The organism is Clostridium sp. YIM B02569, from assembly GCF_022320765.1.
In the GTDB taxonomy this organism is placed as follows: Bacteria; Bacillota; Clostridia; order Clostridiales; family Clostridiaceae; genus Clostridium; species Clostridium beijerinckii.
On record NZ_JAKJJX010000006.1, the window covers coordinates 115,344 to 173,014 of the forward strand.

Annotated in this window: 59 protein-coding genes and 2 riboswitches (2 of these 61 cut by a window edge); of the genes, 45 read left to right on the top strand and 14 right to left on the bottom strand. The window is 29.4% G+C overall.

Annotated elements, in window-relative coordinates:
• The 13 genes from L3B96_RS07505 to L3B96_RS07565 form a co-directional block, all read left to right on the top strand.
• Nucleotides 1–32: the final stretch of a hypothetical protein gene (locus tag L3B96_RS07505; protein ID WP_077308431.1), read on the top strand. Its footprint begins 616 nt before the window's first position; the window shows 32 of its 648 coding nt (coding positions 617–648); its start codon lies off the left edge, out of view; it ends in the stop codon at nt 30–32.
• A gap of 170 nt (nt 33–202) precedes the next feature.
• Nucleotides 203–865, top strand: coding sequence for an HAD family hydrolase (locus L3B96_RS07510; protein ID WP_238859895.1), 663 nt, complete (start codon nt 203–205; stop codon nt 863–865).
• A gap of 127 nt (nt 866–992) precedes the next feature.
• Nucleotides 993–1,475, top strand: a complete 483-nt coding sequence (locus L3B96_RS07515; protein ID WP_039773770.1) for a MarR family transcriptional regulator — start codon at nt 993–995, stop codon at nt 1,473–1,475.
• Nucleotides 1,476–2,185: 710 nt separating this feature from the next.
• Nucleotides 2,186–3,844: a metallophosphoesterase family protein gene (locus L3B96_RS07520; protein ID WP_238859897.1), complete on the top strand. Its 1,659-nt coding sequence runs from the start codon at nt 2,186–2,188 to the stop codon at nt 3,842–3,844.
• A gap of 120 nt (nt 3,845–3,964) precedes the next feature.
• A complete protein-coding gene (locus L3B96_RS07525) occupies nt 3,965–5,176 on the top strand; it encodes a YibE/F family protein (protein ID WP_343073069.1) in 1,212 nt (403 codons plus the stop codon).
• Nucleotides 5,177–5,676: 500 nt separating this feature from the next.
• Complete coding sequence (locus L3B96_RS07530) at nt 5,677–6,258, top strand: flavodoxin family protein (RefSeq protein WP_238860107.1); 582 nt, start codon at nt 5,677–5,679, stop codon at nt 6,256–6,258.
• Between the two features lie 189 nt (nt 6,259–6,447).
• A complete protein-coding gene (locus L3B96_RS07535) occupies nt 6,448–7,683 on the top strand; it encodes an MFS transporter (protein WP_238859909.1) in 1,236 nt (411 codons plus the stop codon).
• Nucleotides 7,684–8,430: 747 nt separating this feature from the next.
• Nucleotides 8,431–8,637, top strand: coding sequence for a helix-turn-helix transcriptional regulator (locus L3B96_RS07540; protein ID WP_238859911.1), 207 nt, complete (start codon nt 8,431–8,433; stop codon nt 8,635–8,637).
• Nucleotides 8,638–8,731: 94 nt separating this feature from the next.
• Complete coding sequence (locus tag L3B96_RS07545; RefSeq protein WP_077831704.1) at nt 8,732–8,920, top strand: DUF1540 domain-containing protein; 189 nt, start codon at nt 8,732–8,734, stop codon at nt 8,918–8,920.
• Between the two features lie 46 nt (nt 8,921–8,966).
• The gene (locus L3B96_RS07550) at nt 8,967–9,755 is read left to right on the top strand and encodes a hypothetical protein (RefSeq protein ID WP_238859913.1); all 789 of its coding nucleotides are present in this window, start codon (nt 8,967–8,969) and stop codon (nt 9,753–9,755) included.
• Nucleotides 9,724–10,428: an ATP-binding protein gene (locus L3B96_RS07555; RefSeq protein ID WP_238860109.1), complete on the top strand. Its 705-nt coding sequence runs from the start codon at nt 9,724–9,726 to the stop codon at nt 10,426–10,428. The genes L3B96_RS07550 and L3B96_RS07555 overlap by 32 nt, the downstream gene beginning before the upstream one ends.
• A gap of 4 nt (nt 10,429–10,432) precedes the next feature.
• Entirely contained in the window at nt 10,433–11,080 is a 648-nt protein-coding gene (locus tag L3B96_RS07560; RefSeq protein WP_238859915.1) for a hypothetical protein, read from the top strand.
• 985 nt (nt 11,081–12,065) lie between these two features.
• On the top strand, nt 12,066–12,479 hold the full coding sequence (locus L3B96_RS07565) for a hypothetical protein (RefSeq protein WP_238859917.1): 414 nt from the start codon (nt 12,066–12,068) through the stop codon (nt 12,477–12,479).
• Between the two features lie 750 nt (nt 12,480–13,229).
• Here L3B96_RS07565 and L3B96_RS07570 read toward each other — a convergent pair.
• Together L3B96_RS07570 and L3B96_RS07575 are read right to left on the bottom strand one after the other, a co-directional pair.
• On the bottom strand, nt 13,230–14,165 hold the full coding sequence (locus L3B96_RS07570; RefSeq protein WP_238859919.1) for a zf-HC2 domain-containing protein: 936 nt from the start codon (nt 14,163–14,165) through the stop codon (nt 13,230–13,232).
• Complete coding sequence (locus L3B96_RS07575; RefSeq protein WP_238859921.1) at nt 14,162–14,662, bottom strand: sigma-70 family RNA polymerase sigma factor; 501 nt, start codon at nt 14,660–14,662, stop codon at nt 14,162–14,164. Before L3B96_RS07575 ends, L3B96_RS07570 begins: the two co-directional genes overlap by 4 nt.
• Before the next feature lie 441 nt (nt 14,663–15,103).
• Between L3B96_RS07575 and L3B96_RS07580 the strand changes: the two genes are divergently transcribed.
• From L3B96_RS07580 to L3B96_RS07595, 4 genes are all read left to right on the top strand, one after another.
• Complete coding sequence (locus L3B96_RS07580) at nt 15,104–15,889, top strand: GH25 family lysozyme (RefSeq protein ID WP_238859923.1); 786 nt, start codon at nt 15,104–15,106, stop codon at nt 15,887–15,889.
• Between the two features lie 209 nt (nt 15,890–16,098).
• Nucleotides 16,099–16,242 (top strand): hypothetical protein, encoded by a 144-nt coding sequence (locus tag L3B96_RS07585; protein ID WP_238859925.1) that lies wholly within the window; start codon nt 16,099–16,101, stop codon nt 16,240–16,242.
• 1 nt (nt 16,243) lies between these two features.
• Nucleotides 16,244–16,717 carry a hypothetical protein gene (locus L3B96_RS07590; RefSeq protein ID WP_023975171.1) on the top strand — a complete coding sequence of 158 codons (474 nt, stop codon included), beginning with the start codon at nt 16,244–16,246 and terminating at the stop codon, nt 16,715–16,717.
• A 51-nt stretch (nt 16,718–16,768) separates the two neighbouring features.
• Nucleotides 16,769–17,302, top strand: coding sequence for a YcxB family protein (locus tag L3B96_RS07595; RefSeq protein ID WP_017210184.1), 534 nt, complete (start codon nt 16,769–16,771; stop codon nt 17,300–17,302).
• 61 nt (nt 17,303–17,363) lie between these two features.
• Here the strand turns inward: L3B96_RS07595 and L3B96_RS07600 are convergent, their stop codons facing one another.
• Complete coding sequence (locus tag L3B96_RS07600; protein WP_238859927.1) at nt 17,364–17,729, bottom strand: hypothetical protein; 366 nt, start codon at nt 17,727–17,729, stop codon at nt 17,364–17,366.
• Between the two features lie 4 nt (nt 17,730–17,733).
• Here L3B96_RS07600 and L3B96_RS07605 point away from each other — a divergent pair, with 4 nt between their 5' ends.
• Nucleotides 17,734–18,162 carry a hypothetical protein gene (locus tag L3B96_RS07605; RefSeq protein WP_238859929.1) on the top strand — a complete coding sequence of 143 codons (429 nt, stop codon included), beginning with the start codon at nt 17,734–17,736 and terminating at the stop codon, nt 18,160–18,162.
• Here L3B96_RS07605 and L3B96_RS07610 read toward each other — a convergent pair.
• Nucleotides 18,114–19,499 carry a glycoside hydrolase domain-containing protein gene (locus L3B96_RS07610; protein ID WP_238860112.1) on the bottom strand — a complete coding sequence of 462 codons (1,386 nt, stop codon included), beginning with the start codon at nt 19,497–19,499 and terminating at the stop codon, nt 18,114–18,116. The two genes, L3B96_RS07605 and L3B96_RS07610, sit on opposite strands and share 49 nt — an antisense overlap.
• 308 nt (nt 19,500–19,807) lie before the next feature.
• Between L3B96_RS07610 and L3B96_RS07615 the strand changes: the two genes are divergently transcribed.
• Together L3B96_RS07615 and L3B96_RS07620 are read left to right on the top strand one after the other, a co-directional pair.
• A complete protein-coding gene (locus L3B96_RS07615) occupies nt 19,808–20,650 on the top strand; it encodes an aldo/keto reductase (protein WP_238859931.1) in 843 nt (280 codons plus the stop codon).
• Nucleotides 20,651–21,004: 354 nt separating this feature from the next.
• Nucleotides 21,005–21,292: a hypothetical protein gene (locus L3B96_RS07620; RefSeq protein ID WP_012059888.1), complete on the top strand. Its 288-nt coding sequence runs from the start codon at nt 21,005–21,007 to the stop codon at nt 21,290–21,292.
• Nucleotides 21,293–21,463: 171 nt separating this feature from the next.
• On the opposite strand, the gene L3B96_RS07625 is transcribed toward L3B96_RS07620, so the two are convergent.
• Nucleotides 21,464–21,898 carry a DUF3021 family protein gene (locus tag L3B96_RS07625; RefSeq protein ID WP_023974599.1) on the bottom strand — a complete coding sequence of 145 codons (435 nt, stop codon included), beginning with the start codon at nt 21,896–21,898 and terminating at the stop codon, nt 21,464–21,466.
• A gap of 16 nt (nt 21,899–21,914) precedes the next feature.
• Nucleotides 21,915–22,352 (bottom strand): LytTR family DNA-binding domain-containing protein, encoded by a 438-nt coding sequence (locus L3B96_RS07630; RefSeq protein WP_041898677.1) that lies wholly within the window; start codon nt 22,350–22,352, stop codon nt 21,915–21,917.
• 364 nt (nt 22,353–22,716) lie between these two features.
• Between L3B96_RS07630 and L3B96_RS07635 the strand changes: the two genes are divergently transcribed.
• The 3 genes from L3B96_RS07635 (at nt 22,717) to L3B96_RS07645 (ending at nt 24,893) form a co-directional block, all read left to right on the top strand.
• Nucleotides 22,717–23,445 (top strand): hypothetical protein, encoded by a 729-nt coding sequence (locus L3B96_RS07635; RefSeq protein ID WP_238859933.1) that lies wholly within the window; start codon nt 22,717–22,719, stop codon nt 23,443–23,445.
• A 39-nt stretch (nt 23,446–23,484) separates the two neighbouring features.
• A complete protein-coding gene (locus L3B96_RS07640; RefSeq protein ID WP_077868778.1) occupies nt 23,485–24,075 on the top strand; it encodes a sugar O-acetyltransferase in 591 nt (196 codons plus the stop codon).
• Between the two features lie 404 nt (nt 24,076–24,479).
• A complete protein-coding gene (locus L3B96_RS07645; RefSeq protein ID WP_238859935.1) occupies nt 24,480–24,893 on the top strand; it encodes a YmaF family protein in 414 nt (137 codons plus the stop codon).
• A gap of 390 nt (nt 24,894–25,283) precedes the next feature.
• Here L3B96_RS07645 and L3B96_RS07650 read toward each other — a convergent pair whose 3' ends face one another.
• Nucleotides 25,284–26,081: a methyltransferase domain-containing protein gene (locus tag L3B96_RS07650; protein ID WP_238859937.1), complete on the bottom strand. Its 798-nt coding sequence runs from the start codon at nt 26,079–26,081 to the stop codon at nt 25,284–25,286.
• Nucleotides 26,082–26,783: 702 nt separating this feature from the next.
• Between L3B96_RS07650 and L3B96_RS07655 the strand changes: the two genes are divergently transcribed.
• The 3 genes from L3B96_RS07655 (at nt 26,784) to L3B96_RS07665 (ending at nt 29,231) form a co-directional block, all read left to right on the top strand.
• The gene (locus L3B96_RS07655) at nt 26,784–27,809 is read left to right on the top strand and encodes a DUF1835 domain-containing protein (RefSeq protein ID WP_238859938.1); all 1,026 of its coding nucleotides are present in this window, start codon (nt 26,784–26,786) and stop codon (nt 27,807–27,809) included.
• 329 nt (nt 27,810–28,138) lie between these two features.
• Nucleotides 28,139–28,465, top strand: a complete 327-nt coding sequence (locus tag L3B96_RS07660; protein WP_077856595.1) for a hypothetical protein — start codon at nt 28,139–28,141, stop codon at nt 28,463–28,465.
• Nucleotides 28,466–29,081: 616 nt separating this feature from the next.
• Complete coding sequence (locus tag L3B96_RS07665; protein WP_012059879.1) at nt 29,082–29,231, top strand: hypothetical protein; 150 nt, start codon at nt 29,082–29,084, stop codon at nt 29,229–29,231.
• A gap of 362 nt (nt 29,232–29,593) precedes the next feature.
• Here L3B96_RS07665 and L3B96_RS07670 read toward each other — a convergent pair whose 3' ends face one another.
• The gene (locus L3B96_RS07670) at nt 29,594–29,752 is read right to left on the bottom strand and encodes a DUF1540 domain-containing protein (RefSeq protein WP_023974593.1); all 159 of its coding nucleotides are present in this window, start codon (nt 29,750–29,752) and stop codon (nt 29,594–29,596) included.
• Nucleotides 29,753–30,520: 768 nt separating this feature from the next.
• Nucleotides 30,521–30,698, top strand: a riboswitch (cobalamin riboswitch).
• A 515-nt stretch (nt 30,699–31,213) separates the two neighbouring features.
• Here L3B96_RS07670 and cbiQ point away from each other — a divergent pair.
• The 8 genes from cbiQ to L3B96_RS07710 all read left to right on the top strand — a co-directional run bounded on the left by cbiQ (nt 31,214) and on the right by L3B96_RS07710 (nt 40,186).
• Nucleotides 31,214–32,122, top strand: coding sequence for a cobalt ECF transporter T component CbiQ (gene cbiQ, locus L3B96_RS07675; RefSeq protein ID WP_238859940.1), 909 nt, complete (start codon nt 31,214–31,216; stop codon nt 32,120–32,122).
• Between the two features lie 220 nt (nt 32,123–32,342).
• Nucleotides 32,343–33,164, top strand: a complete 822-nt coding sequence (locus L3B96_RS07680; RefSeq protein ID WP_238859942.1) for an energy-coupling factor ABC transporter ATP-binding protein — start codon at nt 32,343–32,345, stop codon at nt 33,162–33,164.
• A gap of 199 nt (nt 33,165–33,363) precedes the next feature.
• Complete coding sequence (locus tag L3B96_RS07685; protein WP_238859944.1) at nt 33,364–34,116, top strand: energy-coupling factor ABC transporter permease; 753 nt, start codon at nt 33,364–33,366, stop codon at nt 34,114–34,116.
• On the top strand, nt 34,116–34,433 hold the full coding sequence (locus L3B96_RS07690) for a cobalt transport protein CbiN (RefSeq protein ID WP_012059874.1): 318 nt from the start codon (nt 34,116–34,118) through the stop codon (nt 34,431–34,433). The genes L3B96_RS07685 and L3B96_RS07690 overlap by 1 nt, the downstream gene beginning before the upstream one ends.
• A 491-nt stretch (nt 34,434–34,924) precedes the next feature.
• Complete coding sequence (locus tag L3B96_RS07695) at nt 34,925–36,040, top strand: SLC13 family permease (protein ID WP_238859946.1); 1,116 nt, start codon at nt 34,925–34,927, stop codon at nt 36,038–36,040.
• An 828-nt stretch (nt 36,041–36,868) separates the two neighbouring features.
• Nucleotides 36,869–37,966: a diguanylate cyclase gene (locus L3B96_RS07700; protein ID WP_238859956.1), complete on the top strand. Its 1,098-nt coding sequence runs from the start codon at nt 36,869–36,871 to the stop codon at nt 37,964–37,966.
• Nucleotides 37,967–38,326: 360 nt separating this feature from the next.
• On the top strand, nt 38,327–39,295 hold the full coding sequence (locus L3B96_RS07705) for a DUF2087 domain-containing protein (protein ID WP_238859958.1): 969 nt from the start codon (nt 38,327–38,329) through the stop codon (nt 39,293–39,295).
• Between the two features lie 420 nt (nt 39,296–39,715).
• A complete protein-coding gene (locus tag L3B96_RS07710) occupies nt 39,716–40,186 on the top strand; it encodes a GNAT family N-acetyltransferase (RefSeq protein ID WP_238859960.1) in 471 nt (156 codons plus the stop codon).
• A 301-nt stretch (nt 40,187–40,487) separates the two neighbouring features.
• Here L3B96_RS07710 and L3B96_RS07715 read toward each other — a convergent pair whose 3' ends face one another.
• The 3 genes from L3B96_RS07715 to L3B96_RS07725 are packed head-to-tail and all read right to left on the bottom strand — an operon-like array spanning nt 40,488 to nt 43,195.
• On the bottom strand, nt 40,488–41,243 hold the full coding sequence (locus L3B96_RS07715; protein ID WP_238859962.1) for an ABC transporter ATP-binding protein: 756 nt from the start codon (nt 41,241–41,243) through the stop codon (nt 40,488–40,490).
• A 22-nt stretch (nt 41,244–41,265) separates the two neighbouring features.
• On the bottom strand, nt 41,266–42,288 hold the full coding sequence (locus L3B96_RS07720) for an iron ABC transporter permease (RefSeq protein WP_238859964.1): 1,023 nt from the start codon (nt 42,286–42,288) through the stop codon (nt 41,266–41,268).
• Nucleotides 42,281–43,195: an ABC transporter substrate-binding protein gene (locus L3B96_RS07725; RefSeq protein WP_238859994.1), complete on the bottom strand. Its 915-nt coding sequence runs from the start codon at nt 43,193–43,195 to the stop codon at nt 42,281–42,283. Before L3B96_RS07725 ends, L3B96_RS07720 begins: the two co-directional genes overlap by 8 nt.
• Before the next feature lie 323 nt (nt 43,196–43,518).
• A riboswitch (cobalamin riboswitch) is annotated at nt 43,519–43,740 on the bottom strand.
• 756 nt (nt 43,741–44,496) lie between these two features.
• On the opposite strand from L3B96_RS07725, the gene L3B96_RS07730 reads away from it, so the two are divergent.
• The 3 genes from L3B96_RS07730 (at nt 44,497) to L3B96_RS27200 (ending at nt 47,035) form a co-directional block, all read left to right on the top strand.
• A complete protein-coding gene (locus tag L3B96_RS07730; protein ID WP_238859995.1) occupies nt 44,497–45,543 on the top strand; it encodes an FAD:protein FMN transferase in 1,047 nt (348 codons plus the stop codon).
• 73 nt (nt 45,544–45,616) lie between these two features.
• A complete protein-coding gene (locus L3B96_RS07735; protein WP_238859996.1) occupies nt 45,617–46,858 on the top strand; it encodes a DUF445 domain-containing protein in 1,242 nt (413 codons plus the stop codon).
• Nucleotides 46,859–46,909: 51 nt separating this feature from the next.
• A complete protein-coding gene (locus tag L3B96_RS27200; RefSeq protein WP_275297124.1) occupies nt 46,910–47,035 on the top strand; it encodes a hypothetical protein in 126 nt (41 codons plus the stop codon).
• A 116-nt stretch (nt 47,036–47,151) separates the two neighbouring features.
• Here L3B96_RS27200 and L3B96_RS07740 read toward each other — a convergent pair whose 3' ends face one another.
• Together L3B96_RS07740 and L3B96_RS07745 are read right to left on the bottom strand one after the other, a co-directional pair.
• On the bottom strand, nt 47,152–48,597 hold the full coding sequence (locus tag L3B96_RS07740) for a serine hydrolase (RefSeq protein WP_238859997.1): 1,446 nt from the start codon (nt 48,595–48,597) through the stop codon (nt 47,152–47,154).
• 26 nt (nt 48,598–48,623) lie between these two features.
• Nucleotides 48,624–49,172, bottom strand: a complete 549-nt coding sequence (locus L3B96_RS07745; protein WP_238859998.1) for a MarR family transcriptional regulator — start codon at nt 49,170–49,172, stop codon at nt 48,624–48,626.
• A gap of 241 nt (nt 49,173–49,413) precedes the next feature.
• On the opposite strand from L3B96_RS07745, the gene L3B96_RS07750 reads away from it, so the two are divergent.
• Nucleotides 49,414–49,761 (top strand): isoprenylcysteine carboxylmethyltransferase family protein, encoded by a 348-nt coding sequence (locus L3B96_RS07750; RefSeq protein ID WP_275297125.1) that lies wholly within the window; start codon nt 49,414–49,416, stop codon nt 49,759–49,761.
• Nucleotides 49,762–49,858: 97 nt separating this feature from the next.
• Here the strand turns inward: L3B96_RS07750 and L3B96_RS07755 are convergent, their stop codons facing one another.
• A complete protein-coding gene (locus tag L3B96_RS07755; protein ID WP_238860000.1) occupies nt 49,859–50,281 on the bottom strand; it encodes a DUF3842 family protein in 423 nt (140 codons plus the stop codon).
• A gap of 343 nt (nt 50,282–50,624) precedes the next feature.
• On the opposite strand from L3B96_RS07755, the gene hypB reads away from it, so the two are divergent.
• The 7 genes from hypB to L3B96_RS07790 all read left to right on the top strand — a co-directional run.
• A complete protein-coding gene (gene hypB / locus L3B96_RS07760; RefSeq protein ID WP_238860001.1) occupies nt 50,625–51,284 on the top strand; it encodes a hydrogenase nickel incorporation protein HypB in 660 nt (219 codons plus the stop codon).
• A 323-nt stretch (nt 51,285–51,607) separates the two neighbouring features.
• On the top strand, nt 51,608–52,597 hold the full coding sequence (cbiM, locus tag L3B96_RS07765; RefSeq protein ID WP_023974577.1) for a cobalt transporter CbiM: 990 nt from the start codon (nt 51,608–51,610) through the stop codon (nt 52,595–52,597).
• Nucleotides 52,598–52,764: 167 nt separating this feature from the next.
• A complete protein-coding gene (locus L3B96_RS07770) occupies nt 52,765–53,559 on the top strand; it encodes an energy-coupling factor transporter transmembrane component T (RefSeq protein ID WP_077856776.1) in 795 nt (264 codons plus the stop codon).
• A gap of 4 nt (nt 53,560–53,563) precedes the next feature.
• Nucleotides 53,564–54,292 (top strand): ABC transporter ATP-binding protein, encoded by a 729-nt coding sequence (locus L3B96_RS07775; protein WP_238860002.1) that lies wholly within the window; start codon nt 53,564–53,566, stop codon nt 54,290–54,292.
• A 696-nt stretch (nt 54,293–54,988) separates the two neighbouring features.
• A complete protein-coding gene (locus L3B96_RS07780; RefSeq protein WP_238860003.1) occupies nt 54,989–56,089 on the top strand; it encodes an ABC transporter permease in 1,101 nt (366 codons plus the stop codon).
• 5 nt (nt 56,090–56,094) lie between these two features.
• Nucleotides 56,095–57,318: an FtsX-like permease family protein gene (locus L3B96_RS07785; RefSeq protein WP_238860006.1), complete on the top strand. Its 1,224-nt coding sequence runs from the start codon at nt 56,095–56,097 to the stop codon at nt 57,316–57,318.
• Nucleotides 57,315–57,671, top strand: the 5' portion of a protein-coding gene (locus L3B96_RS07790) for an ABC transporter ATP-binding protein (protein ID WP_238860073.1). The gene runs 321 nt beyond the window's last position; 357 of the gene's 678 nt are visible here — the first part of the coding sequence; it begins with the start codon at nt 57,315–57,317; the stop codon falls past the right edge of the window. The genes L3B96_RS07785 and L3B96_RS07790 overlap by 4 nt, the downstream gene beginning before the upstream one ends.

A 57,671-nucleotide genomic window follows, 5' to 3' on the forward strand; every position in this document is an offset into this window, starting at 1 on the left:
AAGGTGTATTTTATGAGGTTAAAAGAGAATAGTAAAATATAAAGATAAAAGAGGTAATACGCAAAAATGTAAATTACCTCTTTTATCTTTGTTTATATATGTTTTTTCAATGTATAATTCTATTTCTAATTGCTTTTTGTTATAATTAACTAACAATAAGTTGTAAATAAAAATTTATATGTTTTTTAAGGAGATACTATTTATGAAGAAATATGATACAGTTATATTTGATTTGGATGGAACGCTTCTTGACACTCTTGAAGATCTTGCTGATAGCGTGAATTTTGCATTAGGAAAATATAATTTTCCATCTAGAAAAAAGGAAGAAGTTAGAAGTTTTGTAGGAAACGGAGTTGGGCGTTTAATGGAGCTTTCTGTACCTGACGGCTTAAATAATCCTTATTATAAGGAATGTCTTGCAGATTTTCGGAGTCATTATTCAAAAAATATGCAAAATAAAACTAAAGCATATGAAGGAATCATGGGGCTTTTAGATGTTTTATCAAAGGAAAACTATAAGCTTGCAATTGTTTCTAATAAATTTGATGCAGCAGTAAAAGAGCTTAATAAGATTTATTTTGAACAATATATAAAAGTTGCAATTGGAGAAAGTTCAAATATTGCTAAAAAACCAGCCCCTGATACAGTAATTAAAGCTTTAAAGGAGTTAGATTCTACTGATGATAAAGCTATATATGTTGGCGATTCAGAAGTAGATGTAAAAACAGCTAGAAATGCTGGAGTTAAATGTGTAGGCGTAACCTGGGGATTTAGAGATAGAGATCTTCTAAAGGAAAAAGGTGCTGATTACATTATAGACAAGCCATGTGAGTTGCTAGAGATAATTGGTGATTCTGAGAACTAAGAATCTAATTTTAAGAGTAACTTTTTACGTATAGTTCAATTTCTAAAATATTATTTTGATATTGTTGAAATGGAAACAAAAGAGTAATATAATATTGTTAATGCGTCAAAAAGTGGGAGGATAGGCCATGAACAAACAAGAACAGGTCTTAATGGATTTTAGGAAAGTATTTAATAAGATGGCTTGGCTTAATAAACTTAAGATGGAAGATAGTCTTAAGGGATATAACCCATCAGAAGTACATTACATTGAATGTATTGGAAGAAACGTAGAGTCCAACGTGACAAAACTTGCAGAGTCTCTTTATATGACTAGGGGAGCTATAAGTAAAATGACAAAGAAGCTTATACAAAGAGGCATTATAGAAAGCTATCAGAAGCCAGATAATAAGAAAGAGATCTATTTTAGGCTTACTGAACAAGGCCAAAAAGTTTATGAGATCCATGAAAAGCTGCATAAAGAGTTTCAAGATCGAGATAAAGTCGTATTTGAGCAAGTGACTGATGAACAATTTGACGCTATGCTTGGCTTCATAGAAAAATATAGCAGACATTTGGACGCAGAAATAAATAAACTTGGAATAGATACTAAGTCGGATAAATCTGAATAATTAAAATAAAACTATAAGCAGCCTAATTCCATTTGGAATGGGCTGTATTTTTATTTCTTTCAATATAGATAAACAGACTTATGGGATACTACACCGAAATGAATAATATACTTTTGTTCCAGTTTCTAGGCAATTCTGATGGGTGATTCTAAGGCTATAAAGTTGTACCCAAAGTGCTAGCCTCGAAGAACAAGCTCCGAACTAGCACATTTGGAACAACTTATAGCCAAAGAATCACATCCATCAAAATTGCCAACGAAACATTCCACAAAAGTACATTACTCATTTCTGGTTGGAAGATATTTTATAGTCTAAGTATAGTTTATAATTGTGTTATCTACATATAGGGTTCCATATTGATAACAATACATATTCACTGTTTAAATTTCCTGAATAACAGCCATATCGAAATTTCATAAGTTTGAATATCATTGTGGAGCCCTATAGATTAACAGAATTGAATTTAAATTTATATGTGAAATGATTATCTGTCATTGTTAAAATTTTGTGTGTCTTATACTAGAAATTTCATAATTCCTTTGCAATAAAATTGTATGTAACGTAGTCTTACCAACGCAATGCCAGTAAAAATATGTAATTTTAGGTAAAATATAATATTTAAAGTGAAATTAACTATAAGTTAACTGGTATTTAAAATAAAAGGAGTAACTTTATATAAGAACAAAATATTTAGAAGGTGGTAAGATTATATGAAAATTAGTAAGAAAGTTAAATTCATGCTTCCAATTGCTGTAGCCACAGTCATGGCTACGTCTGCCAGTATACCTTTTATAAGGAACGTTAATGCTGAAATTACTGGTACATCAGGTATTGAAAATTTCTCATTACCTAAGGTTACAGGACCTTATAATATTAATGCAAATGTTGGTTCTGATCCCAAAGAGCTTGATTTTGCTTGGTTCACACAATCTTCTGGAAAGACACAAATAAAAATTTCACGTACATCTAATATGAAGGGTACAGAATTTCCAACTTCTGCAGATATTCAGGATGCGGAACAAACTGTTGTAAAAGCTACACAATCTATTAATCAGAATGAGACAGCCCTTACAGATATTAATGGAAAGGCTACTCCTGCTAATAATGGGGATGATGTTTATAATGGGAAGAAAACAGAAGGTGCTCCAACTGGTGAATATTCAAATAAAGTGAAAATAAAAGGATTAGATCCAGATACACAATACTCTTATTCTGTAAGTGATGGACAAGGTAATTGGAGTCCAGTTTATACAATTACCACACTACCTACCGATAAAGTAACGTTTGCTGCTTTTGGTGATCCACAAATTGGTGCATTTGATAATTCTAAAGGTACTGCTAAATCTAATGCTACAGGTGGTCACAAGAACTTAAATGATGATAAAACAGGCTGGAATAATATGCTGAAACTAGTGACTCAAAATAAGGACTTAAACTTCCTTTTTTCAATGGGAGATCAAATTAACGATTATAATTACTTAGTTCAACCTTCAAATTCATCTGATGGACAATGGTATCAATATAGGGACTTCTTTAATCCTGATTCTACAGTGAATTACATGCAAAACATGCCTTTGGCTGCTTTCTGTGGTAATCATGATCACCAAATGGGTGAATATTATGGCTATCACTATAATCAGCCAAATATAAGCAAGTTAGGTGCTACACAATATGGAAATGATGGTGACTACTGGTTTACTGCTGGTCCAGTATTATTTTTGGTATTGAATGCAAATAACTATGGTACTGCTGATCATGACCAATTTATAGCAGAGGCTATTAAAGCTAATCCAAATGTAAAGTGGAAGGTTGCTACATGGCACCAATCTGCATACAGCGAAGCTAATCACAATACTAAAAATGAACTTGATGACCCAGTTTTAACAATACGTAATACTTGGACAAAAATGATGGATAAATACAATATAGATGTTGTATTACAAGGGCATGATCACTACTATACTCGTACTGCACAAATGTTAAATGGAAGTGCTGTTGATCCTAATACTGGTGCTCCTGAAACTTTGAAAAATAGTAGCAACGCTTCTGTACCAGGCACTACAAATCCAAATGCTACTTATGCAAAAAAAGAATATCCAGACAGTGTAACTAATCCTAAGGGAACAGTTTACTTTACTCTTGATTCAGGTACAGGAAGTAAATATTATGACTTCAACAAGGGTAATAATGATACAATTGGCGGAAGTGCTGATCATTCATTTAGTGTTGTTGGATGGCAGGGGTATGTTCCATCGTACTCATATGTAAGTTTCACTGATGATACATTTACAATCAAGACTTATGCAGCAAATGATTATACAATTGGTAATCAATCATTAATTGATAGCTACACTATTACAAAGAAATAATAAATAAGCATAACTTAGTAAAAGACAAAAGTTCAGTTAATATTGACTGGACTGTTTGTCATATAAAATTAAACTGCTTTTTATAAGGCAGTATAGAAGTAGGAGAATAGCATGAATATTATGAATATAAAATTAGGTTGGATTTCATCTATTAAAATAGGGGGCAAAATTATTGGATCTATTGCCATTTTGTCTGCTTACATTATACTGGCTATACTTTTTAGCTCACATACACCTATTTATAATCCATTTAGTTCGGGAGCAGGTGGAGAAGTACATTATGAAAAGGGTAAAGTTCTCTCAATTGATGAACAGGTAATAAATTCATCAGGTTTTTCTGGGCTTTACATTGGAAGACAAATTGTAGATGTACTTATAGAAAGTGGGCAATATAAAGGACAGACTTTTAAGGTTAATAATGCCCTTAATTATGATACTAATTTTATTCTTCATAATGGACAGGATATTGTGGTGTCTGTTAATACATCTACTGATGATAAATCATACGTAAATGTTTATATGTTTGCACCATATCGTGTTGTTCCTTTGCTTGTACTTATAGGCCTTTTTATTGGAGCAATCTGCTTAGTAGGTGGATGGCGTGGTTTTCATTCTGTGCTAGGGATAATATTTACATTGACCACGGTATTATTTATTTTTGTTCCATTACTTTTCATGGGTGTGTCTGATGTCTTGGCAACTATGTTGCTTGTCATTGTAACTTCTTGCGTAACCCTCTTTCTAGTGGGTGGATTTGATAGAAAAACTTTGTCCGCTGTATTAGGAACAGTTGCAGGTGTTGTTGTGTCAGTTGTAATTATGCTTATTTTTAGTAGGATTCTAGGTATATCTGGTTATACATCTTCAGATACAGATGCATTGCTTAACATTGCTGGACAAAGTAAGCTGCAGGTGAAAGATCTTTTATTTACAGGTATTATTATTGCTTCACTTGGAGCTGTAATGGATATTGCTATTTCTATTGCTACCTCAATCAATGAATTAAAGAAGCAAAATCAGGATGCGTCCTTTAGTGAATTATTCAGTTCAGGTATGAATATTGGACGAGATATGATGGGGACTATGAGTAATACTCTTATTCTAGCATTCCTAGGTGAATCCATTTTCTCTTTTATTTTAATGTACTCTTACCAAGTACAGTTTAGGCAATTGATTAACTCAAACGGTGTTGCAATTGATATTCTTAATGCTGTTTGCGGGAGCTTAGCAGTTATACTTACAGTTCCAATTGTATCGGCTATTGCAGCAAAACTGCTTCAAGGAAAGCAAAGTTCCGTTAAAGAACAAGAAACTAGTTCTAATGTACTTTAGATACCGGAACTTATGCATATAACTCGCCGAAATCATAAATATTTTGATTCCGAAAAGCTATGAAAATATCGCTGAAGGTTCTAAGCAGCAGGTTGTATCCACTTTAGCATGCTCCAACTTTCAGTTTGACAAGCTAAAATGGAACAACCTACAGCTAAGAACCTTTAACAGCTCATTTTCAAATGTTTTCTACACAAATATATTTATGATTTCTAGTGCAGATATGAACTCAAAGTTTTAGCGACTTTGTAAATATGTTCATCTAATAAGTTTAATTCTTAAATTGTTTATCTATAATAAAACAACAGGCAGCCTAAAACTATTTGTAATAGGCTGCATTTTTATTGATGATATTTTGTTGACAGGTAAACAAAATAATGTTAAGATGATTTTGTTGAGAGGTAAACAAAAAAATATCTGCTACTAAAGGAGAATTTAAAATGAAATCAGAAAGTACAAAACAAACTATAGATATAAAAGGTATGCAAGGAGGAAAAAGTATGAATGTAATCGGAATTATAGCTAGTTCAAGGAAAGAAGGGAATACTGCCTGGATAGTAAATAAAATACTCGAAGGTGCGAAAGAACAAGGTGCTGAAACTCAATACTTTGATTTCAATAGTCTTGATATCAAACCATGTCAAGGATGTTGGGCCTGCCATAAAGGTGATCAGGGGTGTGTTATCAAAGATGATATGCAAAAACTTAATGATGCAATTGACCGTGCAAATGTGATTGTTTTTGGTTCGCCGATTTATATGATGCAGATGAGTGCTCAAGGAAAGATCATCATTGACAGGATGTTTGCACGATTTTCTCCACGATACTCTCCATATTTCAAGGAAGAAAATGCAGCTGAAAAAAGACTAGTTCTTACATTTAATCAGGGAAATCCAGATCCTGAGCTATTCAAGTCGTATATTGATTATACTAAGCACATGTTTGAGCTGCTTGAATTTGATGTTAAAGAGGTACCGGTTGTTACTGGTTTGAGAAATGGACCAGCAAATGAAAGAGAAGATCTTAACATTATGTTAAAAGATGTAGGAAAAACAATTGTTTCGGAAGGGATCTCGAAGTAATAAGGATACTAGGTATCTTTGCTCATTCCTCCATTTTGGAGGGATGGTCAAAAATACCCAATTTGTTACACGGTAATAATAGTTCTTAATGAAACAAAATAACAACTATTAGCAGTAGGATTCACTCAGTTTATATCAACATCACTCATAAATCTTTACAAAATAACAGATATTGATAGGAGGGTTTAAATGTCCAAATTTAAATCAAATAATGAACAAAACTCAGAACAAATTATAGATAAACATGCTTTAATATTCGGTCTTATATCTGTATTTCTTTGTGGAATAGGCTTTACGATCATAGCACCAGTCGTTCCATTCTTAGTTCAGCCTTATACAAGTAATGCAGGAGAACAAGCTATAGTTGTTACACTCCTTACATCTGTTTATGCAGTTTGCGTGTTTTTGGCAGCTCCAGGTCTTGGTGCTTTGAGCGACAGATATGGACGTCGTCCAGTACTCTTAGTATGTCTATTGGGTTCAGCAATCGGGTACGTAGTCTTTGGTATAGGAGGCGCCTTATGGATACTATTTGCCGGGCGTATAATAGATGGTATAACAGGTGGGACTATAAGTACTATTTTTGCATATTTTGCAGACATAATTCCTAGTAATCAGAGAACTAAATACTTTGGATGGGTGAGCGCTATTGTAGGTGTAGGTACTGTAATTGGTCCAACTTTAGGTGGATTACTTGCTAAGTTTGGTTATTCTGTACCAATGTATTTTGGAGCAATAATAACTTTACTAAATGTTATTTATGGAATCTTTTTTATGCCTGAGAGTCTTCACAATGAAGATAGATTAGAGAAGATCACTTTTGTGAGACTAAATCCATTTACACAGCTTGCAAGCATACTTTCTATGAAAAGTATAAAAATGTTACTTATATCAGGGTTCTTACTTTGGATACCAAACGGATCTTTGCAAGCAGTATTTTCACAATTTACAATAGATACTTTTAGCTGGAAGCCTACAGTAATCGGACTCATGTTTTCAATTATGGGCTTTCAAGATATCATTTCACAGAGCCTTATAATGCCAAAGCTTTTGCTAAAACTTAATGATAAACAAATAGCGATTCTCGGCATGGGGTCGGAGATTATAGGATATGCTTTTATTGCTCTATCCGCTTTGTTATCATTTTATCCTCTCTTTATCATTGGAATGTTTATATTCGGTTTTGGTGATTCAATATTTGGGCCTTCATTCAATGGGATGCTTTCTAAATCTGTGGATTCAAGTGAACAAGGAAGGATTCAAGGAGGCAGTCAATCTATTCAGGCTTTAGCAAGAATGATTGGACCTATCATTGGTGGACAAATTTATGTATCACTTGGTCATTCAGCACCTGCTTTTATGGGGATACTCCTTATAGCATTGGCAATACCAGTTTTATATAAGAGGACCCATGTAAATATATAAAACATATACGTTGCAAAAATAACTCTTCATCATAATTCTAAAAATATTACAAGAATTTTATCTGTGATTGTGAATTGTGAAATGTAGATTGTAAATTGTAACATATATACATACTTTATTTTCAGGCGAGTATCAATTTTCATTTTGGATTGTAAGGAATATAAAAATAATAAAAAGTCCATGTCGCCTAAGATTTTGGTATAAGGCGAGGAGATGAAGTGTCCTCATATTATATAGAATCTGACAGCTTACATTAAATATGTAGGCTGTTTTTTTATTATTTAGGAATTTATATTCCAATAAAATTTGTGGACGAGGTACTTCCTTGAGGGTATAACTTAAAAAAGGTTGATTGACTAGTTTTTGTATTTTAAAAAGAATAAAAAAGAAATCTTATTCGCCTGCGATTTTGTTCTTTGCTTAAAAGTATAAAACTTCTGAATTTTGAAAGACAATGATATAAATGGTTAAGTGGAAGAGGTTTGTAAAAATCAATATGATTAAAGAATTAATGAGGGCTAGAGAATATCTAGCCCTTATTAATTTTACATATTTATCATATATACTGATAAATTAATTAGGAAGATTAAGGGAAAAAGAGAAAATATAAGCATGACTGATATAATTGATAAAAATATCATTATTGACGATAGAAACGGGTTTTGGTTTTATCGGAAAAACTGATAAAATATAAGTATAGTAAGACAGACAAGCAGCTAAGAACGTCGATTGAATGGGGGAGAATATATGAAATTAACACCAATAAGATTAAGGAGATTAAACTCTGGTCTTGATAGTGAGGAGGTTATAGAAGCATTAAAAATAAGTAAAAGTACATTTTATAAGTTAGAGCAAGGATGGACAAGACCATCGCCTGCACTGATAAAAAGACTTGCAGATATTTATAAATGCTCAACAGATGACATATTTAAAGATTTAAAGATAACAGGATAGACAATAAAAGATTCATCAAAATTTATGGGTGGATTAGAAGAGGTAAAAAACAAAAGTTATCGAGATAGATATTTTATGTCAGGGGGAATTCAAATTGTTAATTAAGTGTAACTGGAGAACCTGTAAAAATTATAAAGATGGAGTATGCAAAGCAGATTCTATTGAATTAAAGAGCTTTGATTACGAAGAAGATAACGAAGAGTTAGAAGGTTTAAAATGTGCCACATATGAATATGATTCCTTTTGGATGTGCGATAAGGGAAGAGAAGTAGATGCAAGATGATATATAAAGAATACGAAAGCTATAAGATGGTATAGGAGTTGATAAGATGAGCGAGGGCTGGTTTAAGATTCACAGAGTTTTATTTGAAAAGGCTATTTGGTTAAATTCAACTTTAGAGCAGAAGGTTATATTGATTACGATTCTAAGTATGGCAAATCATGAAAAAAGAGAGTGGGAATGGAAAGGAACAAAGTTTAAAGCAGAAGCAGGTCAATTTGTAACTTCCCTGGAGGGAATAGTTAAGAAAAGTGGTGATGGAATATCACTTCAAAATGTAAGAACTGCCCTTAAGAAATTTGAAAGATATGATTTTTTAACACAAGAGGTAACAAAGACTGGAAGACTTATAAAGATAGTAAACTGGGAACTTTACCAAGGAAAGCAAGAGAAAAATAGCAGTCATTCTAGCAGTGAATTAACAAGCATATCACAAACAGCTGACAAAGAGCTAACAACTAACAAGAATAATAAAAACTATAATAATCATAAGAATAATGTATTTATAGAAGAATTTACTAAAAATAAGCTGCTAATTGAAAGTATATTAGAATTTATAAAAATGAGAGAAAGAATCAAAAAAACAATAACGGATAAAGAATTAAAAATGTTATTGAATAAACTAAAAGATTTATCTCAAGACGAAGAAATACAAATTAAAATTTTAGAAAACAGCATAGAGCATTGTTGGCAGGGATTATATCCATTGAAGGAGGAAAAGTATATTTATGGAGGCTCTTCAAAGAATATTAAATCAGGTGAGAGAAAATTCAATATTAAAATCCCAGAACGGAAACCAAAAGCAGGTGAAGGCTGCACAAGAGACAGGCCATTTTAAATGTGAAAAATGCAAAGATACAGGTTATATTATAAAAGCTCAGTTTCATGCACAACCACTGATGACACCATGTTCGTGCTTAGAGATTGAAAATGTCAAAAGGCTATGGAAAAATAGTGGGATAAACCCAGAAAATTTAGAAAAGACCTTTAGCAATTTTGAAGAATGGTCAAGAACTTCTAAAAAAATGAAATTTATTGCAACAGATTATTATATGAGTTTTGACGAGATAAGATCAAATAGGAAAAATTCAATTCTACTTTGTGGTAATCCAGGAAGTGGAAAGACTCATATTGCCTTAGCTCTTGCAAATAACTTTTTGAAAAATAATATAAAAGTTGTTTACATGCCTTATAGAGATGTAATTACAAGCCTTAAACAAAATATACTAGACAAAGAATATTATAAAAAGACCTTAAGCAAATATCAAACCTGCGAAATTCTATTAATTGATGATTTATATAAAGGAAAAGTTAATGAAACAGACATAAATATAATGTTTGAACTGATAAATTATAGGTATTTTAATCACTTGCCAGTTATTGTTTCAAGTGAGTTCACAGTTGAAAGACTGCTAAATTTTGATGAAGCAATAGGAAGTAGAATATATGAAATGACCAAGGATTTTATAGTTGAAATTCAAGGCACGGAAAATAATTATAGACTGAGGTGAGAATATGTCCAATATACATTGGTGCATATGCTTAAAAAGCAGCAATATGCCAGGGAAAATAATTTTTAAAAAACATGCTGAATTTGGAGATAAGGCAAATAAACTCTTAGAGAAGAAAAGTGCTGAGTTGATGGGGGGAGAGGTTTTGAAAGGTGAATATAGCTATGCAGATGGAAACAAAGATTTAGAGTGCGAAAATGATTTTGCTCTAATAAAAGAAATTAATTCATTAGGTTATGAAAATAATGAAACAAGTGAAAATATCAAGAATAAAGTTTCAATTAATAAAGTTGAGGGGAGAAATAATATGGATTCAAAAGGAATTATACAAAGATTAAATACATGCATTATAGCATTAAACAGGAGCAATACACAATTAAAAACTTTGGGGCTTAAAAAGGCTCAGGCAGAGAAAGAATATAAAGTAAAACAAGCTGAGGAAATATTAAAACTTAGGGAAGATAAATACCCAGCTACCTTAATAATGGAATTAGTCAAAGGAAATAAAGAGGTTGCAGAATTAAGACTTCAAAGAGATGTAGCGGAAAATGCTTATTTTACATGCTTAGATGGAATAGATAATTTAAGAATAGAAATAGAATTGATAAAGAATAAATTAAAATGGCTTAGAGCTGAACTTAATAGTCTATAAAAGGGAGTTGATTGGTGATTTTATTTCTTAATGTTTAGCTTAGATGCAAGCTTCATGCCAGTAGAAGATGATAAATAGTTTTATTTATAGATAATCCAACTAACACCTGAATTTATGCATGTAACTCGCCGAAATGAATAACATACTTTTGTTCCAGTTTCTAGGTAATTATGATGGGGGATTCTAAGGCTATAAAGTTGCACCCAAAGTGCTAGCCTCAAAGAACAAGCTTTGAACTAGCACATTTGGAACAACTTATAGCCAAAGAATCACATCCATCAAAATTACCAATGAAACATTCCACAAAAGTATATTAATCATTTCTAGTTGGGATATATTTCATAGCATAAATCTAACTTATAATTGTGTTATCTATAAATCATAGTGTGAATATAAAACTTGATTAAATTGAGATCTATTTTGTGGAGAGGTATAAGGAAACTTTGAAAGATTAGTAAGTAATAAGGCTAATGAGTAAGGAGGAGTGATATATGAATATCACTCTGCAAACAAGGAATTGGGAATGATTACAATTAAATCATAACATATAAATGCATCATTGTAATGGTTTTTAATAACCAAAATTGTGGCATCATTCCCCATTTCTTTTGATCTAAATTCATCTAGCTATACTAGTTGAAATAATATAATGTTCAAAATCAAATTTACATAAATCTCAACCGAAATTGAATACATATTTGTTCTATAAGGCTATGAAAATTTCACTGAAATGTTCTAAATGGAAGGTTACACTTATTACTGCATGTTCCTACTTTCAATGTGACAAGCAGTAAATGGAACAACTTCTCATTAAGAATCTAAGCAGCTTATTTTAAAATGCCTACTTCATAGTATGAACTTTGAGGTTACAAACATGTACCAAATTTTTCTGTTTATGATATATCAAATTTTAAATATGGAGACCTATTATATACAAAATGAATTTTACTTATTTTTAGAAATTTAGAAACTAGGGGTGGTTAATATGAACAGTACAATAGATAAAGTAAGAAGATATAGAGAGATTTTAGCGGACATACAAGATATAGATATAAGAGTTCAGGAGATTGAGGAAGAAATCATAGGAATAAGTGGAATAGAGATGGGAGAAAGAACAGGTAAAACTTATAAGATTACCTCAAGTGTGGAACAGCAAGCAGAAAAGTTAATGGAAAGAAAAGAAGCTTTATATAGGGAGCAAGCAAATAAGAAAAGAGAATTAAAAAGGATAGAAAATGCACTTACTATATTGACTGAAGAAGAAAGCGACATTATAAAAATTGTTCATATAGAACATAGAAAGTATTATGTTGTTCAGGAGAAATTAAAGCTGTCTTATCAAAGGATCAAGCAGCTAGAAAAGCAGGCAGCAACTAAGATGGAAAAGTATATATCATAATGATTTTTTGAAAGTTATTTCCTCGGAAATACTTGTTGTAAAATTGAAAACTTCAAAGGAAACGTGGCCGGATTTGAGACTATAACATATTTTAAATATTTTTTATTTTCTTTGAAAATATATAATTATCTATAAATACTGATAAGATTAAGCTTACACTTATTAACATATCAATTGTGCTAGTAATAATATCGTTGAAAAAAAGTTTGATTATAATTAAAAATAAACACCATAGGAAAATAAAGAAATCACTTTTTCCTAACAGTTTTAATTTTTTATAATAATTTTCACTAGATGATTGAAAATTAAAGCCACGCATTTTAATAATTTTTTTATTAAATCCTTCAAAAATATTAAAATATAGGCTAATCGATGATAGCAATAAAAAAACTGCAAGTACACACATGAAAATGATAAACATAAAAAAGCTCCTTTCATAATATCTATTTTGAAATATATTTATACTAAAAAAGAATTGTAGTTTAAGTGATTATATTTTTTTAGTTATATAATTTTAAAATATATTATGTTGCAAAAATAATTATTCGTGATAATTCTAAAAATATTGCAAGAATTCTAGCCGTAATTGTGAAATGTGCATTGTGAATCGCAACATATATAATAATATTATAATCAACAGTCATATTCATGTATATAAAATACCCAAAATAGAGTCTACAGCATTTTATTGTAGACTCTTTGATTTTTCGAAGATCTTATTTCCTAAACTAACTATTAATGATAAGCTTATTACTTCTTTTCAATTATTGCAGTATATTTTAGTTCTTTTTTCTCATCATTAAATTCAAAATTTAATTTTAAGTTAGGGGGAGAAGCATAGCCAGACAAATATATTTCATATTTATTAGCTTCAATTTCACTCATTGTTGAACTTTTTTTAATTATTTGTTTATAGTATTTATAAGATTCTTCTGGCAATGACCAAGAAGCTGAAATTCTACTTGTTGTTTCAAATAAACCGTTATATTTTCTGTAGAAATAGTCGATATTTTCAGCATCATTTGGCACTTTTTCAGGGAAAAAATTCTTATAAATGGCTTCATATTTACGCATATCATTACCAACATGTAAGTAATTCTTAGGTGAATTTGTATATGACTCTAATGGTGGAGTTACAAAAACTAACATAAATCCACTAACCAAACTTATCATGATAGAAATTAACAACACTAAAACATTTAAAATAATTTTCCATCCATATGATTTAATATAATTCATCTTACTTAAAATAATTTTTCCTAAGATACTGCAAAATAAAGGAAGCATAAACATAATAAATAAGACACTATATGTTTTAATTCCTAAACTTCCAAAATAGAAACTGGGATATTCTAAATCATAACCTATTTTAATAGAAAGATATCCAGCAATTATTCCTAATATATTAAGACCAATAATCACAGCATATATAACTTTAAATATTTTTTTTATGGTCTCAAATCGTATATTCTTTTTAGCATTCAGTAATAAATCTTTCTCTTGGAGATTAACATAAGTGTCACTATCATCATAACTTTTGACCTCAATATTTTCTGTAGCATCTTTAAAAAGTTTGCTACACTGTGCACAATCATGTAAATGCTCTTCTACAAGAAGTTTGCTTTCGGGACTGCATGTATTATCGATGTATGCAGGTAACAAGTCCATAATTACTTCACATTTCATATTTTCATCTCCTTCAGGCTTTTTTGTAACATTAGTTTTGCACGATGAAATGTAACTCTAGCCCAAGTTTCATTTTTTTCATATTTTTTACCTATCTCTTTATAACTTAATTCTAAATATGTTCTACTAAAGAATACGGTTTTGTAAGGGTCACACATTTGCATAACTATTTTTAAAATATAACTTAATTCATCTTTTTTAACAAAATCATCTTCTAAAAGATTTTTAGTATTAAATTCCATTTCTTGTATGTTTTCAATATCAACTATTTTAGATGTCTTTTTTAAATAATCAAAATATAAGTTTTTTCCTATTTGACACAGCCAAACAATCAATTTACTTTTTCCTTTAAAACTTTCAATTTTATTAAATGCCTTTACAAAAGTCTCTTGCGTTAAATCTTCTGCTAAATCATAGTCTTTAGTCAATTTTAGCAAGAACTTAAATACATTCTTAACATATAATTCATATATTATTTCAAAATCAGTTTTTTCCATCTTCCTCCCCTTTTACAATATAAATCTTAAAATGATTATTCAAAGATTTAGGTGGATTTTTAGTATTTGTATATATGACTATTAAAAAAAGATTTTGTTACAAAAAGTTAAAAATTATTGTTACTTTAAATATATCATTAGAATTATATCAGTAAAACAATTCATAGATAAACAGCATTAAATAAATAAATTATTCACTTGGAGCAAAATAAAATTAATAGAAAAATTTTAGAAATCCTAAATAATATCTATAAAAAATTAATATTGAAATCATCTATAATAGTAGATGAACTAAAAACACTTACGGAAATAATATGGTCCCTTCATACTGTCAAGTTTATTATTTTAGCTGACTATTATAAAGGGAGCATATCAAAAAGTAGGTGTTTTTATTATATAAAAATAAATAATAAAGGAAGTGTAGTAGAAAGGATGGTATATATGAAAGGTATAGACGTAAGTAATCATAATGGAAGCATAAATTTTGGACAGGTTAAAGATTCAGGAATAGAAGCTGTTTACATTAAAGCTACAGAAGGTACAACATTTAAAGATCGCTGTTTAGAGGTTAATTATTCCAATGCACATTGCGAAGGATTAAAAACAGGATTTTATCATTTTTTAGTTGGAACTAGTGAGCCAGAAACTCAGGCTAATAGTTTTTATAATGCTATAAAGGATAAAGCAAATGATCTAATTCCAATGCTAGACGTAGAAAGTAATTTTGATGGGCTAATGGACTATATATTAAGATTTATTGTTAAATTTAAAGAGATATCAAATATGCAAATTGGTATTTATACTTATACTAGTTTTACAGATAACTTGGATGATAGAATTGCTGGTTATCCACTATGGGAGGCGAATTATAATAATAATCCATGGAAATTAAATTCTAATTTCTTTGCTAATAGAGTGGGCCACCAATATTCTGAAACAGGATGTGTAAATGGTATAGATACTGATTGCGATATGAATGAGTTTAATGATGGAATAATTAATAAAACTAATGGATATGTAAGAACTAATTATCTTCCAATTGGATATAGAGGGGATGGAAGTTTTGCTGGAGTTGACATGGAATATGTGCAAGAATATTTTGAAGATATTCGTATCTATGCTAATTCAAATGAAAAGGGAATTTGGGTTGAAACTCAAAATTTGCCTATGAGCAAATGTTTGGAATTAAAAGATACGTTAGGAAGTTGGTTTTGTGATATAAAATAGTTTAAAGGGCATGAGAGTAATCTTGTGCCCTCTATTTTTTTGTACTTTTCTGATATGTCCTTAGTAAAAGGATCGTAGAGAGCTATGATATGAGCAGTTTATGTGGTGGTTTGAAATATATGTTATAATAATTATTATATGGAATAGAAATTTGGTTCAGATAGTAATTAATATTACTAATTATAGACTTTTATACTGGAGGGAAGTAGTTGAATGAGAGTAAAATATGGAAAGTGATTTTTTATTCAATGGGTATTATAAGTGTAATTGTTTTGGGGTTATGCATATATGCTATGTCTACATTTTCTGAATTATTAGATATAAAAATGAAATTAATAGGGGTGGGAGTATAATATGAAAAGAGTTTTGCTTTTAATATTTACTACCATAATTATGTTTCAATTTTTGATTGCATGCTCGACAAATAAAAATGTAGCATTTAAAGAATTTTATTCTAATGTAATTGGGTTTAGTAAAACTGATGAAGAACAAGCTATTCAGCAAGATACGATTCTAATGTTGACTAATGAAGAGTTTCAAAGATTTAAAGATAAATATTTTACACCAAGAGAAATTCCAATGAAATCACCTGATAAAGAAATGGCAATTTTATACTTACAAATACCTTCCGTAAATAGTTCAGTACAAGGATATAGAGTTGAAAGTATAAATGTAGGCAATGATACTTTAACAGTAAACTTAAAACAATCATCAGTTGCGCAAGTTGATGGAATAGAAGGTTTTGATGGTACATGGAAATGGGTTATATTAGTTCAAGTAGATAAAACTAATTTAAAAGATAATATGAAGATTGTTTTAAATAAATAAATTTAATCTAATACTTTTAAGATTAGAATAAGCCACAAAATAGGAGGTATTATGGAGATAGAGTTTAAAATTTCAAAGGATGAATTAATAGCTTTTAATATGAAGTATATTGTTAACACAAAAACTTACAAACAGCAAATTCGTGCATATGCTGTACTTGCTTTTTTTATACTGCTTGGATTGATGATTTTACTTAGAAGTACTTTATACACTGTAACTATTATTATTATGTACATTATATTCTTCTTTTTTAGAAAAAAAATATTTAACAGATCATTAAGAAGAAGATTTCTAAGAATATATGGAACAAATAAATTAACAGATACATTTGAGACAACGCATTTAAAATTTATAGAAAAAGGAATAAAAACTAATACTAGATTTTCAGAGAAAATTCATAATTGGAACTCCATAAAAGGTTTGTATTTATTAGAACAATATATTTTTATACCTACAATGAATGGTGAAAGTTTAGTAATACCTATATTGTCGTTCTATTCAATGGACGATAAGAATTTATTTTTAGATACTATTATTAAGAATACAAATTTAGAGTTAAAATATAGTTATCCTGATTCGGTTTAGTTTTAAATTCTATAAAACCTCCTCAATTTTGAGGAGGTTTTTGATATTTTATAAAGTAAAGTTATGCAATTACAATGACTGCCGAAATTGCTTCAATTGCTTCTGAAAAAGCAGATATAATTGCAGCACCTAAAGCTGTTTCAGGAAGTGCAAGTAATATAGCAGCAACAACTGCAATGCATATTATGACACCTATAGCGGGATTTTCTTTAACAAAATCAACTACGCTGCTTGCAGCAAGTTTAAGATCTTCAAGCAATTTATCTTTATCTACTCTAAATTCAATTGATAAAGTTTCTGAAAGAGAAAATGTATCATGTTCAGGCACGTTAAATGAATTTTCAAGCTCAATCTTTAAACTAGTACCATTAGTTGATGTTTTAATTGATAGTTCCATATCTTTTGCTTTTGCAAGAATTGCTGACAATTCAATGTTATCTTTATTTAAAGATGCTTTAAGATTATCAAGAGGCGTTTGTATATCGGCACCATCAAATTCACCACCTTTAAATTTTATAACTTTTGAGTCATCTCCTAAGGCAGCTTTTACTGCTGCTCCTATAGCAATTTTAACAAATGCATTATTAAATATTTCTATTTCTGCATCAGGAGTTGAGAATTCAACGCCAAATAGTTTTGCAAAACTGTTATCATTAAGTGCTCCTAAGATATCGACTGGAACTACGCTATTAACACCTGGATTCTTTCCAGAAGAAATATTATTATCAATTTCAATATCTGCATTGCCATGTAAAGTAATGGTTGAAATTTGGTCAAATGCCCAATCTTTTGGAAGTGGATATCCAAGATTTCAACTAAAGCCAGTAGACATATCACATACGAAACTACTGCAAGAATAACCGGCATTTTGCACTCTGCTGCATACATTTCTAGGTGCATATATACCTATTTTATAGATGGAATTTGCGTTAGTGAATTTTTCGCTTATTGCTTTAAAATAAGGTAATACATTAGATGTTACATCAGAATCTAGTGCATCAAAATCAACAGCAAAATATATTATTGTATCTTTAGTAAAACCTAATTGGGCTGCAGCAAATATAGCTGAGTCTGCATCGGAGACACCTTGGTCATATGAAAAATAACTTAATTTGTATCCTCCAACTTCAAAGATTGGAATAACTCTTAATCCATTATCAAATATAATTTTTAATTCAGATGAGGTCATTCTAAATTTTCCAGTAAGATATCTGCCAACTACTTCATATTTATTAGCTTTAAGAGTAGCTGCAATTGCGTCTGTAATAGTAGTTGAACAATCGCAGGCAGTACCTTTTCTAGTGTTATCTCCAGTACTTACAAGCAGTGATGCAAAGGTTTGGCTTCCAGCAATTCCATCAGCATTTAAGCCGCAAAAACTTTGGAACTTTGTAACTGCATTTTTAACTCCATTTCCATAACCACCATCAAATCCATTAGGATCAAATTCTTTACCGTTACAATATAAAGCAAACTGTAGTAAATATATAAATTTAGTTTTAGTACTTCCTAATGATAAAACAGGACATTTACTTTTAGTTGAAGGTCCAAATACTCCGTTTGGTGTAGAAATGCCTTCCTCAATCTGCAGAGCATAAATTAAGTCTTTATTAGTAGAACGGTCATAAATTCCATTGCATGGTACTAAGCCTATATCTATACTAAAAGAAGTATTTGAAATATAATTTTTGTTTAAGTATTGTTGAATAGTACGTATTTTTTGATCACATTTGTCCTTATATTCACCATAAGTAAGCATTTGAAAAGCATCCATAGATAATAAAGCTTTCATTAAAATACTATTAACAACACCATTTGCATTAGATAATCCAGCATCAGTTTGAAGTTGTTTTATAGCAGCTTCTGTATTTGTACCAAATGTACCAGTAAATCCGCCGGGATTATATCCTTTGCAGAATAATGCTCCTTGGAGAATAAATATTTTATGCTGATAAGATATAATAGCGGATTCAGACCAGTCATTTTGTGGCTGAGAGTCAATTGATAAATTTTCAAATGCACTTCTTGTTGCGGGGCCAAAGCTTCCGTTAGGGGTAGATATACCAAGTTCAATCTGCAGAGCAGTTGTTAGTGCTGTTATTGTTGTCCAGCCAGTAGCCCCATCCTCAGGAATTATTTTGTAATTAGAATTATCCTTGTAAATTCCATTTAACCATTGTTGGGTTTTTAATACCATTTGATCCAAGTGAATCACTCCTTTATTTTTGTTTTCATAATATATAAGAGAATAATTTAATAATATGTAAACCTAAAATTAAAGAAATATTTTTATTATGCTAGCAGTACCAAAAATAAAATCTACATGGATATTAGAAATATAGATATAAAATAATCTCAATGGCGTGAAAATAATTTTATGCTCTCCATTTTTTTGTAAAGAATCAAAGATATGCTATAATAAAGTAAACGTTAAAATATAATTGCAATACAGGTTATTATTAAATTTTATGAGAATATTGGAAACTTAAAGGAGATTGATAATTTATGGTAGAAAACATTACGGAATATTCATTAAATGATGGACTTAAAGTGCCAAGCATTGGCTTTGGGACATACAGTCTAAATGGTATAGACGGAGCTAATAGGATTAAAGAGGCAATTGATTTAGGATATAGATTAATTGATTCAGCATTTAATTATGAAAATGAAGGTGCAGTTGGTGAAGCAGTAAGGAAAAGCTCTGTTCCAAGAGAAAAACTTATAATTACTTCTAAATTGCCTGGTCGTCATCATTCATATAAAGAAGCCATTAATACAGTTGAAGAATCATTATTTAGAGCTGGATTAGATTATTATGATTTATATCTTATTCATTGGCCTAATCCAAGAATTAATTTATATGTTGAAGCTTGGCAGGCAATGATTGAATTAAAGAAAAGAGGGTTAATTAGATCAATAGGTGTTTGCAATTTCATGCCAGAACATTTACAGACTTTAATAAAAGAAACTGGTGTAGCTCCTAGTATTAATCAAATTGAGCTTCATCCTTATTTCAATCAAGAAGAACAACGTGCTTGTAACAAAGAACATGGTATACTTACAGAATCTTGGAGCCCTCTTGGAAGAGGTAATAGTATGTTAAAAGACGAGAAAATTGCTGGAATTGCTGAAGCACATAAAAAATCTATTTCACAAGTAATTTTACGTTGGCATATACAATTAGGGGCAATTCCACTTCCAAAAGCATCATCAAAAGAGCATCAATTAGATAATCTTAATATTTTTGATTTTGAATTATCAGAAGATGAAATGAAAATCATTTCTGGACTTTCTCGTGAAGATGGTCGTACAACTAATCAAGATCCTAGAGTTTACGAGGAATTCTAATAAAATAAGCAGTAGAGAGGGAGGTCCTAACTACTGCTTTTGTCTTTTAGGAAACACAATGTTTTATATCATACATTAGTATGAGATTAAGAATTAATAATGAAAATATATCCACTCCATTAGTATATTATCTGGCAATAAAAATGTGATAAAAATTAGTAAGATAATTGATATTTTCATTATTTCTTTTATAGCAAATCATAAATTAATACATAGTATGGAATTGTAGAGAGATTCTTATGTACCATAACTTAATGATAGTGTAACTATGCTATGAAGAAATAGATATAAAAATAAATTTACACTGTTAAATATAAATGTTTAATTTTATTATTCATTACGGAGGAGAAAAAGATGAGTAACAAAGAGTGCTGTGATTGTGATGATCTTGGAATAATGTATACTATTAATTGCGAAGGAACTCTTAGCGACGATGCCGAGTGCTGTCCAAGAATGGATTACCCTGGAAAAGATGCATTGGAAGATGCGTATAATCAAGGACGTAATAAAGGGTATTGTGATGGTGTGGAAGCTGGACGTGAAGATGGATACTGTAAAGGATACGAGCAGGGAGCAAGGGAAGCATGCGAAAATACAAAGCAAAAAGCTTTAGATTGTGTAAGAAACATTAATTGTCGTTAATTGTTAAAAGAATATTTATTGTTTAGTAAATTTACTAGATAACAAAAATAAGAGATAGCATAAGATCATGTGAATGATAATAAGGCTATCTCTTTATTTATTGAAAATAGGAAACGTATTTTAATTATTAGCATAATTTTAAAATAATATACATAAATGATAAAAATATTATTAATCTTTTTCGCTTTTGTATTGAATTAATTTTTTATTTATAAGCTTTGCTTCCCTTTCGCCATTTATGCTCATCATAGTATAAACTAAAAATTTTACTATAACTAATGCAAAGATATATGCTAGAAGTAAATTAATATTCATAACCTTACCTGGGCTAAAAAACAACAGCCATAATAAAATCATTAATTCTGAGAGAGTTAAGAAAACATTAAAAGTAATTAGTCGAACTTTTTTATTAATATCGTTTTTGTTTATAAAAGCCAATTTGAAAAATACATACGCCAATGAGAATAACATAATTTGAAAAAGTTGTGAAGTTTCAATTGTTTCCTTTGAATAAATCGCTGAAATCGTCGTAATAAGGATCATTAGGAATCCGCTAGATATAAAGAAATCTTTTAAAGAATTTTTTAAATAACCAATAAATTTCATAGTATAACCTCCTTATTTATAATCCCAATTTTTTCTTAAATACAGGAACATATTGTCTTGAAATGAATATCTTTTCTCCATTTTGTAGTAATGCTTCAAATTTGCCATAGAAAATCGGGCTGACAGATTCTATTTTAGAAATATTAATAATTGTTGACTTTGATGCTCTAAAAAAATCACTGTTCTCATATTCAGACTCAATTTCGTAGAGCTTAAGTCTTGATTGGAAAATTTTTTGCTTACAGTAGATGAAGACTTTATTATCTACAGATTCAAAATAAAATACATCTTTAGGATTGATAATATGCATTTGTAAATCTGTAAATCCAATAAGCTTTTTTGAAGATGATTTGAGAGAATAAATTAATTGTAGTAATGATTCGTCAGGCTCGTTACATTTTATTATTATTTCTGGTTCCGATCCAGCAGGGATATTTTCAATAATAATTTTCATTTCCACGTCCCTCCTTGCTTTATATTTATAGTATATGTCAGCAAATTTCACTATTCAATAGATTTGAAGTGAGATGCAAAGCTAGCTTTGTAAGTTGTATTTTTAGAGTGATAGGTTGAAAAATATGCTAATCAAAAGAAAAATCAATTTGATGGATTAATCATTATAGAATATATTTCACAAAAAATAATATATGTTATAATTTACTTAAGATGGGAAGCAATACTATATCATGAAATTTGAGAGATAATAAGATTTAGAGTCATTTGGATTTTAATAATGAAATTAGTACAATCTTAGAATTGTTAAGATTTATTATTCAAATATAATAAAGATTGTTTCAATAAATGGAGGGGATTTTATTATGAATACTGAAAACTATACTTATGTGGCAAGCTGTGCTTTTACAAGAGAAGAACCAGAACTTAGCGCAAAAATTCAAGACTATTTAAAACAGAGATTTGATATGCCTATTATAAGGTGCTGTGTTCGAAACTATAAGGTAGAGGAATTTACGGCTGATATGCCGGAATGGATGCAGCCACGTTGGAGAGCTACTCCACATTATAAGGAGTTTTCGGAGGATAGTACAATGGTATATGTTTGTCATAATTGTGCTGCTATTTTTCAAGAAACTATGAAGGAAGTAAAGAGGATTTCGCTTTGGGAACTTATTTTGAATGATGAAGAATTTAAGTTCCCAGATTATTCACATGAAAAAATGACATTACAAGATTGTTGGCGTTCTTATGATAACCGTTCAGAGCAAGATGCTGTCCGTGGATTATTGAAGAAAATGAATGTAGATATTGTGGAGCAAGATGAGAACTATGAAAGAACACAGTTCTGCGGAGTATCTTTGCATGCACCAGCGCCAAAACGAAATTTGAAGTTGGCACCGAAACGATTTGTTGAAAATGCAGATGGAAAATTTATTCCTACAACAAGTGAAGAGCAAGAGAGGTTGATGCGTGAACATTGCCAAAATATTACTACTGATAAAGTGGTCGCTTACTGTCATTATTGTGTCAAGGGACTTAAGATTGGTGGGAAGCAAGCAAAGCATTTAGCTAGCTTGTTATTTGATAATTAAGAATATTAAAAAAATCCTAAAGTATGGTTGGAGGGTATTATGAATTTAGAAGAACAGAGACAATTAATTTTATCTGGTAAAATGTATAATGATTTAACAACAGAATTGATTGAGGCAAGAGAAAAAACTGTATTTCTTACAAATGAATATAATAATAGTTTTGGTAAGCCTCAGCATGAAAGAGAAGAAATATTAAAAAGGTTACTGAAAGGTATTGGAAGAGGAGTCCACTTTGAACCAACATTTCGATGTGAATTTGGTTTTAATATTACAATTGGAGATAATTTTTATGCCAATTTCGATTGCGTAATGTTAGATGGTGGGGGGATAAACATAGGGGATAATGTTTTGTTTGGTCCAAGAGTTGGAATTTATACATCTAATCATGCAACATATGCAAAAGAACGAGTAGCAGGAGGTTGTTATGCAAAACCTGTAAACATAGGCAGTAATGTATGGATTGGAGCAGGCGTTAATATAAATCAAGGGGTAACAATTGGAGATAATACAATTATAGGATCTGGTAGCGTTGTTACAAAAAGCATTCCAGCCAATGTAATTGCTGCGGGTGTACCATGTAAAGTAATTAGAGAAATTACAGAAGAGGACAAGACAGGATTTGAAATATGAAAAAACAAGTGATTTGATATATATTCTTTAGAATATTACCATAGAAGAAAATATATTCTTCAGAATATGCTTGAAAAATGCGGGGTTGGAGCTAGTGTGGTTTTATATTCATTTTAAATTCTTAGGCAATAAATTAAGAATAACAGCTACAATATAAAATATAGATGTAGATAGAGTAATTATAGTTATTGATAGAAAATCGTCTACGAATCAAATCAGCATTATATAATAATTATTACTAAATTGCATATACTCTGTTTAGTGAAGGTAGATTAGGTAGAAATACTTAGTCTACCTTTCATTTTTTTTGTAAAATCAATAGCAAATTATGTGAATTAGCATAATATAAAATTAGGAAAGTATCATTGTAATGATTTATAATAAATAACGAAGGAGAAAAGAAAATGGGAAACAATTATTATAATTACGATAAAAATAAATGTGATTATAACGATAAAGAGGATTATGATGAAAAAAGTTACAGGATAAAAAAGCATAATCATGAATTTGAATCAAGCACAGATTATAAGGAAGATGATGAAGGTGAATTGCACAATCATCGTATTGCTGGTGTGACTGGTCCTCCAATTAAATATGGAAAGACTCATATCCATAAAGTAGCTGAGTTTACAGATACTTTTGGTGATCATTTTCACGAGATTTGTGACACTACTGGTCCAGCTATTTATCTTCCAGGTGGAAAACACATTCATTTAGTAAAAGGTAGGACAACAGTTGCAGATGGACATCAACATGATTATTTTTTCACTACTCTAATTGAAGATCCTACTAATGTACCAGAAGATAAAAAATGTTAGAATCAAACAATAATATTTAAAATTAAGATATTCAAATAAAATTATAGTTACAATGGATTATATAATTGAAAAACATTAAATTACTAATACAGTTATAATTAAATAAAATAAATGAAGCAGTAGTTAAGAGGTTTCTAACTACTGCTTTTATACTAAGAAATAAAAGTGAAAGGTGATAATATTTTCTGTTTATCTATCAAAAAAATTAATATGGCATGGAGAGAATGCCAGTATATTAATTAATATACTGTAGAGTAAGAGAAATGTTACAAACATAAAAAAGACAATAAATTAATACAGAAAGTTTAATCTATTGTCTCTAGTCACGACTGGAAAAAAGTAAGAGTTTATTATTACATAGTATTGCTAATCGATTAGAAAACTAATGATTTAATCTAGCTTTTTAGCTATGAGAATATACGATAGAGGTATACCGAGATTGTTTAAGTTAGCAAAGGATGTGGACATATCGTATTGAAATTCACGAAGTTTTGAAATAACAATTTTGTTAGAACTTAATGAATTCACAATATCCGAAAAAGTATGGGAATAACTATAAAAAGTTTTTGATTTGTATGACTGTTCGCTCATGTAGCACATACCACTATTTTCTATCCATGGGTCCTCCTTAAAATAGGAATTAACTAGCTTGTTTGGTACTTCTTTATCATAATTATTTTCTCCTGAAGCAGCAAGCATGTTTGTAACTGGATGGGTTTCGTTAATTACTAATATTCCTCCAGATTTTAAGCAGAGGGACACTTTATCAAATAGTAAATTCAAGTCTTTAAACCATATTAAAGCACCAATAGTTATGAAAATAAAATCGAAACTATTATTGAATTTCTCATCAATATCAAGAATGTTTGTTGCTATAAACAAGCAATTAGTTTTTGCTTTTTTTGCAGTTTCGTTGGCAAATGAAACCATGTTTTCAGCGATATCAAAACCAACACCTTGTTTAGCACCAAACTTCATTATTGATAACAACTCTCTACCATTATTACAGCAGAATTGGCTTACTGTCTTATTAGTAAAATCAAATTCAAGTAATTCCTCAATCAATTCTTTCTTAAGGAATGGATAGGTTTCGTTTTGTAAACTTTCGTATACATCCTCAGACCAACCTTTTGCTCGGCGTTCAAATGCTTCTTCCCAGGCCTCTTTATTAGATTTTATATAGTCCATAATAATCTCCTTATAAAAAATATTATCAGTTAAACTTAATTCACATGGTCACATTCAAGAGAAAAGTCCACAAGTTAGTACTTAAAAATATCTAGTATATTTGTTCACTTATGACACTAATTTTTAATAACACTTTAACCATAGCCTGATTATATAACGTTATTATTTTATGGTCAATAAATACTCAGAACACTAAAATACAAAGATCAAAGTGTTATTGATGTAATTAAATACTTCTAAGAAATTATTTCTAAAGTATTACTTTTGGGAATATTATTTCTTGTGATATAATACTTGGAAGATTACCTTTTGATTTTCACTTAGCTCACTTAGGATATATGCAAAAAATAGAGAATTTTCTAATATTCTTTACCATATTTATTCCGAAGAATATGTATTCTTTAGAATATTACCAGAGAAGAATATATATTCTTCAGAATATGCTTGAAAAATGCGGGTTTAAGGCTAGTGGAATGGATATTAAAAGATGGTGAATAGCGCGGGATATTATTGGTCTTAACATAGTTTTATGTTCTCATCAAAAATAAATTATATATGTTGTAAGTGAACTTGGTATATTTTTATTTTAATTAAGAATTTGACTTGATAGGAATAATAACATTACCTATTAGGATTTTAAATGTAAGTTTATTATTACAACACATATATTTAAAATTAATATTGAATTATTAGAGGTGGAGTATGGAGAGTATTATACATATATGCTTTTCGCAATCAGCGGGAGGCAGTTTGAAACATGCTGTTAAAAAGAAAAAATTATTTGAAGGGAAAAAAGTTATAGTGTTTCCTGATGATATTTCCATTGGAACAATCCAAAATGGCATAAACTTAAGTGAGAGATTAAAGTGGGTAGATAGTATTAATAAAGAGGATGAAAGAATTCGTTTGGAAGAAATTGATTATCTTAAAAGATCTTATAAGCAATTTTATAAAGAAATTTCAAACATTAAGGATATAGATGTAATTTATCTATGGTATGGGGAATGCTGTAGTGATATATGTGGAATGATGTATGCTTTAGAATTATTGAAGAATAAAATAGAGAATATTTATTTTATAAATGTTTCGGAGAAGATTTATGAGGGCAACAGTATCATATATACATATAGAGCGGTAGCAGAAATTATTACTGAGAAGCTAAAAGAATTTATAAAAATAAGAAGAAAAATTGAATATAAAGAATATCATGATTTAATTAATCAGTGGGAATCATTAAAAGATAATAATTCAATACTTCGTATTTTTAAGGATGGCAAGGTACAAGCTGTAAGTGAAGATTATTTTGATATAAATATATTGAAGTATACAGAAAATGAATTTAGAAAATGTGCAAGAATTGTTGGAAGTGTAATGGGATATAGTGAAGAGAAAATTTCTGATGACTATATATTTTGGAGGATAGGAGAACTCACTAAGTCTGGAATGTTAGAATACAAAGGGAAATTTGGGATAATGAGAGAAATGGAAGTTAAAATAACACAAAAGGGAATTGAATATATGAGCACTGATTCAGAAGCAATATCATTTTGGAGAAGTAAAGAGACTGAAAAACAATTTGAAAGAGATAAAATAAATGAAGCTAAAAATCAGGGGAGAATGGAAGAAAGAATAAACATAGCTAAAAAGCTTATGGATATTTTAGATGCAGAAGTCATAGCAGAAAAAACAGGTTTAACAGTAATGCAGATTAAAAATTTAATAAATTGAAATAAAACTCAAAGAATATATTAATTATCAGGTAAAGAAACAATGTATATTATAATTTATTTATAGAGGTTATATGGTTCATCAATGAGAGGTGAACTTATGTGGATATAAGCCGAAATTGAATACAACTGGATGATTAGAACCTTCAGCGAAATTTTCATAGTCCTGTGAAATAACAATGTTTTTACTTTCGGTAAGTTATTACATAAGTCTAAGTTATATATTATTCATTTCGGCGAGTTATATGCATAAGTTCAGGTCTTAGTTGGGTTATCTATATATAAACAATGAATATATGAATTGATCATGTGTAAGGAGGAGGTATTTGTTTGAAAAAATTAAGTCATTCATTTAGTGGAGCATTAAGAACTTTTTCATTTTGGATTGCAAATGGAACTGTAGGTTATCCGTTGTTAGAGGGGATTGATTATTCGTGTATATTTGAAGAACCAAGTGCTATGGAACAAGCATATGCAATCTTTGCTAACGTAATTGAAATGGACGATGACGGTAATGTGCTAAATGCAAAATATGCTGAGAAGAGAGCTGCGCAATTTATAAGAAGTTATGTTGACGAAAATTATGTAGTAGATCCACCTTTAGAAGGATGGGAAGTACAACTCTATTGTTGTGACAGCAAATTAAATGATATGTAATGGGCGTTACTTAGATATAAATATAATATTGTAGTGAGTAGACGTAGCTTGCAGCTGCTGATCTTGTACATATTTTACTTATAAATTCTGTTTTCTATTTACAAAAGCAGTAGTCAGGAGGTCACCAACTACTGCTTTTTTATATTAAAAAATAAACATGAAAGGTGATAATATTTTCTGTTTATTTCTTTTAAGAAATAATGTGCATTGAGAAAATGTCAATTATATTAATTAATATATTGTAGAACAAGAGAAATGTTACAAAATAGAAAAGATAATAAATTAATATAGGAAGCTTAATTTATTGTGGCAGTATATGTAATTAACAAATCTATGTTTGATAAGTTTTTTACGAGGAGGGATTATACATGATATATAATCCCTTAGGTATATATGATACAAAAGATATTCAGCTATTATAAGTATATTAAGCAGGCCTAAAAAAAGAACAAAAGACAGTAAACTATTAATTAATTTACTGTCTTTAGGCAACCTGCCAAGCTATAAAAGATTAGCATTTATAGCATTAGCAAATTTCCAGTATTTATACTATGGATTATTTTGGATTCATGTAATATAATATCTCATAATAACATCAAGGTGGTGATTTTATTTTATGAAAGATGTGACTATAGATACAATCAAAGATACAATAAGAGATCTTCCAGAAGAAGAACAAGAAATAATACTACACTTGACAGAGATATTTGAAGGTGAAGAATATACTATTAATGAATATGTTAAGAAAGAATTGATTGATAGATAATATAGAACTTTTTATAGTAGTATGATAAAATAATATAAATCCATTGCAAAAGAAAAAATTATATATAAGGAATGCAGTCATTGAGTTGGCTGCATTTTATTTTTAAATGGGCCATAAGAAATGGTAATTAATACGTATTATTTTGCATAATTGAACACGATGATTTTTATATTAAAAAATACTATTAAGAAATGCAAATGAAGATAAATTAGGAAGGAATATTTAGAATATCTCTATTATTTAGCAAAGAAATAGAGATAGCGAACACCCAGGAATGCTATCTCTATTTTCAGTAAGAATTTAATAATAATATTATTTTCTTAGGTTAAAAAAAAATCTGTAGTTAAAATATAGATTCTTTATTAGTGCAATTCGAAAGACTGACAATCAGTACATTCTACACTTTTAGGACTAGATTCATGAGTACCTACTTTAATTTTGTCTAAAGTGCAGTAATCGTCTTCTTTACAATGATATTTGCAATCTGCTACAGAACATCCAATGCTTTCGTTATGTTTCATATTAATCACTCCTTAATCTTATTTCTATAATATTATTTGATAAAAATTTTATTTTATACTTTATATATAAGATGCATCTTCAAACATTTTCTGAATATTATGGCTCTTGAGGTTATAAAAATATATGTATTTCTGGTATAAGTGTATACAACCTGCTGCTTAGAACCTTCAGCGATATTTTCATAGCTTTTCGGAATAAAATATTTATGATTTCAGTACGTTACCACATAAATTTAGTTTTGAAGTTAGTTTATTCCATAGATAACACTATGAAATATCCTTCAACCAGAAATGAGCGATATACTTTTGTAACCACAAGGGTCATAATATGGAATGTTTCATTTGTAATTTTGATGGATGTGATTCTTAATTGAAATTCCAAATCTATGATTTGGTCAATTGAAATTAGTCAGTGAACGAAGTGAGTCGAGTTTCCTTTGAACTATTCCAAATGTGCTAGTCCAAAAAGTGATGCTCCAAATTTTACATTTGGTAAGCAGAACTTTCTCCGTGAGCGCTTGTTCTTTGAAGCCAGCACTTTGGGTGCAACTTTATAGTCTTAGAATCACCCATCATAATTACCTAGAAACTGGAACAAAAGTATATTATTCATTTCGGTGATGTATACGCATGAGTCTAAGTTATATATTGTTTATCTATACAGTAGAGAATTGAATTGATTTTTTTTACTAAAAATGTTATGGTTATGAATATAAATGTAAATTAGAAAAATTTTATAAATAAAATATAGGTTTAATTAAAATCAACTTAATTGAATTTTAAAACGATTTTTAATTAATTAAAAGGGAATTAGGTGAAATTCCTAAACTATCCCGTAGCTGTATTAGAGGAGTTTAAATACATTGGATGCCACTTAAAAATAGGGAAGGCGTATTTAAATGATGATTCTTAAGTCAGAAGACCTGCCTATGTTTTGCACCAAAGGGCACATTAAAGAAAATAGCAAGTCTAAGCGATGTATAATTTTTCGTCAGATGATGAGATAGATGCATCTCATAGAGGATTATTATGTGCATGTGACGATAAAGTATGATAGTAAATAAGCTATTATATCGAATTGTTATCTTTTTAATGTGACTAAACTCTACGAGTGATAGAGGGGGCGTTTTAATGAAAATTTATTTACATATTTTATATGAATAAATATGTTTTGTTATTATGTCTTTTTAACACTTTTGTTAGAAGGACTTTTTATTTTGCAGAAAAATATATGAGAATTACAGACAAGCTATAATAAATCACATATTATGCCATAGCACGCATATATAACTAGCAAACTTTAATTGTTAATTTGTACATAAGCAAATATATATATATTGCAAAAATAATTCTTCATCATAATTATAAGAGTATTGCAAGAATTTTAGCTGTAATTGTGAATTGTGAAATGTGCATTGTGAATTGCAACATATATAGATAGAAAATCGAAGGAGATGAGGTATGGAAAAAATAATTATTTTATGTGCTGTGTTTCTGGTGGCTATTTTCTTATTAGTATTTATATGGAAACATCAAAATATGAATGATAATAGGAAGGGAGTTCCCCATCATAATCATAAAATTAGACATAAACATGGAGAAGGATATTCAATTGATTTCTATGCTTATGCTTCAAAAATCAGACATTGGAATGCTGAATTTAAAGTTTATTTATCAATTTTGATGCTTGTTCTATGCATTGTATTTAACAATCCATATGTATCTGCTACCGTGATAATTGCAATGGCTTATCTTACAGTTATTAAAGGGAAAATTCCAGCAGCTGAATACCTGTCAATATTGGCAATTCCAATTACCTTTATTTTACTCAGTACTTTTACTATTGCTATTGATTTTTCAAAGCAGCCAATAGGACAGTACAATTTATACCTTGGGTTTGGCTATGTCTTTACTTCAACAGCTCAGCTTAAGAAAATGGTGTTTTTAATTTTGAAGATTTTTGCAGCTATAAGTGCTCTGCAGATGATGACCTTATCGACTCCAACTTCTGAGATTATTTATGTACTTAGAAAGGCGCATGTACCAAAGCTTATTGTAGAATTAATGAGTCTTATTTATCGTTATATATTTATCTTAATGGATGTATTTACAAAAATGAAAAGCTCTGCAAAATCACGTCAAGGTTATTGTGATTTTAAAACTTCATGCTATACATTTGGGAGTATTGCAAGTAACATGCTTATTATTTCACTTAGGAAAGCAAATGCTTATTATGATGCAATGGAATCACGATGTTATGATGGGGACCTGGTATTTTTAGAGGAAGATAAAAATGTAGAAGTTATGCAGATTGTCTTAGCAGCAGTATTTATAATGTTTTTGGTTTTAATTTGGTGTTTTACAAGGTAAGGCACATTCAAAAAATAATAAATCCACTTGCATCCTTGCCTAGCTCAAAGAAAAATATACACCTTAAAAAAAAGTAGCTATGCTACACATAAGATCATTTATCTAGAAAGCGTAGTTATGTTTTATATAAGAACATTTTTTAGAAAGAGAGGTTATGCTCTGCATACAAGAAGAGTTTTAAATTTGTTACGTATCTTCATGTGCTTAGAAAGGAACGATTATGAGAAAATTAATATTAAAAATTGAAGATCTCCATTATGATTATGGAAATGGAAAGTTTGCATTAAATGGGGTAAATGTAGATATTTATGAAGGTGAGAAAATAGCTGTCATTGGTTCTAATGGCTCAGGAAAATCCACATTCTTCTTAAATGTAGATGGGGTGCTTACCCCAGAACAAGGAAAAATCATCTATAGAGATACTGTTATAAATAAAAAGAATTTAAAGGAACTTAGAAAAAACATAGGAATAGTGTTTCAAGATGCTGATAATCAAATTATTGCATCTACAGTTAGAGCAGAAGTTGGATTTGGACCTATGAATTTGAAACTACCAAAAGATGAAGTATTAAAACGGGTGGATGAAGCATTAGAATATATGAATATTTCTCATTTAAAGGATCGTCCACCTCATTATTTAAGTGGTGGAGAAAAGAAGCGTGTAAGTATTGCTGACATTATCGCAATGAAGTCAGAAATTATAATTTTTGATGAACCAACAGCAGCTCTAGATCCATTAAATGCAATGATGTTAGAAGACGTTTTATTGAAACTTGGGACAGAAGGAAAGACAATGTTAATATCTACGCATGATGTGGATTTTACATATAGATGGGCTGAAAGAGTTCTTGTTTTTAATGAGGGGAAAATCATTGCAGATGGGTCGCCTATAGAGATTTTTACAAACATGGAAATTTTAAAACAAGCAAATTTGAAACAACCAACGTTGTTAGAAGTTTACGAATCTCTTATAGAAAAAAATATTTTAAAGGATATAAAATCATATCCTAAAAGTATAAAAGAATTTAAAGAAATGCTTTAAAAATAGAAATTTCCACACATATATATAAAGCAGCTATGCACTTACAAAAAGAACGGCTATGCTGCAATACGGAACTTTCCTGCAAATAAGATCATTTTGCATATAAAAAAAGCAGCCATATTACAAATAGGAATTTATATTATTTTATTATTTAGACTTTAATATTAGAAATATTAAAGTTTTATTGAGGAGGAGAAAAATGAATAAGAAAGAAAAGAGAATTGTCGCTCTAGCGGCAGCATTTGCTTTGATTTTTGGAGTAGCTCCAGTAGCAAATGCAATGCACATTATGGAAGGTTACCTTCCGCCACAATTTTGCATTATATGGGGTGCTATTTGCATTCCATTCATAGCCATAGGCTATTTATCAATTAAGAAGACATTGGCTGAAAATCGTAGGGCAATTACCATTTTGGCTATGGCGGGAGCATTTGTTTTTGTACTTTCATCTTTAAAGATACCATCAGTAACAGGAAGCTGTTCACACATGACTGGTACTGGACTTGGTGCAATATTATTTGGGCCAAGCGCTGTTAGTATCTTAGGAATCATTGTACTTATTTTCCAGGCAATACTGCTTGCTCATGGGGGAATCACTACTCTGGGTGCTAATACATTTTCTATGGCTATTGCAGGGCCATTTGTTTCCTATGGAATATATAGATTATGTAAGGCTTTAAAAGTTAATAAATATGTAGGCATTTTCTTAGCTGCATCAATTGGAGATTTATTCACTTATTGTGTAACAAGTATCCAGCTTGCACTTGCATATCCATCTGAAAACGGCGGATTTATTGTATCGGCAGCTAAATTCCTTGCAGTATTTGCACCAACTCAAGTTCCACTTGCAGTTATAGAAGGTATTTTGACAGTTGTTATTATAATTGGCCTTGAAACATATGCAAAATCTGAATTAACAGGCCTTGGATTAGTGAAGGGAGGAGAAAATTAATGTCAAAGACTAAGAAAACAGTTATAATTCTGCTAATTATTGCGGCATTAATTGCTGTTATTCCATTATTCACATTAAGAGGCGCTGAATTTGGTGGTTCTGACGATGCTGGAAGTAAAGTAGTTTCTGAAATTACAGGTACTGAGTACAAGCCATGGTTTAAGCCAGTTATGGAAACTTGGATTGGTGGAGAATTGCCAGGAGAGGTGGAGAGCCTGCTTTTCTGCGTGCAGACAGGTATTGGAGTTGGCGTAATTGCATTCCTAATGGGAAGGTTTGTAGAGAGACACAAAATAGAAAAAGATAAGAAAAAGTAATATTTCTTTTATCCATTAGGAGATATTCTGTGGAGTATATTAGTGTCCTTATTTCTTAATTATAGGTTGGATAAAATAATTAGAAACATAAAATATAAAAAATACCTAAGTAAGAGCTGATAAACAATACATAGTCAGCTCTTTTATTAATTTATTTGATGCCTAGCTATTATGACATTAGAGATAGAAACTTTTATATGAAAGATTTAGCGTAGTAAATAATAAATACTCTTTTAAAATCGTGTAATGTGATATTTGTAAAATATGCTATAATACTAAAGTATGTTCGCTGGGATTAATATACAGGGGTAAGAAGAAATACTTAACTTGTTACTAGTACAAACGGACAAGCTTTTTCATGCAATTATGCACTTATGGGGTTTATTGGAATGTATGTCGTCAGCATGTGAATAAAAGTGAGTGTTTAGTTGTAATTTGCTTAAGATTAACAAGATTCTAGTTAATCTAGAAATAAGTGTCGGGAGGAATTTATGAATATAAAACAGCTTTGGAATAAAGCTATATCAATTTTAAAAACAGAAATAGTTTTTACTATATCATTATTTTTGGCACTAGGTACGTCTCTGATTTCTATGCCCGAAATAGAGTATATAAATTTTGAGGTACTAATATTAATGTTTAATCTTATGATAGTAATAATTGCCTTTGAAAAGTTAAAATTATTAGATAAGATAGCAGTTGAAATATTAATAAAACATAAAAACCTTAGAATGGTTTCATTAATATTAACATCTCTATGTTTTTTTTCTTCAATGTTTATAACAAATGATGTGGCTTTAATAACTTTTGTACCGCTTACTATGATTATTGCTCAAAAAGCGAAGTTTAACCCAATGAAAATAATAATTTTAGAAACTTTAGCTGTGAATATTGGTAGTAGTCTTACTCCAATGGGAAATCCACAGAACTTATATTTATTTTCTTTTTTTGATGTTGGAATGTTAGATTTTTTTAGGGATACAATATTTTTTGTGATAATTGGTGCAATATGGTTACTTGTTCTCAATCGCAGGATCTCAAATGTAAATTTGGAATATGATTTAGATAAAATAGAAATTAAAGATAAAAAAAGCGCAATTATTTATTGTAGTTTGTTTATTTTTATATTACTTTCAGTTTTCAATATAGTTGATTATAGAGTTGCTTTTATAATAACTTTAATTATTAGTTTTGTTATAGAAAAAAAGCTCTTTAAGGAAGTAGACTATTTTTTATTACTTACTTTTGTGTGCTTTTTCATAGCGATAGGAAATTTATCTAATATGACAACTATAGATGAATTAATGAAGAAAGCATTAACAAATAGTACAAGTGTATACTTTTATTCGATATTTTTTAGTCAGTTAATTAGTAATCTTCCTTGTGCAATTTTGCTATCAAAATTCACAAATTCTTGGAAAGAGATATTAGTCGGTGTAAACATCGGAGGAATGGGAACAATTATTGCCTCGCTTGCAAGCTTAATATCGTATAAATTTTATGCTAAGGAATATGATGGGAAAAAATATATGCTTAAATTTACCACATATAATTTTACCAGCCTTATAATATTCACATTAATATTTTATATATTTTTGGTAATTTGATAAATCATAAATAAGATATTTAAAGAAGTATATAATAGAAAAGTTTTGTATTACTTATAATTTCAGTAACCTTTAATATAGTTATCCAATTTAAAATCATATTTATATGTGGCAGAACCGAAATTAGATACAAATTTGTTCCAGCGGACTAGTGAAATTTTCGCTGGATAATTCTAAGTGGAAGGTTGAACCCATTTCTACATTTTGGTCTTAACTTAGGCCTTGCCTAATTGGAATTTTCAATGTAAATTTATTATTACAACATATAGAATTGATTTTGAGAATTAAATATAGATAAACCAACTATAACTATACTTATGCGTATACCTCACCGAAATGAATAATATACTTTTGTTCCAGTTTGTGGGTAATTATGATGGGTGATTCTAAGGCTATAAAGTTGCACCCAAAGCGCTAGCATCAAAGAACAAGCTTTGAACTAGCACATTTGGAACAACTTATAGCCAAAGAATCACATCCATCAAAATTACCAATGAAACATTCCACAAAAATATATTACCCATTTCTAGTTGGGATATATTTCATAGTATAAATCTAACTTATAATTGGCTTATCTATATATATAAACAATTTAAGAATTAGACTTATTAGATGAACAATTTACAAAGTTGCTAAAACTTTAAGTGCATATATTCACTAGAAATCATAAATATATTTTCATAGCTTTTAGGAATCAAAATATTTATGATTTCGGTAAGTTATCACGTAAATGTAGTTTTAAAGTTTGATATCTATAATGGGGGATTTTAGAAATATTAAATTTGTTGGATGAGCAAGTATAAATTTATGAAAAAGGGGTTATAAATTATGGTTCTTGAGTTTTTTCAAAATGCATGTATTTTAATAGCGTTTATGAGTATTGCTCAGCATCTTCTTAGAAATAAAAGAATTTTTGAAGATATGTCATTGAAAAGTAAGTTTTTATGGGGACTTTATAGCGGGATATTAGGTGTGATACTGATGATAAACAGTGTACATATTACGCCAGATGCTTTTATTGATTTTAGGTACATACCAATTTTATTTTCTGCTATTTATAGTGGGTTTTTCTCTTCAATTATTGCTTCCATTCTGATAGCTATTTTTAGATCTTTAATTTTGGGAGTGTCTAATATATCACTAATTGGATCAGCAATTGCTTTAGCTATGGGGATCGGATTTGGGATTATTTCTTTATTAAAGATATCAAAAAAACGTAAATATATTTATTCCATGATCTTCTTTGTTATAGCATCAGTTATTTCATCATTTACAGTACCTCAAAATGTTAAATTTGTTTTTCAAGCAGTGAGTTTATACTTTTCTGGATATTTAATAGTATCGTATATCTCAATTAAATACGCAGACTACATATTTGAAACAGTTAGAATTTATCAAAAGTTAAGAAATGAGGCAACAAAAGATTATTTAACTGGCTTGAATAATGTAAGGGAATTTGACAATAGTTTCAATAATATTTCTCAGAGGGCTGTACGAAAAGAAGAAGAGCTATCTATGTTGTTTATAGATATTGATTTTTTTAAGAAAATAAATGATACTTATGGGCATAATGCAGGGGATACTATTTTAAAGAGTTTAGCCTTAATCCTTCTTGATACATGCAGGGATTATGATGTTGTATCTAGAATGGGAGGGGAAGAGTTTTCTATAATATTATTAGATTGTTCAGACTCTAAAGCCGCTAAGATTGCGGAAAGATTAAGGGAGAAGGTTGAAGATAATGATTTTTATATTTCAGATAATAAATTTATAAAAATTACAATTTCAATCGGAATAGCATCATATCCTAATACGACAACTCAAATTGATAATTTGCTTGAAATGGCTGACACAGCACTATATCAAGCCAAAAATACTGGAAGAAATAAAGTGGTTTTATTTAACAATGAAGAACATAGAATATAAAAAATACCTAAGTAAGAGCTGATAAATAATAGATAGTTAGCTCTTTTTTAATTTATTTGATGTTCAGTCACTACAACGCTAACGCTAAAAACTTCTTTTGTAAAATTCATCATATCTCTCTTTACGAACTTCTATGCATTTGAAATTTAATAATAACAATAAATCATTTAAATATATAATGTTTAATAAAATAGTGCTGACCATAAGTTAGCTTTATTTAGTAACCTATAGAATATTCTTTGAAAGTTGGTTAATGAGATATTTATAAGATATTTTATTAACCAATTTTAAACAGTAAAATTGACATATATATATTAAAATGATAAAATGTCTATTAAATTAATAGACAAGGAGAAGAAAGTGAAAGAGGTTATTCGTGATGCAACTATTGATGATTTTAAAAGGGGTTACATATGGGATAGCAAAAAAGCAGAATTTATTTGTTTAATATGTGGGAAATATACTGGTAAAAATAGTAGTGACATAAGCACTCATACAGCAGAGCATGGGAGCCCTATAGATAGAGTACTAATGCTTGATAAGAAATATACTGGACTTACTGAAATTCAAAAAGAGCTTTTAGAAATGGTGTCAAATAAGTATAGTAATAAAGAAATTGGAATTAAGCTTGGATGTGCAGAATCAACAGTAAGAAATATGAGGTTTGCGCTAAGAGAGAGGGCGAGACAAGCAAGAGCTTTCTTGGCAGCTATAGAGTTAGCTGACGATGGGAATAGTAAAATAGCCAATCCAAAACTTAGAAACTTTCCAGCTAAAGAAGAGAAAAGAAAAGCATTATTACCAAGGTTTGCTAACTTGTTTGAACCAAATAAAGAGTATACGGAAGCTGAAGTAAAAAGAATTATTAAGCCTATTTACGAAGATGATGCAATAATACGAAGATACTTAGTGGACTATGGATACTTGGGAAGAAATGATGATGGAAGTAAATATTATAAGAAATGTGAGGAAGTTATTATGGATAAAATGAGTAAAAAAGAGATAATAAATAATTATAAACAACAAGAAATAGAAATGGGAATAATTCAAATATATAATACAGTTAATGGATATTCTTTCGTGGATATATGTACAAATTTATATAAGCCCTTTGAATCAATCAAATTTCAGCTGAATTTGGGGAGAGCTAAATCTAAAAAATTAAAGGAAGATTGGTCAGCTTATGGGGAAAGTGCCTTCGAGTTTAAAGTTGTTGAAAAACTCGAATCTAATGAAGGTGCTACAGATAAGGAAAAGGTTGAGGATCTAAAAGAACTTTTAAGCTTGTGGATTGAAAATCAAGGAGACAATTTAAAATTATATAAATAAGCTGATTTCTGACGTTATAAATTAAGATAATGGATGATAGACTATGAAATTGCACTGTATGGAAGAATTGAATTTGTGATTTTTAGCTATTTAATATCACTAAATCATGTATGAGTTTAATAATTACTTGAAATGAAATAAAGAGCAACATGTCATAACGGGGATATGAATGTTACTCTTTGATTTATATTTATAGGGGAAAAAATTTATGAAAAAAAGTTTTTGTAAGATCTATAATCTTATTATAATAGTCCAATGTGTCAGGATGGTGGCAAATTTAAACTATAATATGTAGATTTGACTAAGTAATTATAAAAAGCTTCTTTGGAAATTGAATAATGTGATATTAGAAAATATATTATAATTTACAATATAAGTTTCATATAGGACAAAATAAGAAAAAAATTAGGAGAATAATATATGAGTGAAAGAATAGGTATGATTTGCAAACTTGTACCACAAGAACTTGAAGGAATTTATACATTTGATAAGATAGATTCTAATGATATAGATGGATTATCAGTTTCTATGTTAGACGCATTTAAAGATACAGTAGACTTCAATGGCGAAACAATAGAAGAGTTAAATAAGGAGATTTATAGTATTGTTGAAAGTACTTTTGGCATATTTATTCCCGATGCTTCATTTCAAATTAAACAAAATGGGGAAATTGCTGCTGTAATTCTTATAAGTTTGTTTAAAGAAAAACCATTTGTTTCAGAGTTATTTACAGTTAAGAAATATTTGAAACTGGGGATGGCAAGTAATCTTTTGAAAAAGAGCATAAATGTGTTAATGAATTTAGGATACGATGATTTGATTTTATATGTACACCCTGATAATGCAGGTGCTGTAAATCTTTATAAAAAAATTGGATTTATAGAATTATAAATTTTTAAACATATTGCATTGGATTTAAAACATATTGTAATGAATTTAATTGAAAGCGGATAGATTGTTCCATTATAAGGTATTCGTTAAGTATGGAGATAAAAGCCATACCACCAGAAGAAACATTTCAAACCTTATACGGAACACTTGAAGTAGCTTTAGATCCTCAATACTAATGTTTAGCGTAAAAAATGCCCCAATAAAGGGGCGCGTATATGTGTCAGTTAATATTTATTAGATATCTATACTATCTAATTAGAAAATAAGCATTCAATTAATTCACTTCTTTTACAGATATACCTTATTGCCACTGCTTTAAAGCATTAAGCATGAATTTTTTCACATCTATATTATATACATTTCTTAAGTTATCTTCTAGAAATACTTCTTTAGGTGTACCTTGGCTGACTATCTCGCCATTGCTTAGTAATATAATTTTCTCACCAAATAAATTAGATAAATTTAAATCATGTAATACAGCTATTACGATTTTATTATTTTCTTTTGCCCAAAGGCTTAAATATTCTAGAATCTCAATTTGATACTTTAAATCAAGATGATTTGTTGGTTCATCTAATAAAATAATTTCTGGATCTTGGGCAAAGGCTTTTGCTATGAAGACCCGTTGAAGCTGGCCGCCAGATAATTCGCTTATAAGTTTATCTTTTGAATCTATAAGGCCAACACTTTTTATAGCATCTATTATGATTAAATCATCTTCCTTACTTAAAGATGATAAAGCTCCTTTTAAATAAGCATATCTTCCTAAAGCAACAGTTTCATAAACTGTGTAAGGAAAGTAAACATTGTTACTTTGAGTCATAAGTGCAACGTGTTTCGCAAATTCCTTCACAGGTAAATTTTTTATATCCTTTGAATCAAATGTTAGTGTTCCTTTATATTCAATGAGTCTGCCTATAGCTTTTAAAAGTGTACTTTTTCCACATCCATTTGGACCAACTATGCAAAGAATTTCTCCTCTTTTAGCTTTAAAGGCAATATTTTTTATGATATCTATTTTGTCATATCCACAAGAAAAATTCTTAAGTTCTAACAAAATCATCACCTACTTTGATTTATTATTTTCTTTCATGTGCCTTATTAAAATATATGTATGCAAAAAATGGAGCTCCAATCAGAGCAGTAATAGCGCCAATTGGCAATTCTGATGGTATTATAATTATTCTTGCTACTAAATCAGTAATCACCATAAAACAGCCGCCTAAAATTATACAGACTGGAATTACATATTTATGCTTTGCTCCAATGATTCTTCTTACTAAGTGAGGAATTATTAAATCCACAAAACCAATAATTCCACTTAAGGCTACAGCAGAACCTGTTAATATAGCAGAGAAAATAAGAAGTCGAGTCTTTATGGTATTAACATCTACTCCAACTGATTTTGCTTGATCTTCACCAAAAGATAATATATCCATTTCAGTGCAGTAGCGCATAACACCTATTATTCCAATTATAAAAAAGGGAATTCCCATTTGTACATATGACCATCCCTTCATGGAAAAGGAACCCATTTCCCAAAGTGCTATGCTTTTTATATCTTCACTATATAAGGCCGTTACTGTTGTAAGTATTGCACTGCAAAATAAAGAAAAAACCATACCAGATAAAATTATAGTTGAAGTTGACATGCTTTTATCAACATTGTAGGCAAATTTTATGATAATAAATACAGTCAAAAGCCCACATAAAAAGCCTGTTAAAGGAAGAGTAAGCCTGCCGAGCACAGGGATTGAAAAACCAGATATTATAAGAAATCCAACTCCAAGAGAAGCTCCAGAAGATACTCCTAAGGTATATGGTGAAGCAAGTGGATTTCTAAGTAATGATTGAACCACAGCACCACTAACTGATAAGGAACTACCTACAAGAAAGGCTAAAAAAACTCTAGGCAATCTTAAATTCCAAATTATCGCCACATCATTAGGGTTAATCTCTTTAAGTAGTGGAATTCCTAAAACTTTATATCCAATTATCGATGCAATATGGATTAAGCTAGTATCAGAACTTCCAATAGAAGTCCCGATACATAGAATTAAAAATGTTAAGGGTATTAATAATATAATAATTTTTTTATACATTTGCATATTCCTCAGGATAAATAGCTTTTGCTATTTGTTTAAGTGCTTTCAGTATATTTTGTGATGGCCTCGAAGAGGAATTATTATCAATAGCAAAGACTTTATTATTTTTAATTGCAGTAACTTCTTGAAAACCATCACGAGTCTTTATATTATTGATAGCATTACTTGTAGGTTCATTTGTAAGTATTACATCAGGATTGGCTTTTACTACAGCTTCAGGACTTGGAGATATCCACGAATTTTCATTTGCAAAGATATTTTTGGCGCCTACAATTTCAATCATTTCATTTAAAAATGTATTATTACCAAAACTATATAAACCTGAAGTTGACCCTATTTCAAAATATACATTTTTCTTATCAGTAATGGTATCTCCAATTTTCTTTATTGAACTTATTTCATCCTTTAAATTAGCTGTCATCTCATCACCTTTTTTCTCAGTGCCAGTGATTTTTGATATAAAGTCAATATCTTTATAAAGGTCTTCTATGCTTGAACTAGTAGGTATGTATACAACAGGGATTCCAGCTTCTTTAACAGCTGCAAAGGGGTCTTCACTCCCAGTTTTATTATGTCCTGAAGCTATTATTATGTCAGGCTTTAAACTCACAAGAGTTTCAGGATCTGGATTCTTAAAGTCAATTTTAGGCAAATCTTTATTGATACCATCCACATCTGATGAATATTTGTCTATAGCTACTAGCTTATCTGAAAGTCCCAGTCCAACTAATATTTCGGTATTTGATGGTGCTGTAGATATTATAGTGTTTACTTTTTCGGGAAGCTTAAAGCTGTTACCTTCTCTATCTGTCATTGTTGCAGTCTTATTACCACAACCGAAAAGTGCACTCATAGCTAATATAACTATTAGAAAAAGTGATAAAAATTTATTTTTTAGTTTCATGATGCCCTCCTAAAATATATTGTATTTAAGGGTAACAAAAAAAGCATACCCATCGAGAGTATGCATAGACGCATAATAAACATGCCTATAAAAATCATAATAAAACTTATAAGTCTTATTTTCATAAAACGCATGATTACTTAAGTCACATTCAAAAAATAACAAGTTCATTTACCAGCTTATTTTCAACTATCCTTCGGAAGTAGACTGACCTAATAGACCAGCTATGAGATCAATTTACCATCTTGACTGATGAAAAACGCTTATATCTGTACTTGAAATTTATTTTCATGTGCCTAATATCCCACCCTCAGAGGATATTATCGGTGTATAAAATCAAGGTATCCCGACTTAACTTCATCCTAATTTCAAGCCTTCCCAATTTCTCAGTGGCACGTTAGACACAATCAAAAAATAAAAGATTGGACTTGTTATTTTTAATTATGCCTTTGATTTCGTCAGTTTCACGGTTACTGGGGTAGTTGAAGAATTTCACTCCATTCCCTTATTACTTAAATGCAGACTACAGTTTGCATTCATATAATTAAAGTATTTGACATAAAAAGATTATACTATTCATAGTAAGTTTTAGCAATAAACCTTGTAAATATATAGAGAACCCAACTATAATATATACTTATGCGTATAACTCACCGAAATCATAAATATTTTGATTCCGAAAAGCTATGAAAATATCGCTGAAGGTTCTAAGCAGCAGGTTGTATCCACTTTAGCATGCTCCAACTTTCAGTTTGACAAGCTAAAATGGAATAACCTACAGCTAAGAACCTTTAACAGCTCATTTTCAAATGTTTTCTTCACAAATATATTTATGATTTCTAGTAAAGATATGAACTTAAAGTTTTAGTAAATTTGTTAATATGTTCATCTATATAGATAAGCCAATTATAAGTTAGATTTATACTATGAAATATATCCCAACTAGAAATGGGTAATATATTTTTGTGGAATGTTTCATTGGTAATTTTGATGGATGTGATTCTTTGGCTATAAGTTGTTCCAAATGTGCTAGTTCAGAGCTTGTTCTTTGAGGCTAGCACTTTGGGTGCAACTTTATAGCCTTAGAATCACCCATCAGAATTACCTAGAAACTGGAACAAAAGTATATTATTCATTTCGGTGAGGTATGCGCATAAATCTAAGTTATATATTGTTTATCTATAAAATGTTAAATAAAAATATTACTTTATTGGAAAAAATTCTATAAAATGACTCTAAAATGATGTAAAATGTTTGGTAGATTAATAAATTTATTAAAATGAATTATGAGGGCGATTAAAGTGATTAAAAAAATATCTATGTTAATGACATGCATACTATGTATTCTTATTTTTTCAGGGTGTTCAAAGAATCAGGAGATTATTACTAAAACGGCATTGAAAATGGATACTGTTTTTCAGCTAAAAGCATATGGTCCAAAAGCTAATGAAGCTATAGAAGCATCTCTTTCAAGATTAGATGAGATTGAGCAAATGGCAAGTGTGACTATAGATAGCAGTGACATAAGTAAAATTAATCAAGCTGCAGGTAAAGAATATGTACAAGTACATCCTGAGATTATTAAAATGCTTGAAACCGCAGTTAAGTATTCTAAGTTGAGTAATGGTGTATTTGACATAACTGTGGGCCCACTTGTAAATCTTTGGGGAATAGGAACTGATAACGAAAGAATACCTACAGATGATGAGATTAAGTCAAAACTACCGCTAGTTGGATATAATGATATCAGTATAAATGAAGAGAATAATAGTATTAAGTTACTAAAAGAAGGTATGGCAATAGATTTAGGTGGAATAGCTAAAGGATTTGCCGCAGATGAAGTGTTAAAAATTTATAAAAAGTACGATATTAAAGGAGGGATTATAAGCCTTGGAGGTAGTTCTATATATACAGTTGGTCAAAAGCCAGATGGAACACCATGGAATGTTGGAGTTAAGCATCCTAGAAAAGACAGTGATCAAGATTATGTAGGAATAATTAATTTATCAGAACAAGCACTTTCTACCTCTGGGGATTATGAAAGATATTTTATAAAGGATGGTAAGAGGTATCATCATATATTAAACCCAAGCACAGGATATCCAACAGATAATGGTGTAATGAGTGTAACTATAGTTGTAGACAGCAGTATTCCTGATAGCAATATGCTTGCTGATATTTTAACCAAAACTGTTTTCATAGCAGGTGTAGATAATGGTTTGAAATTTATAGACAGTTTGCAAGGTGTTTCATGCATGGCAATAACTTCTGATTATAATATTTACAAATCTTCAAACTGGAATATAAAATTAGATAAATTAGATCCAGAATTTAAATTTGCTAATTAATTTTTTTATTATGCCTCAGTCTAGTATAAATTTTACAATATGTTTACATACTGACAATATAGGAGGCTATAATATGAAAATGAAAACTAATCAAAGAGCCTTAATTTTATTAGTCATTATGTTTATAGGTTTCATAATTACTTTGTTTCCACAAAATACCCCTATAATAACTATATTGCAAAGTGGATTTGAAGCTGGAGTTGTAGGTGGATTTTCAGACTGGTTTGCAGTAGTAGCACTTTTTCGGTATCCCTTAGGAATTCCAATTCCACATACTGCACTTCTGCCTAGGAATCGTAAAAGAATAACAGAAGGTTTAGTATCAATAGTTGAAAACAACTTGCTCAATAAATCAAGTATTATAAATAAAGTACATGAATTAGAAGTAGTGAAAAAGATATTAAATATATGCAAAAAAAATATATGTTCTAAGCAAGGAATAGAAGCAGGAATGTATGTTATTAAACGTGTCATAGAGCATATTCCTATAGGAAAAGTTTCTTTATCTTTACTTAAACTAATTCAAAAATATTTGAATACATTAGATTCTAAAAACTTACTTGAAAAATTAATTGGCATATTCTTAAGAAATAATTATGAAGAGAAAATTTTAGATAATTTACTTATTAAGCTTGAAGAGATAGTAAAGCAAGATAAAGTAAAGAATGAACTTGGAAATATAGTATTCAATTCTATAAATAAACTAAAGATAAGTGGAATAATGCAATATTCATTAAATACAGTCTTAAATGTTTTAGGAAAAGATAAAGTAGGAAAAATAGCTCAAGATTTAGTCGTTGTAATATTAAAGGATTTAAAAAAACATGATAATACCAGTAGAATTACACTGCTTGAATTAATGCAGAGCAATATAAGAAACATAAGTAACAATGAAGAAGTTATACAAAAAATAGATGAGTATAAAATGAGATTAGGCAGTAATGTTGAACTAAATAACTTTACAATAAAAATATTAGATGAATTAAAAAATATAATATTAGGTTATGTTAAAGAAGACTACATAAGAAATAATATACTGCCAATGCTAAACAATTTAATAGACAATATATCAGAGGATATTGATTTAATAAATAAATTAGAGCAGCAGATACAGGAACGTGTATCAGGTTACATAAATTCCAATCATGAAAATATAGGCAGATTAGTTAGAGATAATATTGAAAGATTGGATACTGAAACCCTTATAAAATTGATTGAAGAGCGTGTAGGCGATGACTTGCAGTGGATAAGGATAAATGGTGCTATTTGTGGTTTTTGCGTTGGTCTGGTATTAGGAATAATTAGAGTTTTGTAAATATTAAAAACACATGGTCAGTGTTTATTAATAAATAAGAGCATATGTAGGTTGAAAATTGCATTGCTAAAAAATAGAGTTTTACAATGTTTTTTAGTAGATTTTAGAGTAGATATTATTGCTGTAGAAGAAGGTACTGAACTTATAAAGAGAATTGCAAATAAAGAAGATCTATAAATGCAATTCTGTATTATTATATATGTTGCAATGCAAAATTCACAATTACAGCTAAAATTCTTACAATATTTTTAGAATTATGATGAAGAATTATTTTTGCAATATATATATTATTATTATTTACATTTCATGAACAAAATTTCTTTTACAGTCTCCTCAAAAGGTATTGAAACACTTTTAATATTTCCTGTGCTATCATAATTAAAGGTCACATCAACCAAGTAATATTCCATTATTGTCATGGTAAAAATGTCATAGCATTTATGATTAAGTGTATAGTCTATATTATTATAAATTAATTTTAAGCTATTATCTTTTACTTCGATTTTTAAAGAACCATATGCTGGATTTTCATATATGCCAGTATATTCTTCAAGGGAGTGAGATGGAGTTGAGTTATCTTTTTTTGAGTCTATTGTAGGCTTAGTAACAGCTTCCATTGCTTTCATCATCTTTGCAGCTTCATCCTCTAGTTTTTCACAAAAATCACTATGGTCATAGCCTAAAAGCTTGTCATATATATGGTATGCTATAGGCATTGCACAGACAGGATTATTTAAATTAGTAAGAATAACTACGCCAATATTCTCGTCTGGAAGAAAACTCGTATAGGAGCAAAATCCATCTATATTTCCACCATGGTTAACATGTTTTCTTCCTCTATATGCTTCAACAAACCAGCCTAAGGCATAAGATGAGAATTGTAATTCATCAAACTTTAAAGGGATTAGCTCACAAGGGAGTTGAGGTGAATGTAACTCACTTATAGTTTTTTCTGATATAATCTGTTTTCCATTTACTTTACCTTTATTCAAATGAAGGCTAAGCCATTTTAACATATCATTTAAACTTGAATTCATAGAACCAGCAGGAGCAACAGCATCTAGTTTTCTAAAGTCTATTTGATTAATTTCTTCACCTTTTTGCGCATAGGGCTTACTGTAATCAGAAGACTTTTTTGAAACATCTACTGAGAAATTTGTGCTGTTCATACCAAGAGGCTCAAGAATTCTTGATTTCACAAATTCTTCCCAGGTCATTCCTGTAACTAGTTCAACAAGGTAGCCAGCTGTGGCATACATCAAATTATTATATTGCCATGTTTCTCTGAAATCTTTACTAAATTCCAAGTATTTAATTTTATCTACCAGTTCTTTTCTGCTTAAAGAAGGATTTGTATACCATAAAATATCATGTCTAGGTAATCCAGAACGATGACAAAGCATGTCCCTTAATGTAAGATGTTCTTCAGCATATTTATTTTGCATTTCAAAACTAGGCATGTATTTTTTTATAGGAGTATCAAGATCAAGCTTACCTTCATCAACTAATATACCTATTGATAGTGAGGTAAAAGATTTACTTGCAGAACCTATGGCAAATAAAGTATCTTTTGTAACATTCAAATTTTTGTTAACATCGCGCAGTCCTAACTCATTGCAATATATTATTTCATCATCTTTAATAATACCTACAGCCATTCCGGGAATTTTCCACTTATTCATATACTTAGATAAAAAGTCATTAAGATCTTGAGAGTTATTAGATAGAATATCATTCATAATATTGTACCACCTTTATTTATTTTTTATTTTCCTTCATTTCTTGCTCTATCAAATTCATTTAATGCTCTCTTTTGTATTTCAAGTGTATCTTCACCCATGTCAAATTCAGCTTCTTCTTCAAAACCGTCTTGTTCTTCGCCATCAAATCTATATAATTTCTTTAATAACGTCCATAAGATTTCCATTTCTTCAATGGAAAAACCTTTAGAAAGCATCCCAAAAAACTCCATCGATTTTTCGGCACCTATCATCATGGCATCCGTTCCAGCTTTAGTAATCTTCACATTAACTGCACGTTTATCATATTGGCTTGGCACAGTAATTACATATCCTTTGTTCTCTAAATTAGTAATCAATTGTTTTACACTCTGTTTTGTTGTACCTAGTTTTTTAGAAATATTATTTAGAGTCGTTTCATTTTCAGGTAAATGAATAATAGCAACCATTGCCATAAGCTGTCTGCTAGTTAAAGGTTCACAATATTCATCACCCTTAATTTGAATTTTATTAGTGAGAGAAAACAGAGTTGCGTATATTTGTTGTATTAAAAAAAGCGCTTTATAGTTATCCATAAAATATCTCCTCCTTAGTTGGACAATATACTGTCTAAAATTACGATAGCATATTATTCCAATGTAGTCAATATACTGTCTATTTGTTTTTAGTTATACTTCATTATAAACAGAGAGGACTTGAATAAGAAAAAAGGAATAGGGGATATTGCTTAATACTAGTACTTGGTACTATAACTATAATATTTCTGAATCTTTTTTGTAGAAAGAATTATTTAATGATATTACCTGAAATAATGTTTTGGATAGGCTGTGCAGTTACTATGTTGGAATCATATTGAGGTTGTATTCAGTATTGACACTTGGAAGATCTTTCACCATATCAGTGCAAGTGGATTTAAAGCAAAAAATAATTCAAACAGGTCCATATAGATACATTAGGCACCCTGCATATAGCGGAAGTATATTATATTTAATTGGAATAGCATTAGCTCTTAGAAGCATCATTGGAACTATTGTAACTATAACAATTATTGCTGTCATTTATGGATATAGAATTAAGATTGAAGAAAAGACATTAGAAAGTAACTCTAAGACAGATTATCAAGAGTATAAGAAGTGTACTAAAAAGATTATTCTATTTACTTAGTGAAAAATATAGTTTAATCATATAAAAGCAAAAATATATTTATTGGATATTAATTATAGGCGTGTTAATAAAGTAATCTTAATCTATTAATACTAGATTAGAATTTTTCTATATTATTTTTTATATCAAGTACAATTTCTTCAATTATATCTTTAATTTGTAGATTTCTAGTTCCAGGAATATAAATGCCATGCTTTTGTAATGGAAGTATATATTTAGTACAATCCATATTAAATATTGCATTGGAAATCATAGTAGTAATTTCTCCATTTATACCTCCACTACAGATTATTCCGATTGGTCCTATTATACTATCTATTTTAGTTGTCTTGCAAAATGAACTGATTGCCCTTTCACCGCTTATACCAACATTTGCACCGGCTTGTACCATTTTTGAGGTAGCAAATGAGTTGGTACCAAGTGCAATAATATAAACATCATTTTCTATTTCTTTACGGATCCTCTTTATGATGTTTTGACCAAGGCCTGCACCTTGTGCATCTATTACTGCAATTTTCATATTAATGATCATTCCTTTCGCTATGATTAAAAGATATAATTTAATAAAAGTAGTTAATGTATAAATAAATTAGTGCTAAACTATAAATAAGATTTTTATTTATAGTTTCTGATATTATTCTATACCTTGAAGTTAACTATAAGTCAAGTGCTTTTTAGTAACATTAAGTGATTGGTGGTCACATATTTCATAAAAAGGCTATATAATTTTAAATTGACTGAAATTAATCTGTGATTTTGTTCTTAACATATATTATTATAGAATAAAGAGAAGAGATTTCATATGATTATTGGAAACACAAAATAATAAAGTTATTAAAAAATTGCAGATATGAGGTGAATGGATGAAAATTAAAGTTGTAAAACAGCTGCTAGAATTAAACGAAAATTTCAACAATGATATTAAAGAAATTTTAAGAAGAAAAAATGTATATTTAGTAAATGTGATGGGTTCACCAGGGACAGGCAAAACAAGTTTGATTATAGAGCTAATAAAACAATTAAAGGATAAATTTAATATTGCTGTAGTTGAAGGCGATATTGCGGGACAAGTAGATGCTGAAAAAATTGATTCACTTGGAATTTCTGTCATTCAGCTTAATACAGAAGGAGAGTGCCATATAGAATCAAAAGCAATTTATAATATCTTAGGATACTTTGATTTAGACGAAATTGATTTGATTTTTATTGAGAATATTGGTAATCTTGTATGTCCTGCTGAGTTTGAACTTGGTGAAGATTTTAAAATTGCTGTTTTAAGTATTCCAGAAGGGGATGATAAGGTTGAAAAATATCCATTACTATTTTCTAAAGCTGATGCAGTTGTATTAAGTAAGTATGATATGATGGAATACTTTGACTTTAATGACAATAAGGTAGAAGAAAATGTTAAAGAATTAAATCCGTTGGCAGCTACCTTTAGAATATCATCAAGAACTGGACAAGGATTAAATTCATTTGTTACATATATTGAAGAAAAAATAAAAACAAGAATTCAAAGGTAATTTAATATTTACAATTTTGGAATTGTATAGTATCATAAAATTGTATACTACGAGGGTATACAGTTTTCATACAATATATATTGCAAAAATAATTCTTCAGCATAATTTTAAAAATATTAAAAGAATTTTGGCTGTAGTTGTGAAATGTGCATTGTGAATTGCAACATATATAAATTAATAGATTAATTTGGATTATTAATAACCACGAAGGTTGATTGCTTTATTTGTAATCAGTTTTTGTGGTTTTGTTTTTATTAAAAATTGGGCATATTGAGGAAATAACAAGTGTAATTATCTTCACATGCTTTAAAGGAGGAATTAAAATGCATATTCCAGACAATTATCTAAGCCCAGCTACCTGTGCAGTTATGGGGGCGGCAATGATTCCAGTTTGGACAAGAGCTGTAACAAAAGTAAAAAAAGAGGTAACTAAAAAGAAATTGCCGCTTATGGGAGTGGGGGCATCACTATCATTTTTAACGATGATGTTCAATGTTCCGTTACCAGGTGGAACCACTGGACATGCTGTAGGAGGAACATTAATTGCTATTCTTTTAGGCCCTGAGGCGGCATGTATTTCAGTGACGATAGCACTTTTGATTCAAGCATTACTATTTGGTGATGGAGGTATTTTAGCCTTTGGAGCCAACTGCTTTAATATGGCATTCGTCATACCATTTGTAGGCTATTATATTTATAAGTTTTTAAAAGAGAAATTTAAGACAGAGAAAGGAGAATATATTGGGACATTTATTGCAGCTTATATTGGAATAAATTTGGCCGCTTTATGTGCAGCAATAGAATTCGGAGTACAGCCATTACTTTTTAAAGATGCAGCAGGTATACCGCTATATTGTCCTTATCCTTTATCAATTACTATACCTTCAATGCTTATTCCACATCTTGTAGTCGCAGGAGTATTAGAAGGAATTATAACTGTTGGCGTATTAAGCTTTATAAAAAAAGTTTCACCAGGAATTATCTATGAGGGGGCTACTACAAAATCAAAGCCTGTATATGGATTAATAATAGCGCTAATATGCCTCTCACCATTAGGGTTATTAGCTACAGGTACAGCTTGGGGAGAATGGGGAACTGATGAAATAAGTTCTGTAGTAACAGGTGGTAATACGTTAGGATTTATACCTAAAGGCATGGAAAATGGATTTAGCTTTAATGCATTAATGCCAGATTATTCTGTTGCAGGTCTTCCAGATAATTTTGGATATATTTTATCTGCAGTTGCAGGTGTTGCAATACTATTGTTAGTATTTAGAATAATAGCAAGTATGAAAAAGACAACAAAAGTATAAAGTGAAACTTGATTCAGGTGAGGTGATTTAAATCTGAATCTTAGTTTAACTTATATGTGCTCCATCAATTCAGCAATATGTAGTGAAACAAAAGTGAGAGTCCAAATTTTATATTTGGGTTCTCTTTTAAATGTGCCTAATATACGTTATAAGAAAGGAAGTTATTAATGCCAGAATGGCTTTTAAAGAAAGACAATTATACACCGCTAAAAGACAAGAATTCTTTTATAGATAAGAGCATTCTGTCAATATTTAATGTGCTTGCTATGTTTAGGCAGCAAACTAAAATAAGAAACTCTAAATTTGGAATTAACCCATTAACTAAATTAATATCAACGCTCATACTAATTATTTTTGTTTCCTTAAGCAGAAATTTTCACTTTATTGTAATTACAACTGTGTTTATGCTTGTGCTAATAAATCTTTTAAGTATAAAAGAAATAAAATATGTTGTCAAAGCAAGTATGGCGGCGGCAATTTTTACGTTTATTATTTTGTTACCAGCTATTTTTTTAGGGTATAGTAATAATACCTTAATGATCACATTAAAAGTATTAGTTTCAGTTGCTTCTGTCAGTATATTAACTTGCACTACTCAGTGGAATGAATTAATAATTACTTTAAAAATATTTAGAATACCAGATATATTTATTTTGGTACTTGATATTACTATAAAATATATTATAATTTTAGGCGAATTTTCATTAAATATGGTTTATGCTCTTAAATTAAGATCAGTAGGTAAAAACAATCATAAAAGCACTGCACTTTCCGGAGTCGTAGGAACTATGTTTATAAAGTCTAAAGAGATGGCAGAAGAGATGTATGGAGCAATGGAATCTAGAGGATTTACAGGAACATATAAAGTATATACGAAATTTAAATTTAAGCTAGTTGATTATGTTTGTTTTATTCTTACCATAATTTTTGTGTTAACATATTTTTATTTTGATAGGTTGTGATTTAATGATTGATATAAAAGATGCGAATTATTCATATGATGCTGAAGTTACCGCACTAAAAAATGTAAACCTACATATTGATGCAGGTGAAGCCATTGCTTTAATAGGTGTAAATGGAAGTGGGAAGTCTACATTAATGAAATTAATTAATGGATTAATAATTGCTGATAGTGGAAGTTATTTATTTGAAGGTGAAGAAATTAATAATAAAAAAATGCAAAATGAAGAGTTCTCGAAGGCTTTTCATAAAAAAATAGGTTTTGTTTTTCAAAATTCAGATGTACAGCTATTTTGTTCAAATGTATATGATGAAATTGCATTTGGGCCAAGACAGATGGGAATGGATGAAGAAGAAGTTAGAAAAAGGGTAGAAGACACTCTAAAATTATTGAAAATTGAAGAATTAAGAGATAGACAGCCATATCATTTGAGCGGTGGAGAAAAGAAAAAGGTTTCTATAGCTACCGTAGTAGTTTTAAATCCAGACGTTTATATATTTGATGAACCAATGAACGGACTTGATCCTAAAACTAAGAGATTTTTAAAAGAATTCATGATAGCTATAAATAATGCAGGAAAAACTATTTTATGTTCTACCCATGACTTTGAATATGTAAAAGGGGTATTTAAAAGAGCAATTGTTTTTTCAAGTAATCATGCGATTATTAGAGATGGTAATTATGATGAGATAATGAACGATAGTGACTTTCTATATGACAATAACATTATATAATGTTTAAGCTATACTGAAAATAATAATATGAAGAAAGAACAATACAAGTTAAGAAAAGCAATATATTATATGGAATAAAAATTGCAACTAATCTTATCAAATTAGAGGAAGGGTTAACATCTCTTTAAAGTCATTTTTCAAATTAAGTATGTCATTAAATTAAATAACATTATTGAATATTAGCTCATGAAAGATTCATAAAAGTAAAAAACGGTAGTTAGGAATGAGAAATCCAACTACCGTTTATTTTTGTATGTACAATTTATTCTATATTAATTTCTGTTAGTTTATCATTTGTAGGTAAGGTAAATGATAAAACTTGCTGGATGGATTCGAATGCCCAAATTGAAGTAGAATTACATTTGTCCAGTGGCAATAGAAATATAGAATAAGAAAAAATAAATCTTAGCAATAATGTTATATATGTTAAAATAAAGATATGTAAAACATTAGACGTAAATACAATTTCAGGTAGTGATAATCATGTCTATGCTAGAGGGGCTGCAAGAACTCCACGATGCTAGGAAAGTGGACATACACTACCTCATCACAAAACGTATGGAAGATGAGTTATATCTCAAACTCATAGGTTTAGAAAAAGTGCATTTACGTGAAGGTAGGCTAGTTTAAAATCAAAATTTAGATAAGAATATTAGTAAAAATCAGTGCGTTACTAATATTCATGTGGAGTAATATATGAATAAATATACTAAGATAGAGCTATTTTTAATAATTGGTTTTTTAGTGTCAACTTTTGCATTTAGTTTAACAGTAAGTATTGTATATTCAAATTATAATAGAGTTACAGAACAAAACCGATTTAATAAAGATTATAAGTATCTAAAAATAGATACAGTACATGAGACTAAATATGTTGATGGAGCTGAAGTTGTAAATAAAGATGAGGATAAAGAAAATCCAAGCTTATCAGAAATAGTAGATGCTGTTCAAGAGGCAGGATATAAGAAAATTATTTTAAAGCCATTTGAAGATCAAATACAAGTTGATAATAAGTTTTATATTAATGATATATGGCCTTGCTCTAATGGGATTGACATAGAAAGTAGAAATTTAATTAAAGGAAGATACTTAACTGAAGAAGAGTTAATGAGCAATGAAAAAGTTGCTATTATAGGTTTTTGTTTAGAAAGATTAGTTGAAGAGAAAAATGGGGAACGTTATATAAAAATATTTAATGAAGATTATAAAGTTGTTGGGGTTCTTGGAAATACTGAAGTATTTAAATATAGCAGTATAATTCCTATAAGATCTCTATATTTTATAAACACTAAGGTTCCTAATGTTATTTTTTATAAGAATAATATAAGTAATATAGACATTAAAGAAATTAACCTGAAAAATATTAATGTTTCTGAAAAAGAGATTTCGAGGACTTCGGTTATAGATTATTTATTCAAAAATGTTTACGAACTTAAAAATAGCTTATATCAAATAATACTTGGTATAGCAAATTTACTTTTATTTTCATATTTCTTTGCTAAAAATATACGTGAAAAAGTTGCTATTATGAAAGTCTTGGGGGCTAAAAACTCTGATGTATTTAAAGAGGTTTTTGCAAAAATCATAAGAATATCTTCGATTGGAATTATTGCTGGACTAGCTTTATCAAAAATTACAATAGATTTTATGATGAAGTCTTTCCCATCTCAATATTCAGCTGTTAACATTCCAAATATTATATTAAGTTCAATGCTAATATTTATAATATCTATAATTGTATCTATACTAGTGTTGTTTAATGTAATTAGATTTAAAATAATGAAAGAAATAAGGTAAGTAGTATGAAAAGCAAATTTATCTTTTTTGATATAAAAAGAAACTTGATAGTTAATGTATTAATTATATTGGAAGTAGCTTTATGGATATTTTATGCTGCGTCTTTGGTTTCTTTAATTAACTTTGATAGGTCATATAGAAATAGGTACAACAGATCAATTTCCATAGATAATTCTAAGTTCATGACGTTTTATAAGATGATCCTTAAGGAAAACAAAGATATTGAAGATTATAAAAATGATATAAAGGAAAGTCTTGAATTAATATCAAAAAATAATTATACTTACGGTTTTATTCAAAGGGATCTGTATACGGATATTCCAATTGATGTTTTAGGGTTAAATTCTAAAGACTTAGAGTCTAATTTTACAGAAAAAGATACAAATGATGAGTTGATACATCCAATTGGATTCAATTATGGAATGATAGAACATTATCAAAATAATATAACTCAGGAAATTTCAAAAGAAGAATGGATTAGAAGTGATGAATATGTACCTGTAATTGTCGGAAATGATTTGGCTAAAAAAGTTAAGGTTGGCACTAGCTATGTAGCTAATAATATAACTTATAAAATTGTAGGGCAATTTAAGAAGGATGTATTAGCATTTGATTATACAAATAGTGTAGATAGCTCATTTTTATTAAATAAGTCATTTGTTATTCCACTTAGTGACGAAACATTCTTTCAAAATTTTGGATATCAACCTATAACGATATTTTTCAATGGTGACAAAGAAAATAATTCAACTGAATTAGAATCAAATATAAGAAAAATTTCTGATGATATAGTTGTTTCAGATTTTGGTGATGATTTAGATAAATTTTTGGAAGAAATAAAATCAAAAAAGTACTATGAAATATTTAGAATAATTATAATTACTATTATTGCATCTGCATCAATAATTACTACAATTAGTTATAAAATAACTGAAGATGTAGATAGGATTGGAATTCTTTATTCTTTTGGAATTAGTAAAAAAGATATATTTAAAACATTTTCTTCTGAATTTCTTATAAATATACTAATTGGAATCATAGGAGGAAGTTTATTTTATTTAAAGAACTGCGGAAGCGTTTATGCATTTTTTATTAATGAAAACTTATTATTCAATTTATATATTTCAATTGGGATATTGTTATTAACAATTATTTTAATTATGCTAATGAGTTTTAAAGAAATAAATAAGTTGACTCCAAAAGAGATGATGGGAGGATTTACAGAATGAGTATATTAGATTTAAGAAATATATATAAAACCTATGGAAAAGGTGATAACGAAGTTATAGCTGTAGATGGAATAAGCTTAAAGGTGGATAAAGGTGACATTATAGCTATTATGGGGCCTTCTGGTTGTGGTAAAAGCACATTGCTTAATATATTAGGTTGTATAGACAACCCTACTAAAGGTGAATATTATATTGACGATTTTCAAGTGGACTTTAAGAAACTTAATCAGTTATCTAAAATCAGAAATGAAAAGATTTCTTTTATATTTCAAAACTTTGCATTAATAAAAGATCTTAGCGTGTTAGAAAATGTAATGCTTCCTCTTAAATTTAGAGGTATTTCACGAAAAGAA

Bases quoted from the DNA above. Each gene is read 5' to 3' on its own strand.
- L3B96_RS07540 (WP_238859911.1), top strand. From the start codon at position 8,431: ATGAAATTAACACCAATAAGATTAAGGAGATTAAACTCTGGTCTTGAT.
- L3B96_RS07590 (WP_023975171.1), top strand. From the start codon at position 16,244: ATGAAAAGAGTTTTGCTTTTAATATTTACTACCATAATTATGTTTCAA.
- L3B96_RS07580 (WP_238859923.1), top strand. From the start codon at position 15,104: ATGAAAGGTATAGACGTAAGTAATCATAATGGAAGCATAAATTTTGGA.
- L3B96_RS07785 (WP_238860006.1), top strand. From the start codon at position 56,095: ATGAAAAGCAAATTTATCTTTTTTGATATAAAAAGAAACTTGATAGTT.
- L3B96_RS07510 (WP_238859895.1), top strand. From the start codon at position 203: ATGAAGAAATATGATACAGTTATATTTGATTTGGATGGAACGCTTCTT.
- L3B96_RS07665 (WP_012059879.1), top strand. From the start codon at position 29,082: ATGAAAGATGTGACTATAGATACAATCAAAGATACAATAAGAGATCTT.
- L3B96_RS07770 (WP_077856776.1), top strand. From the start codon at position 52,765: ATGCCAGAATGGCTTTTAAAGAAAGACAATTATACACCGCTAAAAGAC.
- L3B96_RS07645 (WP_238859935.1), top strand. From the start codon at position 24,480: ATGGGAAACAATTATTATAATTACGATAAAAATAAATGTGATTATAAC.
- hypB (WP_238860001.1), top strand. From the start codon at position 50,625: ATGAAAATTAAAGTTGTAAAACAGCTGCTAGAATTAAACGAAAATTTC.
- L3B96_RS07635 (WP_238859933.1), top strand. From the start codon at position 22,717: ATGAATACTGAAAACTATACTTATGTGGCAAGCTGTGCTTTTACAAGA.
- L3B96_RS07535 (WP_238859909.1), top strand. From the start codon at position 6,448: ATGTCCAAATTTAAATCAAATAATGAACAAAACTCAGAACAAATTATA.
- cbiM (WP_023974577.1), top strand. From the start codon at position 51,608: ATGCATATTCCAGACAATTATCTAAGCCCAGCTACCTGTGCAGTTATG.
- L3B96_RS07615 (WP_238859931.1), top strand. From the start codon at position 19,808: ATGGTAGAAAACATTACGGAATATTCATTAAATGATGGACTTAAAGTG.
- L3B96_RS07610 (WP_238860112.1), bottom strand. From the start codon at position 19,499: ATGGTATTAAAAACCCAACAATGGTTAAATGGAATTTACAAGGATAAT.
- L3B96_RS07680 (WP_238859942.1), top strand. From the start codon at position 32,343: ATGAGAAAATTAATATTAAAAATTGAAGATCTCCATTATGATTATGGA.
- L3B96_RS07525 (WP_343073069.1), top strand. From the start codon at position 3,965: ATGAATATAAAATTAGGTTGGATTTCATCTATTAAAATAGGGGGCAAA.
- L3B96_RS07685 (WP_238859944.1), top strand. From the start codon at position 33,364: ATGAATAAGAAAGAAAAGAGAATTGTCGCTCTAGCGGCAGCATTTGCT.
- L3B96_RS07620 (WP_012059888.1), top strand. From the start codon at position 21,005: ATGAGTAACAAAGAGTGCTGTGATTGTGATGATCTTGGAATAATGTAT.
- L3B96_RS07755 (WP_238860000.1), bottom strand. From the start codon at position 50,281: ATGAAAATTGCAGTAATAGATGCACAAGGTGCAGGCCTTGGTCAAAAC.
- L3B96_RS07700 (WP_238859956.1), top strand. From the start codon at position 36,869: ATGGTTCTTGAGTTTTTTCAAAATGCATGTATTTTAATAGCGTTTATG.
- L3B96_RS07745 (WP_238859998.1), bottom strand. From the start codon at position 49,172: ATGGATAACTATAAAGCGCTTTTTTTAATACAACAAATATACGCAACT.
- L3B96_RS07735 (WP_238859996.1), top strand. From the start codon at position 45,617: ATGAAAATGAAAACTAATCAAAGAGCCTTAATTTTATTAGTCATTATG.
- L3B96_RS07710 (WP_238859960.1), top strand. From the start codon at position 39,716: ATGAGTGAAAGAATAGGTATGATTTGCAAACTTGTACCACAAGAACTT.
- L3B96_RS07515 (WP_039773770.1), top strand. From the start codon at position 993: ATGAACAAACAAGAACAGGTCTTAATGGATTTTAGGAAAGTATTTAAT.
- L3B96_RS07640 (WP_077868778.1), top strand. From the start codon at position 23,485: ATGAATTTAGAAGAACAGAGACAATTAATTTTATCTGGTAAAATGTAT.
- L3B96_RS07720 (WP_238859964.1), bottom strand. From the start codon at position 42,288: ATGTATAAAAAAATTATTATATTATTAATACCCTTAACATTTTTAATT.
- L3B96_RS07780 (WP_238860003.1), top strand. From the start codon at position 54,989: ATGAATAAATATACTAAGATAGAGCTATTTTTAATAATTGGTTTTTTA.
- L3B96_RS07605 (WP_238859929.1), top strand. From the start codon at position 17,734: ATGTTATCTTTATTTAAAGATGCTTTAAGATTATCAAGAGGCGTTTGT.
- L3B96_RS07565 (WP_238859917.1), top strand. From the start codon at position 12,066: ATGAACAGTACAATAGATAAAGTAAGAAGATATAGAGAGATTTTAGCG.
- L3B96_RS07520 (WP_238859897.1), top strand. From the start codon at position 2,186: ATGAAAATTAGTAAGAAAGTTAAATTCATGCTTCCAATTGCTGTAGCC.
- L3B96_RS07655 (WP_238859938.1), top strand. From the start codon at position 26,784: ATGGAGAGTATTATACATATATGCTTTTCGCAATCAGCGGGAGGCAGT.
- L3B96_RS07550 (WP_238859913.1), top strand. From the start codon at position 8,967: ATGAGCGAGGGCTGGTTTAAGATTCACAGAGTTTTATTTGAAAAGGCT.
- L3B96_RS07570 (WP_238859919.1), bottom strand. From the start codon at position 14,165: ATGAAATGTGAAGTAATTATGGACTTGTTACCTGCATACATCGATAAT.
- L3B96_RS07670 (WP_023974593.1), bottom strand. From the start codon at position 29,752: ATGAAACATAACGAAAGCATTGGATGTTCTGTAGCAGATTGCAAATAT.
- L3B96_RS07695 (WP_238859946.1), top strand. From the start codon at position 34,925: ATGAATATAAAACAGCTTTGGAATAAAGCTATATCAATTTTAAAAACA.
- L3B96_RS07650 (WP_238859937.1), bottom strand. From the start codon at position 26,081: ATGGACTATATAAAATCTAATAAAGAGGCCTGGGAAGAAGCATTTGAA.
- L3B96_RS07530 (WP_238860107.1), top strand. From the start codon at position 5,677: ATGAATGTAATCGGAATTATAGCTAGTTCAAGGAAAGAAGGGAATACT.
- L3B96_RS07560 (WP_238859915.1), top strand. From the start codon at position 10,433: ATGTCCAATATACATTGGTGCATATGCTTAAAAAGCAGCAATATGCCA.
- L3B96_RS07575 (WP_238859921.1), bottom strand. From the start codon at position 14,662: ATGGAAAAAACTGATTTTGAAATAATATATGAATTATATGTTAAGAAT.
- L3B96_RS07625 (WP_023974599.1), bottom strand. From the start codon at position 21,898: ATGAAATTTATTGGTTATTTAAAAAATTCTTTAAAAGATTTCTTTATA.
- L3B96_RS07725 (WP_238859994.1), bottom strand. From the start codon at position 43,195: ATGAAACTAAAAAATAAATTTTTATCACTTTTTCTAATAGTTATATTA.
- L3B96_RS07630 (WP_041898677.1), bottom strand. From the start codon at position 22,352: ATGAAAATTATTATTGAAAATATCCCTGCTGGATCGGAACCAGAAATA.
- cbiQ (WP_238859940.1), top strand. From the start codon at position 31,214: ATGGAAAAAATAATTATTTTATGTGCTGTGTTTCTGGTGGCTATTTTC.
- L3B96_RS07690 (WP_012059874.1), top strand. From the start codon at position 34,116: ATGTCAAAGACTAAGAAAACAGTTATAATTCTGCTAATTATTGCGGCA.
- L3B96_RS07775 (WP_238860002.1), top strand. From the start codon at position 53,564: ATGATTGATATAAAAGATGCGAATTATTCATATGATGCTGAAGTTACC.
- L3B96_RS07595 (WP_017210184.1), top strand. From the start codon at position 16,769: ATGGAGATAGAGTTTAAAATTTCAAAGGATGAATTAATAGCTTTTAAT.
- L3B96_RS07740 (WP_238859997.1), bottom strand. From the start codon at position 48,597: ATGAATGATATTCTATCTAATAACTCTCAAGATCTTAATGACTTTTTA.